This window comes from Myxococcales bacterium (genome assembly GCA_016717005.1).
GTDB lineage: Bacteria > Myxococcota_A > Polyangia > Haliangiales > Haliangiaceae > UBA2376.
Map to the genome: position 1 here is coordinate 648095 of JADJUF010000007.1, position 49536 is coordinate 697630.

General features: G+C 73.4%; 39 protein-coding genes (1 of these 39 running past the window's edge). 19 read left to right on the plus strand and 20 right to left on the minus strand.

Annotated elements, in window-relative coordinates:
* Positions 1-1607: the 5' portion of a bifunctional metallophosphatase/5'-nucleotidase gene (locus IPL61_09645; GenBank protein MBK9031580.1), read on the minus strand. The gene continues 220 nt to the left of window position 1, outside the view; the window shows 1607 of its 1827 coding nt (coding positions 1-1607); its start codon is at positions 1605-1607; the stop codon falls past the left edge of the window.
* A 178-nt stretch (positions 1608-1785) separates the two neighbouring features.
* Between IPL61_09645 and pyk the strand changes: the two genes are divergently transcribed.
* The 4 genes from pyk (at position 1786) to IPL61_09665 (ending at position 9597) form a co-directional block, all read left to right on the plus strand.
* Positions 1786-3204: a pyruvate kinase gene (pyk, locus tag IPL61_09650; protein ID MBK9031581.1), complete on the plus strand. Its 1419-nt coding sequence runs from the start codon at positions 1786-1788 to the stop codon at positions 3202-3204.
* A gap of 96 nt (positions 3205-3300) precedes the next feature.
* Complete coding sequence (locus IPL61_09655; GenBank protein ID MBK9031582.1) at positions 3301-4980, plus strand: protein kinase; 1680 nt, start codon at positions 3301-3303, stop codon at positions 4978-4980.
* 116 nt (positions 4981-5096) lie between these two features.
* The gene (locus IPL61_09660) at positions 5097-6077 is read left to right on the plus strand and encodes a hypothetical protein (GenBank protein MBK9031583.1); all 981 of its coding nucleotides are present in this window, start codon (positions 5097-5099) and stop codon (positions 6075-6077) included.
* Between the two features lie 136 nt (positions 6078-6213).
* Complete coding sequence (locus tag IPL61_09665; GenBank protein MBK9031584.1) at positions 6214-9597, plus strand: thrombospondin type 3 repeat-containing protein; 3384 nt, start codon at positions 6214-6216, stop codon at positions 9595-9597.
* A 250-nt stretch (positions 9598-9847) separates the two neighbouring features.
* Here IPL61_09665 and IPL61_09670 read toward each other — a convergent pair whose 3' ends face one another.
* Positions 9848-11071 carry a transglutaminase domain-containing protein gene (locus tag IPL61_09670; protein ID MBK9031585.1) on the minus strand — a complete coding sequence of 408 codons (1224 nt, stop codon included), beginning with the start codon at positions 11069-11071 and terminating at the stop codon, positions 9848-9850.
* A 53-nt stretch (positions 11072-11124) separates the two neighbouring features.
* Positions 11125-11925, minus strand: coding sequence for a hypothetical protein (locus tag IPL61_09675; protein MBK9031586.1), 801 nt, complete (start codon positions 11923-11925; stop codon positions 11125-11127).
* A gap of 78 nt (positions 11926-12003) precedes the next feature.
* Here IPL61_09675 and IPL61_09680 point away from each other — a divergent pair, with 78 nt between their 5' ends.
* From IPL61_09680 to IPL61_09690, 3 genes are read left to right on the plus strand one after another with little or no spacing between them, the layout of a single operon-like run.
* Positions 12004-12639 (plus strand): TlpA family protein disulfide reductase, encoded by a 636-nt coding sequence (locus IPL61_09680; protein ID MBK9031587.1) that lies wholly within the window; start codon positions 12004-12006, stop codon positions 12637-12639.
* 1 nt (position 12640) lies between these two features.
* On the plus strand, positions 12641-13009 hold the full coding sequence (locus IPL61_09685; GenBank protein ID MBK9031588.1) for a response regulator: 369 nt from the start codon (positions 12641-12643) through the stop codon (positions 13007-13009).
* Entirely contained in the window at positions 13006-13965 is a 960-nt protein-coding gene (locus tag IPL61_09690; GenBank protein ID MBK9031589.1) for a GTP-binding protein, read from the plus strand. Before IPL61_09685 ends, IPL61_09690 begins: the two co-directional genes overlap by 4 nt.
* Positions 13966-13989: 24 nt before the next feature.
* Here IPL61_09690 and IPL61_09695 read toward each other — a convergent pair whose 3' ends face one another.
* Positions 13990-16899 carry a PD40 domain-containing protein gene (locus tag IPL61_09695; GenBank protein MBK9031590.1) on the minus strand — a complete coding sequence of 970 codons (2910 nt, stop codon included), beginning with the start codon at positions 16897-16899 and terminating at the stop codon, positions 13990-13992.
* Between the two features lie 28 nt (positions 16900-16927).
* Here IPL61_09695 and IPL61_09700 point away from each other — a divergent pair, with 28 nt between their 5' ends.
* Positions 16928-17275, plus strand: a complete 348-nt coding sequence (locus IPL61_09700) for a hypothetical protein (GenBank protein ID MBK9031591.1) — start codon at positions 16928-16930, stop codon at positions 17273-17275.
* 43 nt (positions 17276-17318) lie between these two features.
* On the opposite strand, the gene ptsP is transcribed toward IPL61_09700, so the two are convergent.
* The 8 genes from ptsP to IPL61_09740 form a co-directional block, all read right to left on the minus strand.
* Positions 17319-19115 (minus strand): phosphoenolpyruvate--protein phosphotransferase, encoded by a 1797-nt coding sequence (ptsP, locus tag IPL61_09705; GenBank protein MBK9031592.1) that lies wholly within the window; start codon positions 19113-19115, stop codon positions 17319-17321.
* Between the two features lie 3 nt (positions 19116-19118).
* On the minus strand, positions 19119-19400 hold the full coding sequence (locus tag IPL61_09710; protein MBK9031593.1) for an HPr family phosphocarrier protein: 282 nt from the start codon (positions 19398-19400) through the stop codon (positions 19119-19121).
* Between the two features lies 1 nt (position 19401).
* Positions 19402-20241, minus strand: a complete 840-nt coding sequence (gene rapZ, locus IPL61_09715) for an RNase adapter RapZ (GenBank protein MBK9031594.1) — start codon at positions 20239-20241, stop codon at positions 19402-19404.
* 3 nt (positions 20242-20244) lie between these two features.
* Complete coding sequence (hprK, locus tag IPL61_09720) at positions 20245-21210, minus strand: HPr(Ser) kinase/phosphatase (GenBank protein ID MBK9031595.1); 966 nt, start codon at positions 21208-21210, stop codon at positions 20245-20247.
* The gene (locus tag IPL61_09725) at positions 21210-21671 is read right to left on the minus strand and encodes a PTS sugar transporter subunit IIA (GenBank protein ID MBK9031596.1); all 462 of its coding nucleotides are present in this window, start codon (positions 21669-21671) and stop codon (positions 21210-21212) included. The genes hprK and IPL61_09725 overlap by 1 nt, the downstream gene beginning before the upstream one ends.
* 176 nt (positions 21672-21847) lie before the next feature.
* Positions 21848-22429 carry a ribosome-associated translation inhibitor RaiA gene (gene raiA / locus IPL61_09730; GenBank protein ID MBK9031597.1) on the minus strand — a complete coding sequence of 194 codons (582 nt, stop codon included), beginning with the start codon at positions 22427-22429 and terminating at the stop codon, positions 21848-21850.
* A gap of 470 nt (positions 22430-22899) precedes the next feature.
* Positions 22900-23589: a Crp/Fnr family transcriptional regulator gene (locus IPL61_09735; GenBank protein MBK9031598.1), complete on the minus strand. Its 690-nt coding sequence runs from the start codon at positions 23587-23589 to the stop codon at positions 22900-22902.
* On the minus strand, positions 23586-24416 hold the full coding sequence (locus IPL61_09740; GenBank protein ID MBK9031599.1) for a CPBP family intramembrane metalloprotease: 831 nt from the start codon (positions 24414-24416) through the stop codon (positions 23586-23588). Before IPL61_09740 ends, IPL61_09735 begins: the two co-directional genes overlap by 4 nt.
* Here IPL61_09740 and IPL61_09745 point away from each other — a divergent pair.
* On the plus strand, positions 24391-24993 hold the full coding sequence (locus tag IPL61_09745) for a hypothetical protein (protein MBK9031600.1): 603 nt from the start codon (positions 24391-24393) through the stop codon (positions 24991-24993). The genes IPL61_09740 and IPL61_09745 overlap by 26 nt on opposite strands.
* Here the strand turns inward: IPL61_09745 and IPL61_09750 are convergent.
* Positions 24981-27206, minus strand: coding sequence for a TIGR02266 family protein (locus IPL61_09750; protein MBK9031601.1), 2226 nt, complete (start codon positions 27204-27206; stop codon positions 24981-24983). The genes IPL61_09745 and IPL61_09750 overlap by 13 nt on opposite strands.
* A gap of 92 nt (positions 27207-27298) precedes the next feature.
* On the opposite strand from IPL61_09750, the gene ggt reads away from it, so the two are divergent.
* Positions 27299-29077 carry a gamma-glutamyltransferase gene (gene ggt / locus IPL61_09755; GenBank protein ID MBK9031602.1) on the plus strand — a complete coding sequence of 593 codons (1779 nt, stop codon included), beginning with the start codon at positions 27299-27301 and terminating at the stop codon, positions 29075-29077.
* Between the two features lie 9 nt (positions 29078-29086).
* Positions 29087-29602 (plus strand): hypothetical protein, encoded by a 516-nt coding sequence (locus tag IPL61_09760; protein MBK9031603.1) that lies wholly within the window; start codon positions 29087-29089, stop codon positions 29600-29602.
* A 37-nt stretch (positions 29603-29639) separates the two neighbouring features.
* Here IPL61_09760 and IPL61_09765 read toward each other — a convergent pair whose 3' ends face one another.
* On the minus strand, positions 29640-30569 hold the full coding sequence (locus tag IPL61_09765; protein ID MBK9031604.1) for a class I SAM-dependent methyltransferase: 930 nt from the start codon (positions 30567-30569) through the stop codon (positions 29640-29642).
* Positions 30570-30754: 185 nt separating this feature from the next.
* Between IPL61_09765 and IPL61_09770 the strand changes: the two genes are divergently transcribed.
* The 3 genes from IPL61_09770 (at position 30755) to rpoN (ending at position 36430) form a co-directional block, all read left to right on the plus strand.
* Positions 30755-32296 (plus strand): acetyl-CoA carboxylase biotin carboxylase subunit, encoded by a 1542-nt coding sequence (locus IPL61_09770; GenBank protein MBK9031605.1) that lies wholly within the window; start codon positions 30755-30757, stop codon positions 32294-32296.
* Between the two features lie 216 nt (positions 32297-32512).
* Positions 32513-34135 (plus strand): CTP synthase, encoded by a 1623-nt coding sequence (locus IPL61_09775; protein MBK9031606.1) that lies wholly within the window; start codon positions 32513-32515, stop codon positions 34133-34135.
* A 780-nt stretch (positions 34136-34915) separates the two neighbouring features.
* The gene (gene rpoN / locus IPL61_09780; GenBank protein ID MBK9031607.1) at positions 34916-36430 is read left to right on the plus strand and encodes an RNA polymerase factor sigma-54; all 1515 of its coding nucleotides are present in this window, start codon (positions 34916-34918) and stop codon (positions 36428-36430) included.
* 33 nt (positions 36431-36463) lie between these two features.
* Here the strand turns inward: rpoN and IPL61_09785 are convergent, their stop codons facing one another.
* Complete coding sequence (locus IPL61_09785; protein ID MBK9031608.1) at positions 36464-37747, minus strand: L,D-transpeptidase; 1284 nt, start codon at positions 37745-37747, stop codon at positions 36464-36466.
* Between the two features lie 124 nt (positions 37748-37871).
* On the minus strand, positions 37872-38834 hold the full coding sequence (gene pdxA, locus IPL61_09790) for a 4-hydroxythreonine-4-phosphate dehydrogenase PdxA (GenBank protein MBK9031609.1): 963 nt from the start codon (positions 38832-38834) through the stop codon (positions 37872-37874).
* 59 nt (positions 38835-38893) lie between these two features.
* Between pdxA and IPL61_09795 the strand changes: the two genes are divergently transcribed.
* Complete coding sequence (locus tag IPL61_09795) at positions 38894-39703, plus strand: DUF3108 domain-containing protein (GenBank protein ID MBK9031610.1); 810 nt, start codon at positions 38894-38896, stop codon at positions 39701-39703.
* 10 nt (positions 39704-39713) lie between these two features.
* Here the strand turns inward: IPL61_09795 and IPL61_09800 are convergent, their stop codons facing one another.
* On the minus strand, positions 39714-40889 hold the full coding sequence (locus IPL61_09800; protein MBK9031611.1) for a protein phosphatase 2C domain-containing protein: 1176 nt from the start codon (positions 40887-40889) through the stop codon (positions 39714-39716).
* A gap of 65 nt (positions 40890-40954) precedes the next feature.
* Positions 40955-41407, minus strand: coding sequence for a response regulator transcription factor (locus IPL61_09805; protein MBK9031612.1), 453 nt, complete (start codon positions 41405-41407; stop codon positions 40955-40957).
* A 339-nt stretch (positions 41408-41746) separates the two neighbouring features.
* On the opposite strand from IPL61_09805, the gene clpX reads away from it, so the two are divergent.
* Together clpX and IPL61_09815 are read left to right on the plus strand one after the other, a co-directional pair.
* A complete protein-coding gene (clpX, locus tag IPL61_09810; protein MBK9031613.1) occupies positions 41747-42955 on the plus strand; it encodes an ATP-dependent Clp protease ATP-binding subunit ClpX in 1209 nt (402 codons plus the stop codon).
* A complete protein-coding gene (locus tag IPL61_09815) occupies positions 42955-43344 on the plus strand; it encodes a hypothetical protein (protein ID MBK9031614.1) in 390 nt (129 codons plus the stop codon). Before clpX ends, IPL61_09815 begins: the two co-directional genes overlap by 1 nt.
* Before the next feature lie 13 nt (positions 43345-43357).
* Here the strand turns inward: IPL61_09815 and IPL61_09820 are convergent, their stop codons facing one another.
* On the minus strand, positions 43358-45682 hold the full coding sequence (locus IPL61_09820) for a HEAT repeat domain-containing protein (protein ID MBK9031615.1): 2325 nt from the start codon (positions 45680-45682) through the stop codon (positions 43358-43360).
* 170 nt (positions 45683-45852) lie between these two features.
* Here IPL61_09820 and IPL61_09825 point away from each other — a divergent pair, with 170 nt between their 5' ends.
* A complete protein-coding gene (locus tag IPL61_09825) occupies positions 45853-46227 on the plus strand; it encodes a TraR/DksA C4-type zinc finger protein (protein MBK9031616.1) in 375 nt (124 codons plus the stop codon).
* A gap of 103 nt (positions 46228-46330) precedes the next feature.
* Positions 46331-47641 carry a serine/threonine protein kinase gene (locus IPL61_09830; protein ID MBK9031617.1) on the plus strand — a complete coding sequence of 437 codons (1311 nt, stop codon included), beginning with the start codon at positions 46331-46333 and terminating at the stop codon, positions 47639-47641.
* 183 nt (positions 47642-47824) lie between these two features.
* Here the strand turns inward: IPL61_09830 and IPL61_09835 are convergent.
* Positions 47825-49536, minus strand: a 1712-nt coding sequence (locus IPL61_09835; GenBank protein MBK9031618.1) for a tetratricopeptide repeat protein, incomplete at its 5' end; no start/stop codon positions are given.

A 49536-nucleotide genomic window follows, 5' to 3' on the forward strand; every position in this document is an offset into this window, starting at 1 on the left:
GTGAAGCCGGAGCCGCCGCGCGAGATGTAGTCGTTGACCGCGACCCGGTACAGGCCCGTCGGGACCACCGGCCGGCAGTTCGAGGTCGGATCGATCGGCCCGTCGGGGTTGCCGCCGCGGCAGTTCTCGCCCAGCCAGATGTTCTTGGCGCACGCGGACGGCACGACGTCGTCGGTCAGGTCGCGGTCGGGGCAGGTCGTCGACCGGCACACCATGTCGAACCAGATCCCGGCGACCTGGCCCTGGGTCCGGCAGCCGCGCTCGCTCGACTTGCGCGACACGAAGTCGAGCGTCTCCTGGATCTCCGAGCCCGACAGGTACATGACCGTGATCGAGTTCTCGAACGGGAACACGTTGAACATCGCCTCGTTGGTCAGCTTGCCCTGCTCGAAGTCGGCGCGGACGCCGAGCGAGTTGGTCAGCGCGAACTCGGCCTCGACGCCCGAGAACGTCTGCATCGCGCGCGCGACCAGGTTGCCGAGCTGCGAGTCACCGCCCGACAGGTCGTTGCGGATGATCTTGCTGCTGGCGCTGACGAACGCGAACACCCCGTCGAGGTCGATGTCGCGGGCGATCGCCTGGGCGTAGGGCTCGAGCACGTGGGCGATCTCGGGATCGTCGGCGGTCGTGCTGTCGACCGGCAGGTTGTCGTAGGTGAAGCTGGTGATCCGGCTGCGCTTGGCCGGGTCGCTGTTGTCCTCGCCGACGTGCACGACCAGGTCGAGCCGCCCGACGAACTTGGCGAACGCGCCCGAGTGGACCAGGACCGTGTTGTGGAGGCCGTCGCCCGACGGGATCAACTTGGGCGGGTTGGTGACGATGTGCAGGTGGCCGCCCAGGATCAGGTCGACGCCCTCGAGCGGCAGCGACTCGTTCTCGTCCTGCACCTCGCTCGCGGCCAGGCCCTCGTCCTCGTCGAGGCCGAGGTGGCTGACCAGCACGATCAGATCGACCGACGGCCGCAGCAGCCGGACGTACTGATCGACCGCGGTGGCGTCGGTGATCGGGCGGATGCCGAGCGAGTTGCCGCCCTCGAAGATGCCGGTCATCGACGACCAGTTGGCCATGCCGATCACCGCGATCTTGAGGCCGTCCTGATCGAACACGACGTAGGGCTGGACGACGTCGCGCAGGCTGGGCGCGTCGGGGTTGGTGGGGTCGTCGAACAGGTAGTTGGCGGCCAGGAGCGGGAACTGGGCCCAGTTCGCGACCTGGTCGTAGAGGTTGACCGCGCCCAGATCGAACTCGTGGTTGCCGATCACCGCGGCGTCCATGCCGGCGCGCGACAGCGCCCGCATCTCGACCTCGCCCTTGAACAGGTTGAAGACCGGCGCGCCCTGGAAGCAGTCGCCCGAGTCGAGCCACAGCGACCGGTTCGAGGTCGCGCGGATCTGCTTGACGATCGACGAGATGCGCGCGATGCCGCCGAACGGCTTGTTGACGAGCTGCAGGCCGTAGTCGCGCTCGAACCGGTTGGGCACGAAGTCGTACGGGAACAGCCGCGAGTGCATGTCCGAGGTGTGGATGACGGTCAGGCGGACGTCCTGCCCGACCAGATCAGGGGCCTCGCGCTCGACCGTGCAGCCGGCCGCCGAAGCGCCCAGCATCGCGGCGAGTGCCAACCAGGGCGGAGCGACGCGCATAGCGCGGTCGTATACGCGCCTCGCGGGCCCGGGCGCAAGCCCCGTTTGGCCGGTGATCGTCACGGCCGGGCCACGTCGTCGTGGCGGTCGCGTCGCGGGGCCGGTCGCGTCGCGCCGGCGCCCGTGTTACTCCCGCCCCGCCATGCGCCGCGCCAAGATCGTCTGCACCCTGGGCCCCGCCTCCAACACCGCCGAGCGGATCGGCGAGCTGATCGACGCCGGGCTCGACGTCGTGCGCCTCAACTTCTCCCACGGCGCCCACGCCGACCACGCGGCGCTCCTGGCCACGGTCCGGGCCGAGGCCGACAAGCGCGGGCGCGCGATCGCGATCCTGCTCGACCTCCAGGGCCCCAAGATCCGCGTCGGCAAGTTCGCCGACCCGGCCGGCGTCGAGCTCAAGCCGGGCGCGCCGTTCACGATCACCACCGACACCAGCGTCGTCGGCGACGTGCACCGGGTCTCGACCACCTACGGCATGCTGCCGCGCGACGTCCGGGTCGGCGACCAGATCCTGCTCGACGACGGCTACCTGTCGCTCGCGGTCACCTCCGTCAGCGACCGCGAGGTCGCGACCGTGGTCGTGGCCGGCGGGATCCTCAAGAACAACAAGGGCATCAACCTGCCCGGCGTCGCGGTGTCGGCGCCGGCCCTGTCCGAGAAGGACAAGCTCGACATCGAGTGGGGCCTGCGGATGGGCGTCGACTACGTCGCGCTGTCGTTCGTGCGCACCCCCGAGGACGTGCTCGAGGCCAAGCAGCTGCTCACCGTCGACGGCGTCTGCATCCCGGTGATCGCCAAGATCGAGAAGCCGCAGGCGGTCGACCGGCTCGGCGCGATCATCGCCGCGTCCGACGGCATCATGGTCGCGCGCGGCGATCTCGGCGTCGAGATGGGCCCGGAGAAGGTGCCCCTGATCCAGAAGCGGATCATCGACGAGACCAACGCCCACGGCAAGATCGTCATCACCGCGACCCAGATGCTCGAGTCGATGATCGTCCAGCCGCGCCCGACCCGCGCCGAGGCCAGCGACGTCGCCAACGCCGTCCTCGACGGCACCGACGCGCTGATGCTCTCGGGCGAGACCGCGTCGGGCAAGTACCCGGTCGAGGCGGTGCGCACGATGGCGCGGATCATCGGGGAGATCGAGCAGAGCGCGTATTACCGCCAGAACCTCGACCTGCCGCAGCTCGACCTCGCGGTCAGCGCCAACGCCGTGGCCCACGCCGCGGTCATCGCCGCCAAGAAGATGAAGGCCCGCACGATCGTGGTCGTGTCGGACTCGGGCGGCGCCGCCCGGCTGATGAGCGAGTACCGCCCCGAGGCCCGGATCGTGGCGCTCACCACCTCGGACGTGCAGTTCCGCCGCCTGGCGCTGGTCTGGGGCGTGACCCCGGTGCTGATCACGCCGTCGGTGTCGACCGAGGAGCTGATCGACGGCGTCGAGCAGATCCTGGTGGCGCGGAACCTGGCCCGGTCCGGCGATCACGTGGTGATCACCATGGGCGTCCCGGTCGGCGCCGGCCTGTCGACCAACCTGCTCAAGATCCATCAGATCGCGTAGATACGCGAGGGTTCAGCGGAATCCGGAAGGACCAATGGTTGAACCAGTGGTCTGTTCGGCTTGTGGCGCCCCATGCGGCGCGCTAGCATCGTCGCAGTGAAGGCGACGTCGGCCACCGCCGAGGAGAACCTGGGCATCGCCTTGGGCGCGGTCCTCGTGGGGAAGTACCGCATCGACGCGATCCTCGGCCAGGGCGGCATGGGCGTGGTCGCGCGCGCCACCCACCTGCACCTCAACGAGACGGTCGCGATCAAGTTCCTGCGCGCCGACATCGCCGGTGATCACGAAGCCAACCAGCGGTTCCTGCGCGAGGCCCACTCGGCCTGGAAGCTGAAGAACGAGCACGTCGCGCGCGTGCTCGACGTGGGCTCGGTCGACGACGGCTTGCCGTACCTGGTGATGGAGTACCTCGAGGGCATCGACCTCGACGGCATGCTCGAGCAGAGCCAGCGGGTGTCGCCGCCGCTCGCGGTCGAGTTCATCGTCCAGGCCTGCGAGGGTCTGGCCGAGGCCCACGCCCTCGGGATCGTCCACCGCGACGTCAAGCCGTCGAACTTCTTCGTCACGTGGCGCCCCGACGGGTCGCCGCTGGTCAAGCTGCTCGACTTCGGCATCTCCAAGGTCGTCGACTCGCTGGACGTGTCGCTGACCCAGACCCAGTCGATGCTGGGCACGCCGGCGTACATGTCGCCCGAGCAGATGCGGTCGGCGCGCACCGTCGACGCGCGCACCGACGTGTGGTCGCTGGGCGCGGTGCTGTTCGAGCTGATCGAGGGCGTCCGGCCGTTCGAGGCCGAGAGCTTCTCCGAGATGTGCGTCAAGGTCGCGGTCGATCCGCCGGCGCCGTTCACCGTGCCGGTGCCGCCCGGTCTCGACGCGGTCATCCGCCGCTGCCTCGAGAAGAAGCCTGACGCGCGGTACGCGAACGTCGCCGAGGTGGCCGGCGCGCTGGCGCCGTTCGCGCGCGATCCGCACGCGGCCGCCGCCGCGGTCGAGCGGATCGAGCGCCGGCTGCAGCGCCCGTCGGTGCCGAACCTGAGGCTCGAGGGCGGCAGCGCGCCGGTGGCGGCGGCCCGGACCGACGCGACCCCGCTGCCGTACGCGCCCCGCAAGACCACGCCCTGGGCCGGCGGCGGCGCGGTCGCGTCCGCCGCCGCGGCCACGCCCACGCCCTGGGTCGCGCCGGCGTCGAGCGCGGCGATGGTGCCGCCGGTCGAGGACCTCACCCAGACCGCGTTCACCACCCGCCCGTCCGCGCCGATCACCACGCCGAAGCGGATCGGCCGCATCGCCGCGATCGCGGTGGTCGTCGCCGGGATCGCGATCGCCGCGATCGCCCTGACGGCGGGCGGCGGATCGGCCTCGGCGCCAGCGCCGGGGCCCGCCTCGGGCTCCGCACCGCCGCCCAACACGGCCGGCAGCGCCGCCGGGGTCGACCCGACGGTCGGCACGGCCATCGGCACGGCCGAGCCCGTCGGGGCCACGGCGAACCGCGATCCTGACGTCGCCCCGGCCACCGGGTCGGACGCGGCGACCGGCGTCGGCCCGATCACCGGCTCCGGCGCCGCAGGCGCGGCGGCCGGCTCGGCCACAGGGACCGATCCTGTCGTCGACCCGACGGCTGGCTCGACCGCGGTCGTCCCCACGGCGGGCACGGGCGCGACCGGCACGACCTCGTCGGGCAAGCGCAACGGCAAGCGCGGCGGCAAGCGCGGCGGCGGCAAGCGCGGCGGCGGCGCCGGGAGCGACGCCGAGATCTACGGCACGCGCAAGTAGGCGCGGGCACGCCCCGACAGGCCCCCCACCTACGACCACCTGCGACGCGAGACTCCTGACGCGTCGACCTGCGCTCGAGCAAAGAAAATGACCAGCGCTGAGGTACGATGGCCGCGATGAGAGGCTCGGCGACCGCAGTGGTGCTCGCGTTCCTGGCGACGCTCGCCGCCGGGGCGATCGCGCAGCCGTCGGAGGCGGTCCAGAAGGCCGACGAGCTGTTCCAGCAAGGCCGGGCGTTGCTCGACGCCGGCGACGCCGTCGCCGCGTGCCCGAAGTTCGAGGAGAGCCAGCGCCTCGATCCCGGCCTGGGCACGTTGCTCAACCTGGCCGACTGCTACGAGCGCACGGGCCGGCTCGGCTCGGCGCTGACCGCGTTCAGGAGCGCAGAGGAGCAGGCCCGACGCCTCGGCGAGCGCAAGCGCGAGACCGCGGCCGCCGATCGCGCGCGGTCGCTCGAGGGCCGGGTGTCGCGGGTGACGATCACCGTCGCGGCCGGCGAGCGCTCGGAGGGCTTCGAGGTCCGGCGCAACGGCGCGATCGTGCCGGCGCTCGACTTCGGGCGCCCGATCGCGGTCGATCCCGGTCCGATCACGATCGAGGCGGTGGCGCCGGGCCGGGAGCCGTTCCGCCGCGCGATCGACATCTCGAGGACGCAGTCGCAGCACCAGGTCGACATCCCGGTGCTGGCGCCGACCCGCGCCGCGCCGCCGCCCGACGACCAGGTCACGCCGCCGCCGCCGCCGCCCCTCGTGGCCGCCACCGTCGACGCCGGCGCGGGCCGCCGACGTCTCGGGTACATCGTCGGCGGCCTCGGCGTGGTCGGGCTCGGCGCCGGGATCGCGATCGGCCTCAAGGCCAAGGGCGACTACGGCGATGCGAACTGTCCCGCGGGGACGTGCGCCAGTGCGGCCGACCTCGACCAGGCCAACGACGCCCGTCGGCTCGGCACCATCGGCACGATCGTCGGCGGCGTCGGCGTGGCCGCCCTCGCGACCGGCGTCGTGCTCTGGCTCACCGCGCCTCGGTCCCGCGCCGTCGAGATCGCGCCGACGGCGTCGGCCGACGGCGTCGGCGTCACGTTCGCCGGCAGGTTCTGACTCCGCCGCCCGCTTCAGCGGGGATCCGCTGGCGGGTGCTCGCTCGGCCCACACCGAGATTCTTGCGCTTTCGCCGTTGGATCGGGGTCGGTTTTCGGTACGGTGGGCGGAGGGGGACTCCATGACGTACGCTTCCATGCGTCGCGCGCTCTGCGCGTGCGCCAGCTTCTTGTTGCTCACCGTCGTCGCCTGCGACGACAGCCCGACGCAGATCATCGACGCCGCGGTCGACAGTCCGATGGGCTCGGACGGCTCCGTCGACACCGACAGCGACGGCGTCCCGGACAGCCTCGACAACTGCCCGCAGGACGCCAACGCCGATCAGGCCGACGGCGACGGCGACACCGTCGGCGACGTCTGCGACAACTGCCCCCAGATCGCCAACACCGACCAGGCCGACGCCAACAGCAACGGCGTCGGCGACGCCTGCGAGTCCGGCCTCGACACCGACGGTGACACGATCCCGGACGCGGTCGATAACTGCCCGGCCGACGCCAACACCGACCAGGCCAACAACGACGGCGACGCCCAGGGCGACGTCTGCGACCCCGACGACGACAACGACACCGTCCTCGACACCGCCGACAACTGCCCGCTCGCGGCCAACACCGACCAGGCCAACCACGACACCGACACGATGGGCGACGCCTGCGACGACGACGACGACGGCGACACCGTCGCCGACGCCACGGACAACTGCCCGGCCGTGTCCAACCCCGGCCAGGAGGACACCGACGTCCGCCCCGATCCGGTCGCGGTCATGGGCACCTTCGCGCCGCGGCCGGCGCCGGCCACGGTGGCGGTCAGCGGCGACGACGCCGTGTCCGGGGCGCTGCCGATCGGCTTCACCTTCGAGTTCTTCGGCGCGCCGGTGACCACGTTCAACGCGTCGACCAACGGCTTCATCACCTTCGGCGACACCGACAACGGCTGCTGCTCGGGCCAGGCGATCCCGGACGTGGCGGCGCCCAACGGCGTGATCGCGGCGTTCTGGGAGGACCTCAACACCGGGGCGGGCGGCACGATCACCTACGGCACGACCGGCACCTCGCCCAGCCGTGAGCTGGTGGTGTCGTTCAACGCGGTCGCGCACTACGGCGGCGGCAACCCGGTCACCGCGCAGATCATCCTCCACGAGACCACCAACGAGATCGAGATCCTCTGCACCGCGTGCACCAGCGACGGCGGTCAGCACACCCAGGGCGCCGAGAACTCGACCGGCACGGTCGCGGTCGGCCTGCCGGGCCGGGCCGGGACCTCGTTCTCGCTGACCAACGACGCGGTCCGGATCCTGCCGGCGTCGGTCACCCCCGACGGCGTCGGCGACGCCTGCGACGTGTGCCCGACCGTGGCCGACCCGGCCCAGACCGATGGCGACGGCGACGGTTTCGGCGACGCCTGCGACGTGTGCCCGGCCGTGATCGACATGGCCCAGCTCGACGGCGACGGCGACGGCGCCGGCGACGCGTGCGACAACTGCCCCGCCCTCGCCAACCCGACCCAGGCCGACTTCAACAACGACGGCATGGGCGACGCCTGCCAGGACACCGACAGCGACACCGTCCTCGACGACCTCGACAACTGCCCGGCCGACGCCAACACCGACCAGGCCGACAGCGACGGCATCGAGGGCCCCGGCGACGGCGTCGGCGACGTCTGCGACAACTGCCCGACCCTGCTCAACAGCGACCAGGCCGACATGGACGGCGACGGCGTCGGCGACGCCTGCGAGGACAGCGACGGCGACGGCCTGTTCGACAGCGAGGACAACTGTCCGGCGATCTCCAACCCGACCCAGGACGACGGCGACGGCGACGGCGTCGGCGACGTCTGCGACAACTGCCCGACCGCCTCCAACCCGACCCAGGCCGACGGCAACGGCAACGGGGTCGGCGACGTGTGCGAGGACGCCGACGGTGACGGCCTGTTCGACGCGGTCGACAACTGCCCGGCGATCTCCAACCCGACCCAGGACGACCTCGACGGCGACGGGCTCGGCGACGCCTGCGACCCCGACCTCGACGGCGACGGCGTCGCCAACGCCACCGATAACTGCCCGGCCGTGGCCAACCCCGGCCAGGCCGACTTCGACATGGACATGATCGGGGATGTCTGCGACGACAGCGACACCGACGGCGTCGTCGACGCGCTCGACAACTGCCGGTCGATCTCCAACCCGACCCAGCAGGACGGCGACGGCCTCGAGGGCGGCGGCGACGGCGTCGGCACCGCCTGCGACAACTGCCCCCTGGTGGCGAACCCGACCCAGCTCGACACCGACGGCAACGGCGTCGGCGACGCGTGCGAGGGCCAGACCTGCGCCACGCCGGTGGCCGACGGCTGCCTGGCCACGGAGATCTGCGGCAACGGCGCCGACGACAACTGCAACGGCCAGAGCGACGAGGGCTGCGCGTGCACGCCCGGCGCGGTCCAGTCGTGCTTCCGCGGCCCGCCCGGCCGCCGCGACGTCGGCGCGTGCATCGACGGCAGCCAGACCTGCAGCACCACCGGCCTGACCTGGGGCCCGTGCGTCGGCGGCCTGTCGCCCGGCGCCGAGACCTGCGACGGCCTCGACAACACCTGCAACGGCTGCGTCGACGACGCGCCCGGCTGCGGCACCGTCGCGCTGGCCTGCCCCGCGCCGGGCACGCTCCCCGACGGCGCGCCGTTCGAGAACTACGTCATCGACGCGACGTCGTTCTTCGCCGGGACGGTCACGGCGTGGAGCTGGGAGGTGACGGGCGGCCCGTGCGATCGGCTGTTCCTGACCACCACCAGCCCGGTGGCCCAGACCTTCACGCTGTCCGGCCAGAACACGCCGATCTTGACCCTGCGGCCGTCGCTGTCGGGCGACTACACGGTCAAGGTCCGGATCACGTCGAGCACCGGCGAGGTCTTCATCTGCACGTTCATCGTGCACATCGCCAACCCCGGCCTCCGGGTCGAGCTGTGCTCGGATCGCTCGGGCTCGACCGACATCGACCTGCACCTGCACCGCCCCGGGACCACGACCGACTGGTTCACCGCCACCGACGACTGCTACTACAGCAACTGCAAGGCCGGCTCCGGCACCCCGCCCAACTGGGGCTACGCCAACAGCCCGCTGGCCGAGTGCTCGGGCGGGCCCGAGGGCGCGCAGTGGACCACGCTCGGCTACTGCCGCAACCCGCGCCTCGACATCGACAGCATCACCAACAACGGCGTGCCCGAGAACATCAACGTCGACACGCCTGGCAACGGCGAGACGTTCCGGGTGATGACGCACTACTACAGCGGCACCGGCGTGGTGCACCCGATGATCAACATCTACTGCGGCGGCGAGCTGCGCGGCAGCTACGGCGCGCCCGGCAACCAGCTCACCAACTTCGACACGTCGGGCTCGTCGGCCGGTGACATGTGGCGCGTCGTCGACGCGACGATGATGGTGATCGCGGGCGTGACGGTCGGCTGCGACCTGACGCCGCTGCACCCGCCGGCCCAGACCACCGGCTACTGGGTCACCAACGACCGCCTGTACTGACGACTGACGCACGACCGGCGACGCCGGTGATCGAGCAAGGCCCGGCGACTGACCTCGCCGGGCCTCGTCGCGCCCGGGCGCGGGACGCCCGACCAGCGACGCCGGTGAACGAGCGAGGCCCGGCGCCTGACCCTCGCCGAGCCTCGTCGCGCCCGGAGCCGGACCCGGAGCCGGACCCGGACCCGAAGCCCGACCCGGACCAGAAGAACCCGGACCCCCGGGACCCGAAATCCGGCCCCAGCGCCCGGGGTCAATCCCCCAGCGCGCGGGCGCCGAGGCCGTCGAACACCACGGCGTCGGCCATCGCCAGGTCGGCGGCGCGCGGGCCGTGGACCGCCAGGCCGATCAGCGCCGGCGCGGCCGGGCTCTCGCCGTAGGTCGGGTCCACGGTCATCCAGCGCAAGCCGGTCCACGCGACCACCCACCGGTGGCGCACCAGGCGGTCGCCGTCGCGGCGCAGGCCGGTCACGACCCGGGTCGGGATGCCGGCGTCGTCGGCCCGGGCCACGAACTGCAGCGCGTGGGTGGTGCAGTCGCCGCGGGCCGCGGTGCGCGCGGCGCCGACGGTGGCCGCGGTCGCGCCGAGATCATCGATCACCGCCGCGGCGACCGTCGCGGTGAGCGCGGCGATCGTCCGCTCGCGATCGGGCCCGCGCGGGCCCGGCGGCAGGTCGCCGGGCGCGGCGGCGTCGAGCTCGACCCGCCAGCCGCCGGCCGCCGCCGCGCGGACGCGCTGGCCCGGCAGGTCGGGGATCGGCGCGCGCGCGTCCGGAAACCGGACCGCGGCCCCCGCCCCGTCGACCACCAGCGCGCTGCCGTCGACCACCTCGATCGGATCGAACCACGGCGCGCCTGCGCCGGGCGCGCGCCGGACCGCGGTGACCCCGTCGCCGCTCTCGATCCGCTCGGCCACGCCGTCGGGGCCGTAGGCGACCCGCGCGGTGACCGCCCCGCCGTCGATGCCCAGGGTCGCGCGCCAGGCGTCGGCGTCGGGCTCGAGCGTCAGCTCGGCCACGGCGAAGCCCCACCCGGCCAGGAGCACCGGCCCGTGGAAGCCGCCGGTGGTGGCCGCCCGCGCCAGCGCGTGCTCGAACGGCGTCGCCGGCGGCAGCTCGACCGCGGGCTCGCCGCGGACCTGCACGTCCCAGCCGCGCGCGGTCGCCACCGCGACCCCGCTGGCGTCGCCCCGCGTCAAGGTCACCCGGACCGGGCGATCGTCGGCGCGGTCGATCGCGAGGGTCAGCTCGTCGGTGACGACCAGGTCGCCGCGCCGCACGACGATGCGCTCGCGCCGCCACAGCCGGGCGCCGTCGTCGCGCTGCACGGCCTCCCCGATCAGCGCGCCGTTCCAGCGCAGGTCGTACGCGGCCTCGGGCGCGCGCGCGGCGACCTCGAGGTCGTCGACCCACACCGACCGCGCGACCGGCGGGGCGCAGCCCGCGACCACGAGCGCGATGACGGACGATCGGCGCATGCGAAAAAATGATCGTAGGACGAGGTCGCCCGCGATCGCAAACCCGGCGCGCGTCACCGCCCGGCCGAGCGGCCGGTCCACGCCTCGTACTCGCCGATGCGCCGCGCCAGCGCGGCCAGATCCTCGCCGGCGCGGCTGCGCTCCTCGGCCGCGACCACCAGCAGGCCCATCGCCGCTTGCAGGAACCGGCCCCCGGGCAGCGCCAGGTTGGCGCCGCGCAAGGCGTAGTCGCGGACCTCGTCGATCCGGAAGCCGACCTGGCCGATCTGGAGGAACGCGCCGTTGACCGCGACCGTGTCGGTGCCGACCGCGAGCGCCCGGTCGATCTCCTTCTTGGCGGCCCGGCCGCCGTCGCCGGCCAGCCCCGCCGACAGCCGACGCTTCGCGTCCTCGTAGACCTCGGGCCGCCCGATCGGCGCCGAGCGGGTGTACGGCGACAGCTGGTCGGCGATGCGCTTGGCGGCGTCGGGCCCGTCGGCCACGTGCAGCGCCACCTCGAGGTCGCCCAGCGCCAGCAGCAGATCGCGGTTGCGCGAGCGCCGGCGCGCCTCGGCCAGGCGCTCGAACGCGAAGTAGCCCAGGCCGGCGACGACGAAGATCCCGCCCGGGACCAGCGACAGCGCGCCCAGCGTGGCGCCGACCGCGGCCGCGCCCGAGGTCACGGCGGCGCTGGTCGGCGACCGCCCGATCAGCTCGACCCGGTCGAGCAGGCGCGCGTCGAGGCGGATCGCCGGGTTGCCCTGGGGCGCGATGACGAGCTCGCAGCCAGCGACCCCGATGCCGCTGCGCGGCAACAGCGCGAGCGACGGCGAGATCGCCGCATCGGCGGCCGCGACCGCTGCCCCGGTGGACATCTGGCCCAGTGTAGCAGGCGCGCCGGACTCCGCCGTTCGGCCCGGTGGTTTTCGCGGCGCCTCTGCTACAGTCCGGGCATGTCGGAGCCTGCGTCGCCCCCGCCCACGCACCTGGTCGATGTCCGGAAGGTCGTGGCGACCAGCGTCGCCATCGCCGTGATCGGCGCGCTGGGGGGCCTGGTCGCCTGGATGACCCCCAAGGCCGCGGCCCGCGAGGTCGCGGCGGCGTGCGGCAGCCTGGAGTCGTCGCCGACCAACCCGTCGCTCGGCGCCCTGCCCCGCCCGGCCCCCGACTTCGTGGTCACGACCCACGAGGGCAAGACCGTCCACCTGTCGGACTTCCGCGGCAAGGTCGTGCTCCTCAACTTCTGGGCGTCGTGGTGCAACGTGTGCAAGGCCGAGAAGCCGTCGCTGACGACGATGACCGAGGACCTGGCCGGCGGCGACTTCGCGGTCGTGACCCTGGCGTCGGACCGCAGCTGGGACGACGTCAAGAAGGCGCTGCCCAAGGGCGCGCCGTTCCAGGTCATGCTCGACCCGCCGCCCGACGACGACAGCAACATCGGCGCGATCGCCACGGCCTGGGGCATCAAGGCGGTGCCCGAGTCGTTCGTGATCGACAAGCAGGGCCGCATCCGCATGTACCTCATCAACAAGCGCGACTGGGACGCGTCGGTGACCGAGACCTGCCTGCAAGCCCTGATCGACGAGTGACATGGCCAAGATCCTGGTCGTCGACGACGAGCTCGATGTCGTGCGCATGGTGGTCCGGACGCTCGAGGCTCGGGGCCACAGCGTCGACGTCGCCCGCGACGGCGAGGCCGCGCTGGCGCTGATCGCCCTGTCGGCGCCCGACCTGCTCGTGGTCGACGCCAACCTGCCGCGCATCGACGGCGTCGAGGTGTGCCGGCGGCTGCGGGCCGACCCGGCGACGCGCGCCATGCCGATCGTCATGATGAGCGCGGCCTACGTCAGCCTGGCCGACGCGCTGACCGACGGCGGCGCCGACGAGCTGGTCATGAAGCCGTTCGTGCGCGAGACCCTGGTCAACAACGTCGAGCGGCTGCTCAAGCCGCGCCCATGACCACCCCCGGCCCCGGGCCCGGCGGCGCGGTCCCGTTCACGATCCTCACCGGCTTCCTCGGCGCCGGCAAGACCACGACGCTCAACCGGATGCTCGCGGCGCCCCACGGCCGCCGGATCGCGGTGCTGGTCAACGAGCTGGGCCGGATCGCGATCGACACCCGGCTGATCGTCGCGCGCGGCAGCGACGTGCTCGAGCTGGCCGGCGGCTGCGTGTGCTGCAAGGTCGACCTCAAGAGCGATCTGTGGGACGGCATCGCCGAGGTCGTGGCCCGGTCGAAGCCCGACCAGGTCGTGCTCGAGACCACCGGCATCGCCGAGCCCGCCGCGATCCTCGACAACCTCGGCCGGGTGCCGGCCGCGGTCCGCGATCGCATCGTGCCGGCCGGGACGATCGCGGTGGTCGACGCCGAGGCCGGCGCCGCGCAGCTCGACCGCCACGACGAGGCCCGGGGCCAGGTCGAGGCCGCCGATCGGGTGCTGCTGCGCAAGCTCGACCGCGCCGACCTCGGCCAGCACATGGCCGTCCGCGCGCGCGTCGCCGCGCTCGCGCCGACCGCCGAGGTCGCGAGCTTCCCCGACTCCGACGACGGCGCGGTGGCGCTGACCGCGTGGCTCCTGGCCGCGCGGGCGCCGCGGCCGACCTCGGGCCACGGCCACCGCCACCGCCACGGCCAGCTCAGCGCCGCGATCTTCGCCGATCCCACGCCGCTGGCCGGCGACGCGGTGCTCGCGGTGCTGCGCGAGCTCGGCGACCGGCTGGTCCGCGCCAAGGGCTTCGTGCGCCTGGCCGGCGACGTCGACGCCGGCTTCGTCGAGCGCGCCGGCGCGGTGCTCGAGCTGCGACGCGGCCTGCCGTGGCCGGGCCCGCCGCGCACCGAGCTGGTCATGATCGGCGACGACCTCGACGAGAGCGCGTTGCGCCGGGCGCTGTGGGCGTGCCGGGTCGGGACCTGACCCGGCCGGCGCGCGCGCCCGGCCTCACAGGCTGCCGGTGAGCAGGAACCAGGTGTCGGTCTGGCCCTTCGCGGCCAGGCCCCGGGCCACGCCCACCTCGAACGTCCCGGGCACGAAGTAGCCGACGATCGTGTCCAGGCGCAGCGCGGCGCCGACGGTGGGCTTGACCGCGTCGAGCGTGGGCTCGCCGTCGTAGGCGGCGCCGACGTCGACCAGCCCGGCCAGGTGGACGCGGCGCAGGTAGACCGGCAACGTCGACGCGCCGCGCTCGATCGTCGCCAGCTGGTGGCGGTACTCGAGGTTGGCCAGGTGGAAGGTGTTGCCGGCGACCGCCCGCACCGGGTACCCGCGCAGGTAGCCGGTCGAGCCGGTCCGGGTCGAGTCGATCACCGCCTGCACGACGTCCTGCACCGGCACGCCGCCGAGGCCGTAGCCGCCGCCGCGCGACAGGTCGCTGACCCGGGTCGCGCCGGCCACCCGCACCGCCAGCGCCGGCGTGTCACCCCACGGCAGCTTGTAGTAGCCGCGCCAGAACCAGTTGACCGTCAGCGCCCGCTGGCTCGCGCCCAGCGCCGGATGATCGAGGCGCAGCCCCAAGGACAGCTCGTGGCCCTCGGTCGGCCCCAGGTTGTACAGGTAGCCGCGGCTGTTGCCGTAGCTGACCCGGGCGCCGAGCCCGGCGTTGACGAAGTCGGACCGCGGCACGCCCGGCAGCGTCTGGGTCGGATCAGCGATCGTCGACGGCGCGTCGGCGCGTCGGACCCAGTCGACCGCGTAGTCGAACGACACCGCGAGCGCGCCGTCATCGGTGCGGCGGACCGGGACGCCGAACCCGACCGAGCCCGACAGGATCTCCTCGTCCCACGGCCGCGACCGCCCGTCGATGCGGATCGACGTGCGGTGGGCCAGCGTGCGGGACGCGGCCGCGCGCAGGCCGTAGCGCGCGCCGCCGTAGCCGTAGGCGCCGCCGACGTTGACGTCGCCGCGCTCGAGCTCGACGGTCGTGACCAGCGTGTAGGCGTGGAGGCCGGCGACGTCGGCGCCCGAGGTCGCGGCGGTCGCGGCCTGGCCGAACGTGCCGAGCGTGAGCTGGGCGGTCCACGCGCGCGGCGCCAGGGTCTCGAGCGCGCGGTACGGGCGCGGCGCGCTCACCTCGGCCTCGTCGTCGGGCACCACCGTCGGCGCCGGGCGATCGTCGACGTACGGCCGGGCCGGCGCCCACTGGCGCGGATCGAGCGCGAGCTCGTACAGATCCTGGCCCGAGCCGACGAAGTCGAGGTACGCGAGGCGCTGGCTGTCGGGCGACACCGCCATCTCGAACACGTGCCCGGTGAGGTTGGTGACCTGCCACAGCGCCCTGGTGGCCAGGTCGTGGGCGAAGACGTTGGCGACGCCGGTGCGGTCGCTGGTGAAGTACAGGTAGCGGCCGTCGGGCGACCACCGGGGGTTGTCGTCGAGCGCGCGATCGTCGGTGATCGGCTCGACCGCGCCGGTGCCGACGTCGACGACCAGCAGATCGCGGGCGCCGCCGGCGCGCCAGGCGATGAACGCCAGCCGCCGGCCGTCGGGCGACCACGCCGGCATGAACACCTGGTCGTAGCGACCGGCGCCGGCCCAGATCCGGCGGCGCGCCTCGGGCTGGCGCCGCGACACGACCCACAGCTCGCTGGTGCTGCGCCCGTTCTTCGAGTACGCGACCAGGTCGCCGTCGGGCGACAGCGCCGGATCGCGCGCGCGCTCGGCCCGGGTCAGCAGCGTCGTGCGGCCGCTGGTCGGATCGTGCTGGACCAGGTCCTGGAACGCGTAGACGTCCCGGTAGAACTGGGTCTGCTCGAGGACGATCACGCCGTCGCTGTCGACGTCGAAGCCGCCCATGCGATCGAACGCCGCGACCGGGCGCGCGCTGCGGTGATCGCCGCCGGCCGGGATCGCCTTGATCTGCTCGCGGCTGAGGCCGTCGTTCTCGGTGAACCACAGCTCGCGCCCGTCGGCGGTGTAGCGCGGGTTGCGCGCGAACTCGCCGACCACCGACAGCCGGCGCCCGGCCCGGGGCCGCCGCCGCTCGACCGCCTCGAGCTGCAGGGTCGCGTGATCGCGCAGCTGCCGGTGCCAGGCCGGGTACAGCTCGTCGAAGGTGTGGCCGATCGCCGCCACCAGCTGCCGGTTGGTGCCGAACGGCACGGTCGAGCTGCCGCTCGACCACGACATCCGCCGGGCGGCGTCGTCGCCGAACCGATCGAACACGTACTTGAGGAAGTGCGAGCCGTAGAGGTACGCCGCGTTGCCGCGCGGGAACTTCAGCGGCGAGTTGGTGAACTCGTCGAGCCGGAGATCGTCGCCGGCGAGCACCGGCACCCGCAGGTAGGCGTCGAACAGCGCGGCCCGCGTGCGCCCGGCCGACGAGCGCTTGCTCTCCTCGTAGGTCGCCAGGCCCTCGATGATCCAGCGCGGCATGACCTGGTTGGGCGCCCAGGTCTTGCCGAAGATGCCGTTGTAGTAGCGGGCCAGGCCGCCGATCGAGTCGAGGTGGAGGATGTGCGTGTACTCGTGGGCGAACAGCAGGTACAGCCAGTCGTCGTGATCGGCCAGGACCGAGCCCGAGTTGGGCGCGCTGGCGTACAGCGTCACGGCGTTGCGCGGCAGCACGTTGGCGAAGCCGTTGGCGCCGTCGTTGTCGTCGATCAGGACGATGTGGGTCTTCTCGGCCGGCGCGTGATCGAGCACGGGCGCCAGCACGCGGTGCGCGCGCTCGGCCAGGACCGCGATCCGCCGGCCGACGTCGGCGAGCGGCGCCGCGAAGTGGACGGCGAAGTGCTCGCTCTCGACCGTCTGCCACACGCGCTCGGGATCGCCGGCCGCCGCCGGGCGGGCCAGCGCGGCCACGACCGCCGCGACCGCCGCGACCGCCGCGACCGCGTGCGCACGCCGGAGCATCGGCCGCATTGTAGTAGAGTCCGTCACCATGTGGATCCCCAAGGTCGCCCTCGCCGCTCTGCTCGCCGCCGCCGCCTGTGGCGGCAAGTCCCGCCCCCCGGCCGACAAGCCGACCGACGGCGCGCCGGCCGACAGCCCGGCCGCGCCGACCGCCCTCGACGTGAGCAAGCTCGGCACCAGCTGCGGCGCCGACGGCGCCTGTCCCGACGGCATGACCTGCGCGCGCTTCTACGGCATCGCCGGCCCGTCCGGCCCCGAGTTCTCGAGCTGCGAGGTCGCCTGCGCCGGCGGCAAGGGCTGCCCCGCGGGCACCGACTGCGTGACGATCGCCGACGGCCCCGGCGCGGTCTGCCGCGCGCCCTCCGTCGCCGAGTAGCCGCCGGCCGCGCCCCGCGTGGAGGGCGGCCGGCGCGCGTCGGTCAGCGCAGCGAGCCGGCCGGCACGCCCAGCTCGACCGCGAACGCCGTCACCGCGGCCCGGATCTCGGTCGCGGTCGCCAGCTTCATCACCCGCGGCACCAGCACCCGCAGGTCGGCCAATGAGACCGCGCGGATCACGCCCTTGACCTCGGGGATCGCCACCGCGCTCATCGACAGCTCGGTGACGCCGAGCCCGAGCAACACCATCGCCGCGAGCGGGTCGGCCGCCATCTCGCCGCACAGGCTGACCGGGATGCCGGCCTCGCGCCCGGCGGCGGCGGTGTCGCGCAAGAGCCGCAACAGCGCCGGGTGCAGCGGCTCGTACAGGTACGAGACCAGCTCGTTCACGCGATCGACCGCCATCGTGTACTGGATCAGGTCGTTGGTGCCGATCGAGAAGAACGCGCTCTCCTTGGCCAGCAGGTCGCCGATCATCGCCGCGGCCGGCATCTCGATCATGATGCCGACCTTGACGTCCTCGTCGAACGGGATCCCCGCGTCCCGGAGCTCGGTCTTGACCGACTCGATCACCGCCTTGGCGTCGCGCAGCTCGCCGACGCCGGAGATCATCGGGAACATGATCCGCAGCTGGCCGTGGGCGCTGGCCCGCAGCAGGCCCCGGAGCTGGGCCCGGAACAGCGGCTGGCCCAGCTCGGCCAGGCACAGGCGGATCGAGCGCAGGCCCAGCGCCGGGTTGACCTCGTCGAGGGCGACCTCCTCGAGGAACTTGGCCAGCTTGTCGGCGCCCAGATCGAACGTGCGCATCGTGACCGGCCGCCCGGCCATGCGCTCGAGCACCTCGACCGCGGTGCGGTAGTGGGTCTCCTCGTCGGGGATCTCGTCGCGGCCCATGAACAGGTACTCGGTCCGGTACAGGCCGATGCCGACCGCGCCGTGCTCGAGCGCGCCGTCGATCTCGTCGGGCCCGTCGATGTTGGCGTAGAGCTGGATCGCGACGCCGTCCGAGGTCGTGGCCGGCAGGTCGCGGTTGCCGAGCCGCTGCTCCTCGAGCGCGACCTGCTTGCGTTGCGCGTCGCGGTACTGCCCGACCGTGGTCGCGGTCGGGTTGACGATCACGACGCCGGCGCCGCCGTCGACGATCAGCAGATCGTCGTCGAGCACCAGCTCGGTGATGTCCTCGAGCCCGACCACCGCCGGCAGCTCGTGCGCGCGGGCGATGATCGCGGTGTGCGAGGTCTTGCCGCCGGCGTCGGTGATCAGGCCCGCGACCGCGTGCTTGTGCAGCTGCGCGGTGTCGGCCGGCGACAGGTCGTAGGCGACGACGATCGCGTCGGGCGGCGGCTTGAGCGGGCCGGTCTCCTTGCCGAGCAGGTTGCGCAGCACGCGCTCGCCCACGAAGTCGACGTCGCTGCGGCGCTCGCGGAAGTAGTCGTCCTCGATCGCGTCGAAGACGCCGCGGATGTCGCCGACCGCCTTGGTCAGCGCCCACTCGGCGTTGATCAGCTCGCCGTTGATGTAGCGGATCGTCGCGTCGACCAGGTGCTCGTCGTGGAGCATCAGCTGGTGGGCGGTGATGATGTGGAAGTCGCTCGAGGCCTCCGCCTCGGCCAGCTTGCTCTTGATCTTGGCCAGCTGCTTGTCGGACGAGGTGATGGCCTTGTGCAGGCGCGCGACCTCGGCGTCGACGTCGTCCGCCTCGACGTGGTAGCGCGGCTCCTTGATCAGATCGCGCCCGACCAGGAACGCGCGCCCGATCGCGATCCCGACCGAGACCGCGACGCCCTCGCGCCGGATCTCGCCGGTCGGCCGCTCGCGCGACGGCTCGCGCTCCCCCATCGCTCAGCGCTCCTCGCCGAACTTGTCCTCGACCAGCTTGGCCAGCGCCGCGACCGCGTCGGGCGCCTGCGGCCCCTTGGCCCGGATCACGATCGTCGTCCCCTTCGACGCCACCAGCATGAGCACGCCCATGATGCTCTTGCCGTTGACCTCGTGCCCGTCCTTCTCGACGGTGACGTCGGACGGGAACTTGCCGGCGATCTGCACGAACTTGGTCGCGGCCCGGGCGTGGAGCCCGAGCTCGTTGGCGATCGTGATCGCTCGCTCAGCGTGGTCAATGGCCATGTCATTCCCCTCGATCGACGTCACGGTGCCGGACCAGGATGTCCCAGTCGCCGCCGAGCCGCCGGCGCAGCTCCTCGACGATCGCGACCGACCGATGTCGGCCCCCCGTACACCCGACCGCCACGGTCACGTACAGCTTGCCCTCTTGCTGGAACTGCGGCAGCGAGAACCGCAGCAGGCTCTCGACCCGCTCGATCAGCTCCTCGCCCAGGGGCGAGGCGCACACGAACTTGGCGACGTCGGGATCGCGCCCGTCGAGGTGGGTCAGGGTCGGCTCGAAGTACGGGTTGGGCAGGAACCGCACGTCGAAGACCAGGTTGAACTCGATCGGCACGCCGTGCTTCCACCCGAACGACACCATCGTCACCGCCAGCTTGCCGGTGCCGCCGTAGCGATCCTGGATGATCGCCTTGAACTGGTGGGTGTTGAGGTTCGAGGTGTCGACCACGGCCGCGCCGATCCGCAGCGTGGCCAGGAGCTCGCGGTCGCGGCGGATCCCGTCGGTGACCTGATCGCCCGACAGCGGGTGGCGTCGACGGGTCTCGGAGAACCGCCGCACGAGCACGTCGTCCTTGGCGTCGAGGAACATCACCTCGAGCCGATGACCGGCGCTGCGCAGCTTGGCCAGCTCGGCCTGCCAGGCGTGCAGGTACCGGCGCTGGCGCGAGTCGATCGCCACGGCGAGCTTGTCGGCCTGGCCGTCGCGGGCCAGCGACTCGACCAGCTCGGTCATGAACGTCACCGGCAGGTTGTCGACGCAGTAGTACTCGATGTCCTCGAGCGCGCGCAGCGCGGTCGACTTGCCCGCGCCCGACAGTCCGGTGACGACGACGATCTGCATCGCCTACTCGATCACGTCGACGTCGAAGCCGGTCTGGGGCCGGGCCTCGGCGATCGCGCGGTTGAGACGGTCCTGGAACTCGCGGGCCGAGTGGTGGCCCTGGAACTTGAGCAGCTGGTTGCGGGCCGCGACCTCGATGATCGTCGACAGGTTGCGGCCGGGCCGCACCGGCAGGCGCACCATCGGCACCTGCACGTCGAGCACCGTGTAGCAGCGCTCGTCGAGGCCGAGCCGGTCGTACTCCTCGTTGGCGTCCCACTCGACCAGCTCGACCACCAGCTCGACCTTCTTGGCCTCGCGGATCGCCGCGACGCCGAACAGGTCCTTGATGTTGATGATGCCCAGCCCGCGGATCTCCATGTGGTGGCGGATGATCCCGGAGCCCGAGCCGAACACGAACCCGGCCTTCTTGCGGATGATGACGATGTCGTCGGCGACCAGCCGGTGGCCGCGCACGACCAGATCGAGCGCGGTCTCGCTCTTGCCGATGCCGCTGGGGCCGAGCAGCAGGATGCCGATCCCGAGCACGTCGAGCAGGACCCCGTGGATCGAGGTCTCGGGCGCCATGCGCTCCGCCAGCCAGCCGGTGATGCGCACGATCAGATCCGAGGTCACGAGCGTCGACGCCACCACCGGCACGTCGTGCTGATCGCACGCGGCCACCAGCTGCGGCGGGACCGCCAGCCCGCGGCTGACCAGGACCGCGGCCGGCGACGACGCCAGCATCGTCGCGATCGCCAGCTCGCGCGCGGCCTGATCGCAGCCGTCGAGGTAGTTGATCTCGGTGCCGCCGAGGATCAGCAGGCGCCCGTCGTGGAGCTGCTCGTTCCAGCCGGTCAGCGCCAGCCCCGGCTTCTGGATGCGCGGCGCGCGGATCGGGCGCCCGGCGCCCGTCGCGGTCGTGAGCACCCGGGCCTCGAGGCCGAGGTCGGCGCCCAGCAACTCCCCGACCGTGACCGCCGCCGCCATCAGTACTTGGCGTCTTCCTCGGCGATCACCGCGAACATGCCGTCGGCGTCGGGCGCGTCGAGCAGCCGCTTGCGGAAGCCGTGATCCTTGAAGACGCGGCTGATGCGCGCGAGCGCCTTCAGGTGCGCCCCGGTCGACGACTCCGGCGCGACCAGCACGAAGAACAGGAAGGTCGGCTGCTTGTCCATCGCGTCGAAGTCGACGCCGTCCCGGATCCGGCCCAGGCACGCCACGATCTCGGTGACGCTGCTGAGCTTGCCGTGGGGGATGGCGACGCCCTCGCCGATCGCGGTCGACGCCAGCTGCTCGCGATCGATCAGCACACGGGTCAGGCTCGCGCGATCGATGCGCGGGTGCTGGGCGGCGATGTGCGCGGCCAGCTCCTCGAGGATGGCGCGCTTGCCGACCCCGGCCAGGGCCGGCACGATCATGTCGCGCCCGATCAGATCGACGATCTTCATGGCTCGGTGGCGCCCACCCTATCACGGGCGCGGGCCGCGCACAGGAACCGCGGCGGCCACCAATCGATCGCGCCACGGCGGCGGCCGGGGCCTCCGCCCGGGCCTCCGCCCCCCTCGCACACCCTCCGGCGCCGTCGCCACCGATCGGCGGGCGCAAGGCCCGCCGCCCAACGAGCTCAGGCGCTGGCGGGGGTCTCGATCAGGCCGTACTTGCCGTCGTCGCGCCGGTAGACCACCGAGATCCGCCCCTCGGCCTCGGTCGACCGGAACACCAGCACCGTCTCGTGCGCCAGGTTCAGCTGGGCGATCGCGTCCGAGACCGTCATCGGGTTGGCGTGGAACGACTCGGTCCGCTCGACCGAGTACGCCGGCGGCTCGGGCGGGTTGGTCGCCGGCTCCGCGTGGGCGAAGGCCTCCTCGACGATCGAGTGCGACCACGGCAGCGGCTCGACGTGGTGCGGGCGGACCCGCTGCTCCTCGACCTTGCCCTTGTACCGGCGGACCTGGCGCTCGATCTTCGCGATGACCAGGTCGACCGAGGAGTACATGTTCTCGGTGGTCTCGTGGCCGGCGACGGTCAGCCCGTTGTGCAGCTGGAAGTTGACGTCGACGCGATGGTTGTGACGCTCCGTCGAGAACACGACGTGACAGCCGATCGGATCGGGCAGGTACTTGCGCACCCGATCCATGCGCTCACGCGCGTACGACTTGAGGGCCTCCGAGGGTTCCATGTGCCGGAACACGACCGAGAACTGCATTTGACCTCCGTGCCTTGGTTCGATCACCAGTGTAACGCCGCGCGCGCGACGCGAAAGGCGGCATCGTCGATAGTTCGTCACCTCGACGTCATCTCGTGGCGACGAGACGAGTAGCCGGCCGGCGCCCTTCCCTCGTCGGGCCCCCGGCGCTACGATCTCGCGCGGCAGGGGCGCACGAAGGCGAGGCCGGCGCGGGGCTTGTCCTCGCGACCTCTTCGGTCGAGCGCCAGGTCGACGCGCCCAGCGTCTCGCGTCGCGGGTTGGGGCCCGATCGGGGCGTGCCCCCGAGAGACCGACCTGGTCTCGATGAGCCCCCGAGGCCTGGCGACAGCCCCCCCTGAAGACTCAGAGCTTGTCAGTTTTTCGGTCGAGCACCGAGCCGCGCGCCGGGAGTCTCGCGTCTCGGAGGGGAGGCTCGTCGGGGCTTGCCCCCGACGAGGGGAGGCCTGGCGACAGGCCTCCCTGAAGACTCAGAACAGCGCGCGCAGCGCGGTCAGGTCCGACAGGATGACCTTGCGGCCGTCGGTGACGATCAGCCGCTTGCGCTTGAACTGCGACAGCGTCAACGACACGGTCTCGCGGGTCGACCCGATCAGGTTGGCCAGCTCCTGGTGGGTGATCTTCATCGCCACCAGCTTGCCGCGGACGTCGTCGACGCCGTACTCGTCGGCGAGCAGGAGCAGCTGCTCGGCCAGCTTGGCCGAGACGTCGCGGAACACCAGCGCCTCGAGCTTGTTCTCGAGCTCGTGGCGGCGGGTGATCACCGCGCGCGCGACCGCGGTGGCGAGCGCCGCGCTCGACAGCAGGATGCGCTCGAAGTCGGCCTTGTCGACCTCGGCCAGGAGCGCGTTCTCGACCGCCTCGGCCATCTCGGTGCGGGCGGCGACGCCGATGAGGCAGCTCTCGCCGAACATGTCGGCCGGGCCGCAGTAGCCCAGCGTCAGCGACTTGCCGTCGCGGGTCACCTTGCAGATCTTCAGGCGCCCGCCGCAGACGAAGAACAGCGAGCGGCTCGGATCGCCGGGCAGGTAGACCACGTCGCGGCGCCGCACCTCGCGCAGCTCCACCTTCTCGGCGAGCCGGGCCAGGACGTCCGGGCCGGCCTCGGCGAGGACCGCGACCTTCTTCAGGTACCACAGCGTCCGCTTCGGATCGGTCACGGCCGCAACGTACCAGAACCGCGCCGGGCCGGGGGCGCGAACGGCCCGGGGCTGCGCCAGGCGATCGCGAAGCCGCCGAGCGACAGCGCCGCGGCCCCGGCGATCATGAGCCACGGGTCGCGCTCGACGGCGCGGGCCAGCGCCGGCACCAGCCGTAACCCGAGCAGCGCGACGATCAGGTTGTTGGTGGCGTGCAGCGCGATCGCCGGCCAGATCGAGCGGGCCCGGGCCGCGAGCGCACCCGCCACCGCGCCGAGGATCGCGGTCGCGACCATCCGCGCCGGCTCGAGGTGCAGGAGCGCGAACACCAGCGTCGACAGCGCGATCGCCAGCCCGCGCCCGAGCCGCGGCGTCAGCCCGCCGGCGAGCAGCCCGCGGTGGGTCAGCTCCTCGCTCACCGCCGGCACGATCACCATCGTGATCATCACGACCGCCACGCTGGGCTGGTCGGCGAACAGCGCGGTCGACCAGGCCCGGACCTCGTGCTCGCGCTCGGTCAGCCGCACCACCGGCGCCGCGGCGTGGAGCGCCAGCAGCCACAGCCCGGCGCCGCACACGATCGCGCCGACCACCGCGCCCGCCCGCGGCCGCGTCAGCCCCAGGTGCGCGCGATCGACCTCGTGCACGCGCGCGATCGCCAGCGGCACCAGGCCGAGCCCGACCGCCAGGGCGATCGCGCCCGAGACGCGATCGGTGCCGATCAGGATCGCGACGCCGTACATGGTCGCGATCGCCAGCGCGTAGGTCGCCAGGGTCGTGCCCAGCGTCAACGGCTCGCCGGGCCCGTGGTACAAGCGTCGGGTGAAGTTCTGGGTCGGGCTCGCCATCGGCGCTGCGCTCGGCGCGAGCGCAATGTACCTCGGCCTGAAGCGGCCATGGCGCGGCGCGCCCGCCCCACCGCCGGTGGCCGCGATCGCACCGCCGCCGGTCGACGCCGGCGTGGCGCCGACCGGCAAGAAGAAGCGCGGCAAGCGCGTCGCGACGACGTCGTCCGCGGGCGGCGCGGCCGAGCGCGAGGTCGACGACGACGTGGTCCTGACCGACGCCGATCGCAAGGTCGAGTGGCGCGGCGACGCGGTCGCGGCGCCGCCGCGGCTGATCGACATGGAGGCCGCGGACGCGCGCGCGCTCGACGACGACGAGATCGCCGCGGGCATCGCCGGCGGCTCGCGGGCGGTGGTCGACTGCATCAAGGACGCCGCCGGCCCGGCGCCGCTGTCGGGCGAGGTCACGCTGAAGATGCTGGTCGGCGGCGACGGGCGGGTCACGAAGGCCCGGGTCCGCGCGGCGGTCTACCTGCACGAGCACGGTCTCACGGCCTGCGCCCGGCGCGCTGCGCGCGGCTTCAGCTTCGCGGCGACCGGCGCGCCCACGGTCGTGACCGCGCCGTTCTACCTCAACTGACCGACCGGCCCCCGTCGCCGACCGCGGCGCGCGCGCCCGCTCCGCCGCGCGGCGCAGATCGCCCACGCGCGCGGGGCGTGCCGTCGTGGGTTACTGCATCCAGTCCGGCGTCGGACCTGCGGTGCCGCTGCCGGTCCCCGAGCCCGAGCCTGTCGGCGGCTTGGCCGACCCCGAGCCGCTGCCCGTCGCCGAGCCCGTGCCCGTGCCGGTCCCCGTCGGCGGCTTGGCCGAGCCCGTGCCGCTGCCCGTCGCCGAGCCCGTGCCGGTGGCGGAGCCGGCCCCGGTTCCTGTCGGTGGCTTGGCCGAGCCGGTCCCCGTGCCGGTCCCCGAGCCGGTGCCGGTGCCCGTGCCGGTCGGCGTCGCCGAGCCCGAGCCGGACCCCGTGCCCGTGCCGGTCGGCGTCGCCGAGCCGAGCCCGAGCCCGAGCCCGAGCCCGTGCCCGTGCCGGTCCCCGCGCCCGAGCCCGAGCCGGTCCCGGTGGGCGTCGCCGAGCCCGAGCCCGAGCCCGTGCTCGAACCCGAGCCCGAGCCCGTGTCCGAGCCGCTGTCGGAGCCGGCCGAGGACCCGGAGCCGCTGCCGGCGGTGCGCACCGCCAGCTCGCCGTTCGCGGTCGCGGCCAGCACGTCGCCCTCGACGGCGAAGTCGCCGGTCGCGATCTGCCCCGTCCACGGCGAGAAGCCGCGCTTGCGCAGGTAGACCCGCACGACGCTCTTGGCCGCCTGGGCCCGCGTCAACGGGACGTCGGCCGGCGTGACCTTGCCGGTGCTGACGCCGTCGATCGCGATGTCGGCGCCGGCCGGGGTCGAGGTCACGTGGATGAGCTTCGACATCACCTCGAGCTTGGCGCTCGCGGTCTTGTCACCGCCGGTGACCTGCAGCTCGCTGGTGAGGAACCCGGGCGCGCTGATCCGGATCGTGAACGCCTTGCCGACCTCGAGGTCGGCGGTGAACGGCACCGGGCCGCTCGCGCCGGTCTCGACCACCTCGACGGTGGCGTTGGGCACGTTGGCCTTGATGACGGTCGGCTCGGTCTCCACCTCCACCGCCGCGTCGGGCGCGAGCTCGGCGGCGTCGGCCGGTGCGACCGCCGCGTCGGGCGCGATCGCGGCGACCTGGCTGCCGGACGCGGTGCCCGCGGTCGGAGCCTCGGCGGGCCCGGCGTGCTTGCGCAGGACGAAGAACCAGACGCCGGCGGCGACGATCGCGGCCAGCAGCAGCCCGATGACCACGGCCGAGGCACCCTTCGACGACGTCGTCGGGATTGCGGTCGGCTCCGCGGGCGTCGCCGTGGCCTTGGCCGGGACGATCGGCGCCTTCGCCGCCGTGGCCGGCGCGGCGACCGCCGCGGGCCGGGACGCGGCCGCCTTGGCCGCGGCGATCGCCGGCTCGTCGGGCGGCGGGGTCGCGGGCGTGGCCACCGGCGCGGGCGGCGCCACCGGCACCGGCACCGCGTGGATCGGCGCGGTCACCGCCTGCGCGGCCGGGGCCTCGGTCGGCTCGGTCGCGGCGATGGCGCGCGGCGTCGCCCGGGGCGGCGGCTCCGCAGCCGGCGTCGGAGCTGGCGCGGGCGTCGGCATCGGCGCCGCCGTGGCGGCGACCAGCTCCTCGAGCGAGCGCACCTTGGTGGCCTCCTCGAAGGTCTCCTCGGGGAACTCGTCGGCGTCGCTGTGGAACGGCATCGGCCGCGGCAGCGGCGTGTTGTCGGTCCGCTCGTCGGCGAAGCCCGCCTTCGACGGGGCCATCTGCCCGAGCTTGGGCTTCGGCTCGCCGGCGAGCGCGCCCATCAGCGGCGACGGCGCGACCCGCGTCGGCGCGTCCATGAAGTTCTTGTTCGGCGGCGGCTCGGTGATCGGGGCCTGCCCCGAGGGGTGCCGCGCCTTCTCGGCCAGGATGCGATCGAGGATCGGCTGGCTGCCGTCGCCGAGGCGATCGAACCGAACCCCCATGCCGGGCGCGGCGTTGGGCCGGGTGGGATCGTTCTCGCGGGTCCAGACGACCGTGCCGTCACCGGTGATGAGCGGCGTGGCGTCGCGGAGCTGGAACTCGAACCGCATCTGGGTGCCGACGGCCAGCGGCTCCTTGGTGCGGATGAAGATCCCGCCGGGGCTCACGTCGGCCGCGTACCGCTCGATGAACTGATCGAGGGTCGCGCTCTTGAACTTGATCTTCAGCGTGACGGGAGCGCGCTTGGCTTGACGGGTGTTTGGATCCACCAGGGTTCTCCAGAATTCGACCGGCCATGTCCGATCTGCGGCGGGGACCGTCGCTCGGATCGCAACGCGTCGATATGTTTCATCTTAGGAGCATGACCCGCGAGATTGCAATGAACACGGCCCGCGAGCGCACGGGCGATCGCCGCGCCCACCCTCGCCCACACGCGCGCGGCGCCCGGGCCGCGATCGCCGTGGTCGCCCTGCTGGCGGTCGCCCGCCCGGCGCGCTCGGCCTACGGCCCGCCGCTCACCTCGCGAACCGGCGCCGTCGCTGCGGACGACCCCACGGCCAGCGCGGTCGGCGCCGCGGTCCTCGGCGACGGCGGCAACGCCATGGACGCCGCGGTCGCGACCGTGCTCGCGCTCGGGGTCGTCAACCCGACCTCGTCCGGGATCGGTGGCGGCGGGTTCGCGATCGTCTACGACGCCGCGTCCGGCCAGACCGTCGCCCTCGACTTCCGCGAGGTCGCGCCGGCGGCGCTGGACCCCGGCGACTTCGTCCGCGACGGCGCGATCGACCCGAACCTGGCGCGCCGCGGGGGCCTGGCCGTGGGCGTCCCCGGCGAGGTCGCCGGCCTCGCGCTGATGTCGCAGCGGTTCGGACGCCTCAGCTGGCGCCGCGTGGTGGCGCCATCGGTGCGGCTGGCGCGCGACGGCTACGCGACCAGCTGGTTCTTCGCCCAGGCCGCGGCGCGCGTGGCCCCCGACCTGCCGGACGAGCCGGCCTATCTCCCGCTGCGCGCGCTGCTCACCGAGGACGGCGCGCCGCGCCGCTGGGGGCAGCCGATGGCGCGCCCGGCGCTGGCGGCCACGCTCGCGGCGCTCGCGACCGATCCCCGGGCGCTGGCCGTCGGGCCGATCGCCGACGACATCGTCGCCACGGCGGCGGCCGCCGGCGGGGTGCTGACCGCGGCTGATCTGGCGGACTACGTCGTCGCCGAGCGCGCGCCGCTGCGCGGCTCGTGGCACGGGCTCGAGCTCGCGACCATGCCGATCCCGTCGTCGGGCGGCGCCGTGCTCCTCGAGGCCCTCGCGCTGCTCGATCGCGCGAAGGTCGACCTCCCGCGCCTGGGGCCAGGCTCGTCCGCGGCGCTGCACCTGATCGCCGAGGCCGCCAAGCACGGGTTCGCGGATCGCGCGCGCGCCCTCGGCGACACCGACGCGGGCCGCGCCGCCGCCGCCGCGATGCTCGAGCCCAAGCGCCTCGACGCGCTGGCCCGGACGCTCGCGCCCGATCACACGCTGCCGAGCGCGCGCTACGGCGAGCCGGCGCCGGTCGTGACCCACGGCCCGGGCGGCACCAGCCACGTGTGCGTGATCGATCGCGACGGCAACGCCGTGTCGCTCACGACCACGGTCAACGGCTACTACGGCAGCAAGCTGGTCACCGCCGGCGGCGTCGTGCTCAACAACCAGATGGACGACTTCGCGCTCGCCGCCGACACGTCGAACATGTTCGGCCTGCGCCAGGGCGCCGAGAACCTGGTCGGCCCGGGCAAGCGGCCGCTGTCGTCGATGACGCCGGTGCTGGTGTTCGAAGGCGGCAAGGTGGTCGGCTGCGTCGGCGGCTCGGGCGGCCCGCGGATCATCTCGAACGTGCTGCAGGTGCTCCTGGGGATGTTCGCGTTCGACCTCGACCCGCGGGCCGCCGTCGGCGCGCCGCGGGTCCACCACCAGTGGCTGCCCGACGTGCTCACCGTCGAGGCCGACCTGCCCGCCGACGTCCGCGACGGCCTGACCGCGCGCGGCCACACCGTCGTGATCAGCCCGTCGCCGACCGCGGTCCAGGTGTTGCGGGTCCGGCCCGATGGCGTCATCGAGGCCGCCAGCGACCCGCGCAAGAACGGGGCGCCGGCGGCGCCGGCGCGGTAGGCTCGGCCCATGGCATCGTCGCGCTGGACCGCGGCCGCCGGGCTCGGGCTCGCGGCCGCCATGCTGATCGCCGCGGCGACCTCGTCGCGCTGGCTCGTCGCCGAGGTGCACTCGTTCCAGGCCAACGCCAGCCTGCAGATCGGCCTCACCAGCCTCAAGGCGTGCGTCACGACCACGCTCGGCAGCCAGTGCGAGCGCGCGGCGTGGACCGACTTCCCGGGCGGCACCAACGCCTCGACGTGGATGTGGATGGGGCGGCTGATCTTCTTCGTGAGCCTGGCGGCGGCGCTGGGCCTGGTCGTCCTCGGCGGCCTGGCCGTGACCGAGGTCGAGCTGCACGCGCCGGTGCCGCTGCCGCGCATCGTGCTGTGGATGTGCCTGGCGATCCTGCCGCTCATGATCGGCTACTGGCTGTTCCCGCCCAGCGGGTTGAGCCAGCTCGAGGCCGGCCGCGGCTTCGCGCTGGGCGCGCTGGGCACGCTGGCGGGCGCGTTCACGGCCTGGCGCCAGCTCCCGGACGAGTGATCGGCCCCGGCGGCGCTGGGCGCGCGCGGCGCCCGCGCTACTTGCGCGCGACGAAGTCGATCGACGTGATCGCCAGCTGCTCGCGGGTGTACTTCGCGAACTCGGGGTGCACGGTGATCCGGTCGAGCTGGGCCAGGCGCTCGGGCTTGGCCCGCGACGTGTCGAGCGCGATCGTGAAGCCGCCCGCGATGGCGAGCTCGGTGAAGTCGGGCGCGCGCAGCCGGTTCTGGTACAGGAACCGGTTCTGCCACTTGGCGAACCGCGCCGACGAGTACGACAGGTAGTGGAGCTGATCGATCTTGCCGTCGCCGTAGGCGTAGTGGTCGCCGCAGTTGACGCCGTGGATCATCACGCCGCCGGCCGGCAAGAGCCGCTTCGCCTCGGCGAAGATCGCCGCGATCACCGGGCCCGGCACGTGCTCGAGCACGCTGTTCGAGAAGACGATGTCGATCGAGCCGTCGGCCAGGGTCGTGGCGCTGGCGTCGGCCGGGGCGTGGTACTCGACCACGCCGTCGGTCGCGGCCGTGACGTCGGCGCCCCCGGCCAGGGCCCGCGCGACCTTGGCCAGGCGGTGCTCGACGTCGCCGGCGCTGACCCCGGCGGTCGCGGCCAGCACGTCGATGTGCGCGGGCACCGCCAGCACCTCGACGCACTGCCGGGTCAACGCCGGGCGCAGGTAGCGGTTGAGATCGACCGTGACCACGCGCGCGGCGCCGGCCGCGTACAGCGCGAACGGAAACAGCGTGTACCAGCCGGACCCGATCTCGAGCATGCGCGCGCCGGGGACCTGGACCCCGCACTGCCGCAGCATGTCGACCATGACCCGCCAGTCGTCGACCTTGATCGTCATCTCGCGGGTGACGTTGCGGAGGCCGCCGGCCCGCCGCTGGAGCTGGTAGTGCAGCTCGTCGCCGCGGGGGACGACACCCAAGACCTTCTGGATCGCGCCCTTGATGCGCCAGTGCATTGCGCGCCGGACCTTACACGAACACCGGGCCGCTCGCCGCCACCCCGGCCCGGCTCCGCGCGCGCAGGCGGCGCGGCCGGGGGCGACCGTCCGGCGCGGTCCGTGAACCGCGGTCGCGCGCCCAGCCGCCACCGGCCAGGTCTGGCGCCAGACCGGCGCGATGACTCGGTGTAGATTCTGCGCCGATGCCTTCGCCCGCGCCCGAGTTCCGCCCCATCCGCCGCGTGCTGGTCGCCAACCGCGGCGAGATCGCCGTCCGCGTCATGCGCACGTGCCACGAGCTCGGCATCGAGACCGTCGCGGTCTACAGCGACGTCGATCGCGCCGCGCCCCACGTGCAGCTCGCCGGCCGCGCGATCGCGATCGGCCCGGCCCCAGCGAAGGACAGCTACCTGGTGATCGAGAAGATCCTCGCCGCGTGCGCGGCCTCGGGCGCCGACGCGGTCCACCCCGGCTACGGCTTCCTGTCGGAGAACGAGGACTTCGCCGACGCGTGCGCGGCCGCGGGCATCACCTTCATCGGCCCGCGCGCCCACGCGATGCGGCTGATGGGCTCCAAGACCGAGGCCCGGAAGACCGTCAGCGCCGCCGGCACGCCGGTGGTGCCCGGCGACAACGGCCCCGAGGGCAACGGCTTCCCCGACGTCGCCGGCGCCCAGGCCGCCGCCGAGCGCATCGGCTTCCCGGTGCTGATCAAGGCCGCGGCCGGCGGCGGCGGCAAGGGCATGCGCCTGGTGGCCGCGGCCGCTGACTTCGCCGCGGCGTTCGAGGGCGCCAAGCGCGAGGCCGCGGGCGCGTTCGGCGACGACACCGTCTACGTCGAGAAGGCGATCATCCGGCCGCGCCACATCGAGATCCAGGTGTTCGGCGACGCCCACGGCAACGTCGTCCACCTCGGCGAGCGCGACTGCTCGATCCAGCGCCGCCACCAGAAGGTGATCGAGGAGGCGCCCAGCCCCGCGGTCGGCCCCGAGCTGCGCGCGCGCATGGGCGCGGCCGCGATCGCCGCCGCCAAGGCGGTCGACTACCTCGGCGCCGGCACGTGCGAGTTCCTGCTCGGCGCCGACGGCGGCTTCTACTTCCTCGAGATGAACACCCGGCTCCAGGTCGAGCACCCGGTGACCGAGATGATCTACGGCCTCGATCTGGTCGCGTGGCAGCTGGCGGTGGCCGAGGGCCGGCCGCTGCCGCTGACCCAGGCCGAGCTCGACGCCCGCCGCCGCGGCCACGCGCTCGAGTGCCGGATCTACGCCGAGGACCCGGTCAAGTTCCTGCCGTCGCCGGGGCGCATCACGCACCTGCGCGTGCCTGACGGCCCCTACGTCCGCAACGACAGCGGCTGCTACGAGGGCGCCGACATCCCGGTCCACTACGACCCGATGATCTCCAAGCTGGTCGTCTGGGGCGAGGATCGCGCGGCCGCGGTCGCGCGCATGCGCCGCGCGCTCGACGAGTACCAGGTGCGCGGCATCGAGACCAACCTGCCGTTCCACCGCCGCGCGCTGCGCCACCCGCAGTTCATCGCCGGCGAGTTCGACACCGGCTTCATCGGCCGCGAGCACGCCGCGCTGACGCCGCACGCCGAGGGCGCCGCGCTCGACGCCGCGCTGATCGCCGCCGCGCTCGAGGCCGCGGGCACCCGCGCGCCGAGCGCGGCCGGCCCCACCGCCGACCTCGGCGGCGGCCCGTCGGCCTGGCGCACCGGCCGCGCCGGCTGGCGCGCGTAGCCCGATCCGCGCTCGGCGCGGGCCCGGCCTGACGGCGGCGGGAGGATCGATCATACGCCCGGGACCGGGCTGGTCAACGACGAAGCGTGCGACGAACGCACGCATCGTGACGATCGCGCGTTGCGTGCGCGCGAGCGATTGCCAAGCGGGTGCACGGTGGGTAGAACCGCGCCGAGTTTCGGCTCGCCGCGCCACCCGTCACCAGGACCAGCAGCCATGGGCAACCAGACCAAGTTCGTGTTCGTGACCGGCGGCGTGGTGTCGTCGCTGGGCAAGGGCATGGTGTCGGCGTCGATCGGCGCGCTCATGGAGAACCGCGGCCTGCGCGTCGCCAACATGAAGCTCGATCCGTACATCAACGTGGATCCCGGGACGATGAACCCGATCCAGCACGGCGAGGTCTACGTCACCGACGACGGCGCCGAGACCGACCTCGACCTCGGGCACTACGAGCGGTTCGTCTCGGCCCGGATGTCGAAGCTCAACAACATCACGACCGGCCAGGTCTACTCGGCGGTGATCGGCAAGGAGCGCCGCGGCGAGTACCTGGGCTCGACCGTCCAGGTCATCCCGCACATCACCGACGAGATCAAGGCCCGCATCCGCGCCTGCGCCGAGGGCCTCGACCTGTTGATCGTCGAGGTCGGCGGCACGGTCGGCGACATCGAGTCGCTGCCGTTCCTCGAGGCCGTGCGCCAGCTCCGCACCGAGCTCGAGCGCGATCAGTCGGTGGCGGTGCACCTGACGCTGGTGCCGTACATCAGCGCCGCCGGCGAGTTCAAGACCAAGCCGACCCAGCACTCGGTCCAGAAGCTGCGCGAGATCGGGATCACCGCTGACGTGCTGATCGTGCGCTGCACGCAGAAGCTCGAGGCCGATCTGATCAAGAAGACCGCGATGTTCTGCAGCCTGTCGCAGGACGCGGTGTTCCAGTCGGTCGACGTCGACACGGTCTACCGGCTGCCGCTGGTGCTGGCCGAGCAGGGCCTCGACGACAAGCTCGGCAAGCTGCTCAACATCTGGTCGCGCGGGGCCCGGCTCGACGCCTGGGAGACGATCTGCGAGAAGATCACCCAGCCCAAGCGCACGATCACGATCGGCTTCGTCGGCAAGTACGTGCAGCTGGTCGAGAGCTACAAGAGCCTCAACGAGGCCCTGCTCCACGGCGGCATCGCCAACGACTGCAAGGTCGAGATCCGCCACATCGACAGCGAGCTGATCGAGCAGCAAGGCGCGGCCGCCCACCTGGGCGAGGTCGACGGCGTCCTGGTGGCGCCGGGGTTCGGCGCCCGCGGCACCGAGGGCAAGATCGCGGCGGTCAAGTTCGCCCGCGAGGGCAAGGTGCCGTACTTCGGGATCTGCTTCGGCATGCAGATGGCCTGCATCGAGTTCGCCCGCCACGTCTGCGGCCTCGACCGCGCCAACTCGACCGAGGTCGACCCGACCACCCCGTTCCCGGTGGTCGACCTGATGCCCGACCAGCGCGGCGTGACCGACAAGGGCGCGACCATGCGCCTGGGCACCTACCCGTGCACGCTCAAGGCCGGCACCAAGGCCGCCGACGCCTACGGCACCCTGGCGATCGACGAGCGCCACCGCCACCGCTGGGAGATCAACAACGCCTTCCGCGAGCAGCTCGAGCGCGCCGGCATGGTGCTCTCGGGCCTGTCGCCCGACGGCCGCCTGGTCGAGATGATCGAGCTGCCCTGGCACCCGTACTTCGTGGCGTGCCAGTTCCACCCCGAGTTCAAGTCGCGGCCGAGCGCGCCCCACCCGCTGTTCGCGCGGTTCGTCCAGGCCTCGCTCGAGCACTACGACCGGCGCCGCGCCGCGCGCTGACCGCCGCGCCGAGCGCGCACCGACCGGCCCCGCGCCGCGCGCTGACCGCCGCGCCGAGCGCGCACCGACCGGCCCCGCGCCGCGCGCTGACCGACCGGCGCTGACCGACCGGCGCCGCGGCCCGCGCTGACCGACCGACGCTGACCGTCCCGGCGCCGCGGCCCGCGCTGACCGACCGACGCTGACCGACCGGCCCCGCGCCGCGCGCTGACCGACCACGCTGACCGACCGGCGCCGCGGCCCGCGCTGACCGACCACGCTGACCGTCCCGGCGCCGCGGCCCGCGCTGACCGACCACGCTGACCGTCCCGGCGCCGCGGCCCGCGCTGACCGACCGACGCCGCGGCCCGCGCTGACCGACCGGCGCCGCGGCCCGCGCTGACCGACCACGCTGACCGACCGGCGCCGCGGCCTGACCGACCGACGCTGACCGACCGGCGCCGCGGCCCGCGCTGACCGACCACGCTGACCGACCGGCGCCGCGGCCCGCGCTGAGCGGCGTCTCGGCGCCGCGCCCCGACCGGCACAGAGGCCCCGACCCGCGTTCAACCACCCGGCACCGCAGACCTTTGTTGCTCGCCCGCCATGGACCAGGGACACCGGGGATCCTGCGAACAATGCTGTTGACGTCCGCGGATTAGCAACATCGGTGCCACGAGCGTAGACACGACTTCGGTGGTTCGCGTACAGTCGGGGTCGTTGGCTCATGCCAACTTCGGGCCAGCGGGAAAACGGTCCCGGCCGAAAGCTCAACCGTACGGAATCAAAGGAGTATCGCCCATGGGCATGGAGATGCGCCAAGAGCTGCGACTGAGTCAGCAGCTCGTCATGACGCCTCAGCTCCAGCAGGCGATCAAGCTGCTTCAGCTCTCGCGGATGGAGCTCGTGGACATGGTCCACGAGGAGATGCTCGAGAACCCGATCCTCGAAGACGACTTCGAGGTCTCGGCCGAGCAGGGCAAGGAGCGGGAGCTGCTGGGCGGCGACGACCAGCTGGCGATGCAGATGGAGCGGGCCGGCAACACCGAGACCCCGCTCGAGCAGCCGACGATCGAGAACGCGAACCAGGTCGAGGTCAAGGCCGACGGCACCGCCGTCAACGAGATCGACTGGGAGAACTACCTCGACAACTACTCGATGGCGTCGCCGATGCCGTCGTACCGGGGCGACAGCGAGGACCTGCCGTCGCTCGAGGCCACGCTGACCCGGCCACCGTCGCTGCACGACCACCTGGCCTGGCAGCTCAAGCTGTGCGACCTGACCGATCGCGAGAAGGAGATCGGCCTCATCATCGTCGGCAACATCGACGCCGACGGCTACTTCAAGGAGCCGACGGTCCCCGAGCTGGCGGCCGACGAGGAGGTCAGCGAGGAGCTGGTCGAGAAGATCCTCGAGAAGATCCAGACCTTCGACCCGGTCGGGATCGGCGCGCGCAGCCTGGCCGAGTGCATGCTGATCCAGGCGATCGCCGTCGGCCAGGACGACGACCTCGTCGTCAAGATGATCAAGAGCCACCTCGGCAACTTGATGAAGAAGAACTACCCGGCGATCGTGCGCGACCTCAAGCGCCCGGCGCCGGCGCCGCAGCTCGACATCGAGGAGATCTACGAGGCCGCCAAGGTCATCATGGACTTCGATCCGCGCCCGGGTCGGCAGTACGCCTCCGACGACGCCCACTACATCACCCCGGACGTCTACATCCACAAGGTCGGCGACAAGTTCTTCGTCGTGCCCAACGACGACGGCCTGCCCAAGCTGAAGATCGCCAACTTCTACAAGGCGGCGATGGGCTCGGGCGACAAGTCCAAGGAGTACGTCCAGGACAAGATGCGCTCGGCGCAGTGGCTGATCCGCTCGATCCAGCAGCGCCAGCGCACGATCATCAAGGTCGCCGAGTCGATCCTGAAGTTCCAGCGCGAGTTCTTCGACAAGGGCATCGCGCACCTCAAGCCGCTGATCCTCCGCGACATCGCCGAGGACATCGGCATGCACGAGTCGACGGTGTCGCGCGTGACGACGAACAAGTACGTGCACACGCCCCAGGGCATCTACGAGCTGAAGTTCTTCTTCAACTCGGGCATCTCGTCGTCGTCGGGCGACGACCTCGCCTCGCAGGCGGTCAAGTCCAAGATCAAGGAGCTGGTCGACGCCGAGGACGCCAAGCGCCCGCACAGCGACCAGAAGATCGTCGAGCTGCTCAAGAAGGGCGGCATCAACATCGCCCGCCGCACCGTCGCCAAGTACCGCGAGCAGATGGGCATCCTGTCGTCGAGCCAGCGCAAGAAGGTCTTCTGAGCTACTTGGAGGAGCTTTCTGGGGCCGCGGGGGCTACTTCCGGCGGCGCTTCTTCGGCTGCTCGCGGGCGTAGTCGAACCAGGGCGGATCGGGGTGGGCGGCGTCGCGGACGCGCAGCACGACGGCGTCGTCGACGGCGACCTCGGCCTCGGACCAGCCGTCGGGCATGGCCGGGCCGACCCAGGCGTACAGCGCCCGGGCGTCGCGCGGCGCGAGGTTGACGCAGCCGTGGCTCTTCCGGTCGCCGAAGCGATCGTGCCAGTAGGCCGCGTGCAGGTACAGGCCGCGCTTCCAGCGCAGCGCCCAGGGCACCTCGCCGACGTCGTACTGCTGGGCCTCGTCGGCCTCGGCCGCCATGCCGGTGGTCGCGGCCTTGGCGACGATCCGGTAGACGCCGACCGGCGTGGTCCTGGCGCGGCGCCCGGTCGACACCAGGGTCACGTAGACCGGGGTCGCGCCCTGGTACGCGACCAGGGTCTGCTGATCGAGGTCGACGTCGATCCACGGCGCGTCGGCGGCCAGCCCGGCCGGCCGCGGCATGACGGTCACCAGCCGCAGCTCGCGCGCACGGACCCAGGCGCGGTCGCCGAGCTCGACCCAGTCGCCCCGCACCGACCGCACCCACACCACCTCGCGCGGGTCGCGGCGCCCGACCTCGACGGCGCTCGCGGCGGGCGTGGCGCGCACCACCGCCGGGTGCTCGGGACCGACGAACGCCAATGGCCACGGCGCCAGGGTCGTGCGCAGATCGAGCCCGGCGAACCGCGACGGCGCCAGCGGCCGCAGCTCGGAAGACGGCACCAGGCCCTTGTTGGTGCGCTGGTAGTCGAGGCCGTCGACCTCGACCTCGCCGAGGCTGCGCACCATGACGTGGCTCGACAGCAGCGTGGGCTCGTCGGCGCGGACCGCCGCGGGGTCGCGGTACGCGGGCGTGTCGTCGGCGACCACGTCGAAGTACACGCCCGGCACGAGCGCGCCCGGCGCCACCGCGGGCTGGGGCACGCCGCCCGGCGGCGCGGCCCGCGGCGCCAGCGCCTGCGCGCACAGGTAGCCGGCCGGCGCGATCGCGACCCAGGTCCGGCACCGCCGGTCGCCCTCGACCAGCGCGGTCCACGCCACCCGGGTGCCGGCCACGATCTTGCCCAGCACCGCGGCGTCGCGGGCGGGCGCGGCGACGACGTGGCTGGTGGTGGTCACCTCGAGCGCGGTGGTGTCATCGGGCCAGCCCAGGCTGGTCGGCGTCGGCGGGGCGACCAGATCGTCGGCGCGCGCGGTCCCGAGCGCGCACGCCAGCAGCGCCGCCGCAGCGCACCTCACCGCCGACCTCGGGCGGCGGTCATCCGCACCCTCCAGCGCCAGCAGCGCCGCCGCAGCGCACCTCACCGCCGGCCTCGGGCCGCGGTCATCCGCACCGCCAGCGCCAGCGCCGCCGCAGCGCACCTCACCGCCGACCTCGGGCCGCGGTCATCCGCACCGCCAGCGCCAGCGCGGCCGAGGTCGAGGCCGACCGCGCCCGGCCGGTGCCGGCCAGATCGTACGCGGTGCCGTGGTCCGGCGAGGTCCGCACGATCGGCAGCCCGAGCGTGACGTTGACCGCGTGCTCGAAGTCCACGAGCTTGACCGGGATGAGCGCCTGGTCGTGGTACATCGCGACCAGCCCGTCGTAGCGACCGCCGACGGCGTCGCGGAACGCGGCGTCGGGCACGAGCGGCCCGCTGACCACCGCGCGCGCGCCCAGCGCCGTCGCCAGCGCCGCGACCGCCGGCGCGATCACCTGATCGTCCTCGGCGCCGAGCAGCCCGCCCTCGCCGGCGTGGGGGTTGAGCCCGACCACGCCCAGGCGGATCGGCGCCGGCCGCCCCAGGTCGCGCGCGAGCGCGTCGGCGAGCAGCCGCCCGACCGCGACGATGCGCGCGGTGGTCAGCGTCGCCGCGACCTCGGCCAGCGGGATGTGGACCGTGGCCAGCGCCACGACCAGCTGCGGCCCGACGAAGGTCATCGCGACCTCGGCCGCGCCGAACCGCGCCGCCAGCAGCTCGGTGTGCCCCGGGAACGCCAGCCCCGCCCGGCGGGCCCAGGTCTTCGAGATCGGCGCGGTCACCAGCGCCTGGACGCGCCCGGCCCGGGCCGCCGCGATCGCCGCCTCGAGCCACGCCACCTGGGCCGCGCCCGAGCGCTCGTCGGGGTGCCCGGGCCGCACCGGCTCGATCGCCGCGCCCTCGCACGGGACCGCCACCGTCACGCCGATGGTCGCCGCCGCCGCGGCCAGCACCCGAGGATCGCCGAACACGATCACCTGGTCGCGCACCTCGGGCGTCGCCGCCGCCACGGCCGCGGCGACGACCTCCGGGCCGATGCCGGCCGGATCGCCGAGCGTGATCCCGATCGCCATCACGGCCACCATACCGTCGGGGCTCGCGATTGAACATGGCGGACCCGGCGATCGTCCATCATCGTATCCCCATGCGCGCGCTCGTCCCCGCCCTCGCCGTGCTCGGCCTGCTCGGCTGCGGCGGCGCGGCCGGCGAGCTGCTCGATCCCGCCGAGCCGACGGCCTCGGGGCCCGAGCCGATCGCCGCGATCCACGCCGGCGAGAAGATGCGGTTCGAGGTGCGGCTCGCCGGGGTGCTGGCCGGCGAGGCCACGTTCACGACCGTCGAGGTCGACACGCGCGACGGCGCCACGACCGCGCGCCTGTCCTCGACCCTGCGCTCGGCCGGCGCGCTGGCCCTGGTCAAGGACGTCCGCGACGACGCCACGACCGTGCTCGACGTCGACGCGCTGCGGCCGCGGTCGACGTCGTCGGAGGTCCACGCCGCGCCCCGCGACTACGCGGCCGACACGCGCTTCGTCGGCCGCACCGCCGAGATCGACTTCCGCCCGACCAAGGGCCCGCCCCAGCACATCGTCTACGACTTCGGCGCGCAGGTCCCGCACGACTCGCACAGCGCGATGGCGACGATGCGGGTGTGGCAGGATCCGCCCGGCGCGACCCGGACCTTGTGGGTGCTGGGCGGGCGCCGGATCTGGAAGCTCGAGCTGACCCTGCGCGGGACCGAGGTGATCGGCACCTACGGCGGCAACCAGGCGGCGCTGCGCATCGACGGCGTCGCCAGCCGCGCCTACGCCAACCTCACGCTCGACACGCGCAAGCCGCCGCGGACGTTCTCGCTGTGGATGTCCGACGACGCCGACCGGGTGCCGTTCCGCGTCGTCGCGGGCACCGAGCTCGGCGACGTGACGATCGATCTGGTCGACTACGTCCGGCCGTGACCGCGGCCGCTCACGCGCCGCGCGGGGCGACCAGCCGGGCCAGCGCCGCGTACATCGGCTCGGCCAGGTCGGGATCCTCGCCGGCCAGCTCGGCGAAGTCGTCGCCGCGGATCGCCAGCACCCGGACGTCGTCGACCGCGACCGCGAGCGCGTCGGCGCGGCGCGGCTGGCCCTGGGCCAGGAGCGCCTCGGGGTAGAGCAGCGTGCCGGTGCCGCTGGTCTCGCCGCCGAGCACGACCTCGCCCGAGAGCAGGACCCAGCCCACCCGGCTGCCGATCGCGGCCTCGGGCAGCACCTCGCCCGCGGCGAAGTCGCGGTGGACCGCGATGCGGGTCGCGCGCAGGCGCTGCTGCGGCGACAGCGGCTCGAACAGCGGGCACTGGGCCAGCGCCTCGGCGTCGAGCTGGCGCTGCGCCGCCGGGATCGGGGCGTCGCCGACCTCGACCACCTTGATGACCAGCGCGGTGGCGTTGTCCTCGCCGCCGCGCTCGAGCGCCAGCTCGACCAGGCGCTGCGCGGCCCGGGCCGGGCTCGGCTGCGCGACCAGCACCTGGCCGACCTCGGCCTCGCCCACGTACTCGCTGACGCCGTCGGAGCACAGGAGCAGGCGATCGCCGTCGGACAGCGGCACCAGGAACGTGACGACCTTGGTGTCGTCGCCGAAGCCGAGCGCGTTGGTGATGACGCCCTTCCAGCGGGCGCTGTTGGCGCCCTCGGCGATCGGCATGCCCGACGCGATCAGCCGGGCCAGGAGCGTGTGGTCCTCGGTCAGCTGCATCGCGATGCCGCCGCGCACCAGGTACGCCCGCGAGTCCCCGGCGTGGGCGATCACCGCGTCGCCGCCGGCGATGACCACGCCCGTGAAGGTCGTGCCCATGCCGTGCTTGCCGGTGTCCGCGGCCGCCTGCTCGCAGATCGTGCGGTGGGCGGCCATGACCCCGCCCTTGACCGCCGACAAGAGCGCGCGGCGATCCTCGAGGGTGCCCGACGTCAGCCACGCCGACGCGGCCCGCTGCACCGCGGCCCCGGTCCAGTGCTCGCGCGTGACCCGGACCCCGATCGCGGACGCCACCTCGCCGGCCGCGTGCCCGCCCATGCCGTCGCACACGATGAAGATGCCGTCGTCGGCCGCGACCAGGTGCGCGTCCTCGTTGTGGTCGCGCACGTTCCCGACGTGGCTCGTCACGGCGGCCACGATCGATGCCCTCACGGAGCCCTCGGATCCCGGCGGGGTCGCGCCATCGGGTCGATCTATGGCGCCGGGCAGCGGCCGGCCCGCAGCTTGTAGCCGAGGTTGCGCACGGTCTCGATCAGCCCGCCCGCGACCGGCCCGAGCTTGGCGCGGACCCGGCGGACGTGGATGTCGACGGTGCGCGTGCCGCCGGTGTAGGCGTAGCCCCAGACCCGCTCGAGCAGCTGATCGCGCGTGAACGCGCGGCCGCGGTGCTGGGCCAGGAACGCCAGCAGCTCGAACTCCTGGTGGGTCAGCGCCAGGCGCCGCCCGGCCAGCCGGGCCTCGTGGCCGGCCAGGTCGATCACCAGGTCGTCGAGCTTGACCAGCTCGTCGGAGCCGAACGCCGCCGCCCGCCAGTCGAGCTGCCGGACCCGCGCGTACAGCTCGGCCGGCACCAGCGGCGTCAGGACGAAGTCGTCGAAGCCCGCCGAAAGATCGAGCCCCGGCAGGCGGGCCAGCGGCACCGCCATCAGGATCGGCACCTCGGCCAGCGGGCCACCGCCCCGAACCTTCTTCACCGACCGCAGCGCCCGCGGCAGCTCGTCGCCGGCGTCGATCACGATCACCGTCGGCGGCGCTGACGCCAGCGTGCGCTCGTCGAGATCGCCCAGATCGAACCGCGCCAGGGTCACGTCGCTCCCCAGATCGACCAGCGCTGCGGCCAGTGAGCCCCGGTCGTCGCGACTGATCGCCGGCTCCGCGCAGATCACCAGCGCTCGCACCCGGGAGTGATCGCCCCCTTGACCCGGCGCGTCAAGAGCCACAACCCCTGTTGCCGTCGGCAGAGAGCATGTAAGAATCGGGCCTGGATGGAGGAATTCCACTGCTCCTTCTGCGGCAAGCAGCGCCGTGAAGTGCGCAAGCTCATCAGCGGGCCGCGGGTGTTCATCTGCGACGAGTGCGTGACCTTGTGCAACGACATCCTCGCGAAGGAGGAGGCGGCGGAACGTCCGAAGTTCCCACCGCCCCGGGCCATCGTCGAGGAGCTCGACCGATACGTCGTCGGGCAGGGGTCGGCCAAGCGCGCGCTGTCGGTCGCGGTCTACAACCACTACAAGCGCATCGGGCTGCGCGGCAAGCAGGCCGACGTCGAGGTCCAGAAGGGCAACATCATCCTGCTCGGGCCGACCGGCTCGGGCAAGACGCTCCTGGCGCAGACGCTGGCCAAGAAGCTCGACGTGCCGTTCGCGATCGCCGACGCCACCACGCTGACCGAGGCCGGCTACGTCGGCGAGGACGTCGAGAGCGTGGTCAAGGGCCTGTTCCGGGCCGCCGGCGGTGACGTCGAGAAGACCGCGCGCGGCATCATCTGCATCGACGAGATCGACAAGATCGCGCGCAAGGGCGGCACGCCGTCGCCGACGCGCGACGTGTCCGGCGAGGGCGTGCAGCAGGCGCTGCTCAAGATCCTCGAGGGCAAGACCGCGACGATCACGCCGGACGGCGCGCGCAACCGGCCGCAGCAAGAGCTCATCCAGATCGACACGACCGACATCCTGTTCATCTGCACGGGCGCGTTCAACGGCATCGAGGACATCGTCCGGCGCCGGGTCGGCCAGCGCGGGCTCGGGTTCGGCGCCTCGATCGGCAACCAGGACGACGACAAGGACTCGCTGCGGCGTGCGGTCCGGACCGAGGACATGGTCAAGTTCGGCATGATCCCCGAGTTCATGGGCCGCCTGCCGGTCATCGTCTCGTGCGATCAACTCGACGTCGACGCGCTGACCGAGGTGCTGTGGCGGCCGCGCAACGCGCTCGCCAAGCAGTACCAGCGCCTGTTCGAGCTCGAGGGCGTCAAGCTGACGTTCCGACCCGACGCGCTGACCGCGATCGCCCACGAGGCCAACCGCCGCGCCTCGGGCGCCCGCGGCCTGCGCGCGATCCTCGAAGAGGTGATGCTCGACGTGATGTACGAGATCCCGTCGCTGTCGGGCGTCAAGGAGTGCGTCGTGACGCGCGACGTGGTCGAGAGCCGCGGCCGGCCCGAGCTGGTCCTCGAGAGCAAGGCCGCGTCCTGATGCCGCCCGCGCCGGGGGCCGTGGTCGCCGCGCTGGCGGCGACGGCCGCCGCGCTGCTGGCCGGCGGCTGCCGCACCCACGCCGCCGGGCCCGCGCCCACGTCGAGCTGCCGGACCATCGCGGTCGCCGGCGAGCGCTGGCTCGCCGCGGCCCCCGCGGCCGAGCGCGACGACACCTTGCGGTTCGCGGTCGAGCTGATCGACGGCTGTCAGGCCCCGGGGATCGGCCCCGCGCTCACGACCTGTCTCGGCGGCGCCGCGACCGCCGCCGGCGCGCGCACGTGCCCGGGCGTGATCGCGGTCCACCGCGGCGCCGTCCCCCGCGCCCTGCCCCACGCCGGCGCGCCCGACGACGACGACGACGAGCTCGAGCCCGACGACGAGTTCTGACGCCGCCGCGCGCTCACTCGCCGTCGTAGCCGCCGTAGCCGTAGCCGCCGTAGCCGCCCGACTCGCCGCCGAGCAGCTCGTCGAGGCGCGCGCGGGTGGCGTCGTCGACGTCGACGCCGCGCGAGCGGATCTGCTGGGCGGCGGCGCCGCGCACCTGGGCCGAGGCGCCGGCGCTGGCGAGCACGCGCAGGAGCGCCTGATCCACGTCGTCGCCGCCGTTGTACGAGGCCCAGATCGCCGCGGACGCGAGGCCGTCGTCGCGATCCTCGATCGCGCGCGCCAGCGCCGCCGACGCGCGCGGGTCGTCGACCGACCCCAGCCCCTGGACCGCGGCGACGCGGTCGCTGGTGTCGCCGGCCGTGGTCGCGGCCATCAGCGCGTCGACCGCGCGCGCCGAGCCGACCTGCCCGAGCGACGACAGCGCCTGGGCCTTGACGTTGGCGTCGGCGTCGCGCGTGAGCTGGATCAGCGACTCGATCGACGCGTCGTCGCCGGCCTGCACCAGGGCGCCGACCGAGGCCGCGCGCACCGACGGATCGCTGGCGCGCGCGGCGACCGCGAGCAGGCGCTGCGCGTCGGCGCCGCCGACGTTCGCGAGCGTGTAGGCGACGCCGCGGGCCAGATCGAGATCGTCGCCGCGGAGCACCTGCTCGGCCAGGTCGATCGCGTCCGGCGTCCCGCTGGCGAGGAGCTGCTGCAGCGCCTGGCCCTTGAGCTCGGGCTGGCCGCCGCGCACGACCTCGGCCAGCGCCGCGCGCACGTCGGCGGGGCTGCCGATCTGCCCGAGCGCGCCGAGCGCCGCCGCGGCCACGCCGGGGTCGTCGCCCTTGAGCGCGGCCAGGAGCGCCTGGCGCGCGTCGTCGGTGCCGATCCGGCCCAGGGCCCACGCCGCGCTCTGCGCCTCGGCCCGGCGATCCGAGAACAGCGCGTCGGTGAGGAGCTGGCCGACCACGGGATCGGTGGGGCTGGCGTTGGCCAGCGCGTCGAGCGCCTGGGTGCGGCTGCTGCCGTGCCCGTGCTCGGCCAGGTTCATCAGCGCGACCCGGGCCTCAGGGGCGCCGGCGTCGGCGAGCATCCGGATCGCCTCGGCCTTGTCCTGGCGGCCGCCGCTGTCGGCCAGCGCGATCGCCAGCGCGATCGCCTCGGGCTCGCCGGCCCGGACCAGCGCCGGCAGCACCGCCCGACGATCGGCCGGCCCGCCGTGGCGCGCGATCTCCAGCAGCGCGGCCTGGACGTCGGGGCTGCGCAGCTGCTGCAGCGCGCTGATCACCTGGCTCGAGGTCGGGCTGTCCGCGAGCGCCGCGTCGATCAACAGCTCGCGGGCCGCGTCGCCGCCCAGGTTGACCAGGGCCTGGGCCGCGGTCGCGACCAGGCTGCGATCGGTCACGGCCAGGAGCTGGCCCAGCGCCGTGACCGCGCCGGCGCCGCCGAGCTCGCCGATCGCCGTCACCGCCGCGTAGCGCGCGCCGCTGGCGCCGTGCTGCGCGACCTCGACGAGCTGCGGCAGGTACCGCGGGTCGCCGGTGCGCGCCAGCGCGGCGACCGCCGAGGCGACCACGTTGGGATCGCCGGCGCCCAGCAGCGCGACGACCTTGGCGGCGGTGGCCTCGTCGGTCGGGCGCAAGTTGGCCAGCGCCTGGGCCCGGATGCGGGCGTCGCCGGCGTCGATCAGCCCGGCGAGGAGCGCCTGCGCGCGGTCGCCCGGGATCTGCGCCAGGGCGTAGACCGCGGTCGTCGCGCTGTCGAGATCGGTGGTCGGCACGAGCGCCGCCAGCCACGCCGCGGCGGCGTCGCTGCCGAGGGTCCCGAGCGCGTAGATGGCGGTCGTGCGCAGCGGATCGCCGCGATCGCTGGCGACCGCCTCGAGCACCGCCTCGGCGTCGACGCCGCCAGCGGTGGCCAGCCCGGCCAGCGCGGCGCCGCGGATCCGGGGCCGCGGGTCGTCGGTCAGCTCGATCAGCCGACCGACCGCGTGCGCGCTGCCGATCGTGCCGGCCGCGGCGATCACCGTCTCGGGGACCGACGCCCGCGGGTCATCGACCAGCGACAGCAGCGCGTCGGCGCCATCATCGGTGGCGATCGTGGCCAGCCGGTCGGCGTAGATCTGCAGCTCCTTGACCGAGCGCGCGCTGAGCAGCCGCGCGATGAGATCGCGCTCGGACAGCCCCACGGCCGCGGCGTCGACGCGCAGCGGGCGGCGAAGATCCTGCGCGGACCGGCCGCCGACCGCGGGTCGACCCGACCTGGGCCCGGCCGGCGCCGGCCGATGCCACGCCAGCGCGGCGGCGACGACGGCGAGCACGGCGCACGCGAGCTGGTAACGGCGGACGGTGGTCACGGGTGCTCCTGGGCCGGGCGCGGGATCGCTGGCTCGGTCATCGAACGAACGAGCGACGGCCGCGGTTCATTTCCGGTGCGCGTCAAGCGCGGCGCCACGCAACCGGGACGAGGTGCACGGTGGCCCCCTGGTGATTGACCTGCGCGCGCCGCGGTCCATAGACTAGGGACATGCTCACGCCAACCGAGAGCGAGGAACTGCGCCTGCGCCTCGAGGCCGAACGCGGTCGCCTGGTCGTCAACGCCCACGCGGCGCTCGGCTTCACGATGGATCGCGATCGCGACCGGATCGGCCGCGACTCGATGGACGAGTCGATGGAGGAGGAGCTGTACTCGACCCAGCTGCGCCTGCACGATCGCGAGAACTTCCTGCTGACCAAGATCCAGGACGCGCTCAAGCGCCTGCAGGCGGGGGAGATCGATGAGTGCGAGGAGTGCAGCGAGCCGATCGGGTTCCGGCGCCTGATGGCCCGCCCGGTCACGACCCTGTGCTTCGAGTGCAAGACCGCCCGGGAACAGGTCGAGGCCGACGTCGCGGAGGAGTGAGTCCATGTCGAGGCAGTGGGGCCTGGGGCGGGGTCGGTTTCGCGAGATCCACCCGGGTTTGCTAAGTGGTCGAATCCTCTGCTAGCATCTCCTTCGTCCTCGGATGCGCGACCGATACACGATCACCGAACGCCTCGACCACGGCGGCATGGCGGAAGTCTTCCGCGGCGTCGCCGAGTCGATGGAGGGGTTCAAGAAGTCGGTCGCGATCAAGCGCATCCTGCCGAACCTGACGAAGAACCAGAAGTTCGTCAGCATGTTCCTCGACGAGGCGCGGCTGTCGCTGTTCCTGCAGCACGCCAACATCGTCCAGGTCTTCGACATCTCGAAGACGCCCGACAACGCGTACTTCCTCGTGATGGAGTTCGTCGACGGGTGCAACCTGAAGGGGCTGATCGATCGCCAGCGCCAGAAGAACAAGCGCCTCGAGACCGCCCACGTCATCTACATCATGATCGAGTGCTGCAAGGCCCTGCAGTACGCCCACCAGCTCGAGAACCCCGAGACCAACGAGCCGCTCGGCATCGTCCACCGCGACATCTCGCCGCCCAACATCCTCCTGTCGAAGAACGGCGAGGTGAAGCTGGTCGACTTCGGGCTGGCCAAGGCCAACAGCCAGATCGAGTCGACCGACCCCGGCGTGGTCAAGGGCAAGTTCAGCTACCTGTCGCCCGAGGCCGCCAGCGGCCTCGAGGTCGACGCCCGCGCCGACGTGTTCGCGGTCGGGATCATCCTGTGGGAGCTGTTCACCGGCAAGCGCCTGTTCTACGGCGACACCGACTACGCGACCGTCGAGCAGGTCCGCCAGGCCCGGGTGCCGTCCCTGCAGGCGCTCAACCCCGACATCGAGCCGGAGCTCGAGGGCGTGGTCCGCAAGGCCCTGGCCCGCGATCCCGAGGATCGCTACCACCACGCCGCCGATCTCGGCGACGCGCTGGCCCAGTACCTGTTCTCGCGCCGGATGAAGGTGACCGCGCGCGACATCGCCCAGCTCGTGCGCGACGCGCAGATGGAGCTGATGCGCAAGCGGTCGGCCGAGCCCAAGGCGTCGATGCTGATCGACGCGCTCATCAACGACGAGGTCAACCGTCTGACCTCGCTCGTCGGTGAGGAGGAGGGCCCGGCGGTGGCCGGCACCCAGAGCCTCGACCCCAGCCACTTCGTCGACACGTCGTCGTGGACCAGCGATCTGCTCGACTCCCCCGACGGTCGTCGCCAGAGCGTGGCGCCCGGCGGCATGCGCGCCGGGGGGACCCAACCCCGCGGCGACGTCGACGGGCTGTCCAGCATGCTCGAGCCCGATCGCACCGGCGTCCACGCCAAGGGCGGCGGCCGCGGCTTGCTCATCGGCATCATCGTCGCGGTCGTCGTCGCCGCCGTCGCCGCCGGCGTCGTCGTCACGCAGGTCCTGTAAGCCCGGAACCGGCGTCGGACCCGGACCCGGTATCGGAGCCGGTGCCGGTGCCGGAGCCGGAGCCGGAGCCGGAGCCGGAGCCGGAGCCGGAGCCGGTGCCGGAGCCGGAGCCGGAGCCGGAGCCGGAGCCGGAGCCGGAGCCGGAGCCGGAGCCGGAGCCGGAGCCGGAGCCGGAGCCGGGCGTCAGCGCCCGAGCAGCTGCCGGGCCTCGGCGGCCCGCTCGCCGTCGGGCCAGCGCTTGAGGTAGTGCTCGAGCGCGGTCCGCCCCTCCTTTACCCGGCGCGCGCTGATCCGCGCCTGCCCGAGCAAGAACCACGCGTCGGCGTTCTCGGGGTCGAGCTCGACGGCGCGCGCCAGGGTCGTCGCGGCCGCGGGCCAGTCCTCGGTCTCGACGTAGACCCGGCCGAGCACGCCGTGGGCGTCCGCGTTGGTCTCCTCCTTGCGCGTCGCCTCGATCAGCTGCGGTCGCGCGGTGGCGTAGTCCCCGACGCTGTAGGCGGCGTAGCCGACCCAGAGGCACGCGTCAGCGAAGGTCCGGCGCGGGGCGTTGGCGACGTTGGCCTTGGCCGCCTTGAAGTCGGCGAGCGCGTCCTGGGTACGGCCGCTGATCAGCGCGACCCGGCCGGTGACCAGGCCGGCGTCGGGCCGGTTGGGGAACTTGCGCAAGATGTCGTCCATCACCGTGCGCGCGCCCGCGGTGTCGTTGGCGGTCAGGTGCGCGTCGAGGAACAAGATCCAGGCCTCGAAGTCGCGATCGTCGGCGGCGATCGAGTCCTTGAGCTCGGCGATCGCGCGCTTGACGTCGCGGTACCGCAAGGCCAGGCGGCCGCGCTCGCGCGCCAGCTTCGCCGGGGGCGTCGCGTCCTGGTCGGCGGCCCGGTCGAGCAGCGCCTTGGCGCCCTCGAGATCGCCGGTGAACACCAGCGCGCGCGCGGTCTCGACCAGCACCGCGCCGTCGTCGGGCGCGCCCTCGAGCAGCCGGCGCAGGGCGTCGCGGCCGCCGATCGCGTCGCCGTCGTCGATCGCCAGCACCGCGGCCTCGCGCCGGGCGTCGCGCGAGACCAGCATCTCCTGGGCCTTGCCGTAGGCCGCGCGGGCCTCCTTGGCGTTGCCGAAGTCGCGCTCGACCCGCGCGAGCTCGAGCCAGGCCCGGCCGGTGACCGGCCCCGGCGCGCCGTCGGCGGTGATCCGGCCCAGCGCGATCCGCGCGTCCTGCCACTGCTTCTGGAGCCGCAGCGCCGAGGCGTAGGCGATCGTGAGCCGCGGCGGCGCCTGCTTGGAGTAGCGCGCCTCGAGCCGGGTCTGCGCGGCGTGGGCGTCGTTGCGCAGGAGGTCGACCTCGGCCCGCGCGACCAGCGCGTCGAGATCGTCGGGGCGCTTGGCCAGCGCCGCGTCGAGCAGCGCGGTGGCGCCGTCGGCGTCGCCGCGGGCGATCGAGATCTCGCCCCGCACGATCGCGAGGTCGACCGAGTCGGCGCCGCTGGTGACCGCGGCGACCGCGGTGGCGGCCTCGTCGATCTTGCCGCTGACCAGGAGCCCGCGGGCGCGCACCGCGACGAGCCCCGGGCTGCTCGGCCACCGGGCCAGCCCCTGCTCGGCCAGGCGCCCCGCCTCGGCCACGTCGCCGAGCCCGAGCGCGAGGGCGGCCTGGGCCTCGAGCAGGCCGCGCGTGGTCCGCTGGCTGCTCTTGAGCCGCTCGATCGCCGCGCGGGCCTTGGGCGGATCGCCCGCGGCCAGGTTGACCTCGGCCAGCGCGAGCTGGGCCCACGCCGCCTGGCCCGGGGACACCCCGAGGCGTTGGTCGGCCACCGGGCGCGCCGCCTCGGCGTTGAGGCCCTCGAGCTCGGCGCGGAGCTTGTCGGCCTCGGCGCGCGCGCTGCCGCTCGCGGCCCGGA

Bases quoted from the DNA above. Each gene is read 5' to 3' on its own strand.
- pyk (MBK9031581.1), top strand. From the start codon at position 1,786: ATGCGCCGCGCCAAGATCGTCTGCACCCTGGGCCCCGCCTCCAACACC.
- IPL61_09660 (MBK9031583.1), top strand. From the start codon at position 5,097: ATGAGAGGCTCGGCGACCGCAGTGGTGCTCGCGTTCCTGGCGACGCTC.
- IPL61_09665 (MBK9031584.1), top strand. From the start codon at position 6,214: ATGCGTCGCGCGCTCTGCGCGTGCGCCAGCTTCTTGTTGCTCACCGTC.
- IPL61_09670 (MBK9031585.1), bottom strand. From the start codon at position 11,071: ATGCGCCGATCGTCCGTCATCGCGCTCGTGGTCGCGGGCTGCGCCCCG.
- IPL61_09675 (MBK9031586.1), bottom strand. From the start codon at position 11,925: ATGTCCACCGGGGCAGCGGTCGCGGCCGCCGATGCGGCGATCTCGCCG.
- IPL61_09680 (MBK9031587.1), top strand. From the start codon at position 12,004: ATGTCGGAGCCTGCGTCGCCCCCGCCCACGCACCTGGTCGATGTCCGG.
- IPL61_09685 (MBK9031588.1), top strand. From the start codon at position 12,641: ATGGCCAAGATCCTGGTCGTCGACGACGAGCTCGATGTCGTGCGCATG.
- IPL61_09690 (MBK9031589.1), top strand. From the start codon at position 13,006: ATGACCACCCCCGGCCCCGGGCCCGGCGGCGCGGTCCCGTTCACGATC.
- IPL61_09695 (MBK9031590.1), bottom strand. From the start codon at position 16,899: ATGCTCCGGCGTGCGCACGCGGTCGCGGCGGTCGCGGCGGTCGCGGCG.
- IPL61_09700 (MBK9031591.1), top strand. From the start codon at position 16,928: ATGTGGATCCCCAAGGTCGCCCTCGCCGCTCTGCTCGCCGCCGCCGCC.
- ptsP (MBK9031592.1), bottom strand. From the start codon at position 19,115: ATGGGGGAGCGCGAGCCGTCGCGCGAGCGGCCGACCGGCGAGATCCGG.
- IPL61_09710 (MBK9031593.1), bottom strand. From the start codon at position 19,400: ATGGCCATTGACCACGCTGAGCGAGCGATCACGATCGCCAACGAGCTC.
- rapZ (MBK9031594.1), bottom strand. From the start codon at position 20,241: ATGCAGATCGTCGTCGTCACCGGACTGTCGGGCGCGGGCAAGTCGACC.
- hprK (MBK9031595.1), bottom strand. From the start codon at position 21,210: ATGGCGGCGGCGGTCACGGTCGGGGAGTTGCTGGGCGCCGACCTCGGC.
- IPL61_09725 (MBK9031596.1), bottom strand. From the start codon at position 21,671: ATGAAGATCGTCGATCTGATCGGGCGCGACATGATCGTGCCGGCCCTG.
- raiA (MBK9031597.1), bottom strand. From the start codon at position 22,429: ATGCAGTTCTCGGTCGTGTTCCGGCACATGGAACCCTCGGAGGCCCTC.
- IPL61_09740 (MBK9031599.1), bottom strand. From the start codon at position 24,416: ATGGCGAGCCCGACCCAGAACTTCACCCGACGCTTGTACCACGGGCCC.
- ggt (MBK9031602.1), top strand. From the start codon at position 27,299: ATGACCCGCGAGATTGCAATGAACACGGCCCGCGAGCGCACGGGCGAT.
- IPL61_09760 (MBK9031603.1), top strand. From the start codon at position 29,087: ATGGCATCGTCGCGCTGGACCGCGGCCGCCGGGCTCGGGCTCGCGGCC.
- IPL61_09765 (MBK9031604.1), bottom strand. From the start codon at position 30,569: ATGCACTGGCGCATCAAGGGCGCGATCCAGAAGGTCTTGGGTGTCGTC.
- IPL61_09770 (MBK9031605.1), top strand. From the start codon at position 30,755: ATGCCTTCGCCCGCGCCCGAGTTCCGCCCCATCCGCCGCGTGCTGGTC.
- IPL61_09775 (MBK9031606.1), top strand. From the start codon at position 32,513: ATGGGCAACCAGACCAAGTTCGTGTTCGTGACCGGCGGCGTGGTGTCG.
- rpoN (MBK9031607.1), top strand. From the start codon at position 34,916: ATGGGCATGGAGATGCGCCAAGAGCTGCGACTGAGTCAGCAGCTCGTC.
- pdxA (MBK9031609.1), bottom strand. From the start codon at position 38,834: ATGGTGGCCGTGATGGCGATCGGGATCACGCTCGGCGATCCGGCCGGC.
- IPL61_09795 (MBK9031610.1), top strand. From the start codon at position 38,894: ATGCGCGCGCTCGTCCCCGCCCTCGCCGTGCTCGGCCTGCTCGGCTGC.
- IPL61_09805 (MBK9031612.1), bottom strand. From the start codon at position 41,407: ATGGCGGTGCCGCTGGCCCGCCTGCCGGGGCTCGATCTTTCGGCGGGC.
- clpX (MBK9031613.1), top strand. From the start codon at position 41,747: ATGGAGGAATTCCACTGCTCCTTCTGCGGCAAGCAGCGCCGTGAAGTG.
- IPL61_09815 (MBK9031614.1), top strand. From the start codon at position 42,955: ATGCCGCCCGCGCCGGGGGCCGTGGTCGCCGCGCTGGCGGCGACGGCC.
- IPL61_09825 (MBK9031616.1), top strand. From the start codon at position 45,853: ATGCTCACGCCAACCGAGAGCGAGGAACTGCGCCTGCGCCTCGAGGCC.
- IPL61_09830 (MBK9031617.1), top strand. From the start codon at position 46,331: ATGCGCGACCGATACACGATCACCGAACGCCTCGACCACGGCGGCATG.